Raw genomic sequence first — 46,853 nt, 5'->3', positions numbered from 1 at the left:
TAGAAAAGTAAGAATCAATGGCAATTGGGTGCTTGAGCCCATAACCAACCAAACCCAAAAACTACTCTCTAAACTCCAAGTAGCTATTACGTAATTTCTTGGCGGAGTTAGGGGTTAACCGAGTGCGGGTGTAGTCCGTAATAATTTTCTAAGAACTACCATTTTTTATATTTACTTTAGCGTTATAGATATTCAACAATGCCAAAAGTACTACATCATAAATCATAAGTACAACGTGTTCTTGGTAAAAGCTAAATAAATACAAAAAGTACGACAAAACATTCGTTAGTTAACTTGGTAATGTTTATTCTATTCTGTATGTGATAATGAACGACAATACACCCAACTCTTATTGGGCCTCCAATCTTCTGACTATTCTGCTGCGGATCATGTCCCGCAAATTTACTACAATCAACCTAAACCATCTTAATGAGCCCGTCGAGTGGAAATCAGATGATGAAATAGGGGATGTAGTAACAGCCTTTAATGAAATGCTGACAAGGTTGGATGAAAGTAAGGCAGAACTTGCCCAAAACGAAAAAAGGTCGGCATGGCGAGAAATGGCTAAACAGGTAGCTCACGACATAAAAAATCCACTAACGCCCATGAAACTGACTATTCAGCAATTGCAGCGTACCATACTTCGTGATTTACCCTACGATTTGCCTCAAAGTGATCGTATTCGCCAAACCTTTGATTCTCTTATTGAACAAATTGATAACCTAAGTGACATTTCAACCTCTTTTGCAAGTTTTGCTAACATGCCTCTACCTAAGGAGGAATTGTTTGAAATTGTGTCTGTCCTTAAAAAAGCGGCTGATTTGTACGCAGATGATCCAAAAGTCATCGTTAATCGCGATTTCGAAGTAAAAAAAGTCAATATCTTAGGAGACCGAAAACTCATTTGAGGTATTATCACCAACCTGATTATCAACGGAATCCAATCTGTTCCAGAGGGCCGATTTCCTAAAATAACGGTACGTCTGCGTATTGATGATAATAATGTTTATATCGAAATTCAAGACAATGGAGATGGCATTCCGGAGGCTATTCGCTCGAAAGTATTTTTCCCAAATTTCAGCACAAAGGAAGGTGGTACAGGCTTGGGGTTAGCCGTTGCCAAACGGGGGGTAGAGCACGCCGGCGGTGCTATTTGGTTTGAAACTGAAGAAGGTCTTGCTACTACCTTTTACCTGTCATTCCCACTTACTTTCAGAAATCAACTCATGGAATAAATCAAATGATGATTCTTTTCTCCTAAATTATTTTCAAAATGATGTCTTTGAAAATTCAGAATTAAATTAAAAAAATGAAACTATTTACGGCAGAAGGCTTTTCATTTGCCTTACAGGTTACTTCTTTGATTTTGCTTATTGGCTATAATTTTACTAAATCTAAGGATAATGTACCGGAGATTAGTAAACCCAAAGCAAGTGAAATTTATCCTTCTTATTTTAAGACAAAAAATGAAGATAGGCTATATGAATTCCCATACCTGCATACTGAAATACCCAAAAATTCAGAAGAAACAGTAACAAAATCACGGCCTGTTTGCTGACAATTAAGTACTACTTATATTTTACTAATCCATTCACATTTAAAATATTGAAAATATGTTCTATGAAAATTATTATGCAGGAATGAACCTAATTTGGTGGATAGCTTGGATAGCTTGGATAGCTTTACTTTTTTGGATTTTCGCAGTTCCTTATGGCATCCCAGGTGAACGTACCCGAAGGGATTCGCCGCTGAATATATTACAGAGGCGATTTGTTTCTGGCCAAATCTCCGCGCAGGAATATCAGGACAAGAAAAAACAGTTGAAAATAGATTAAAATTTTAGGGAAATACGTATATCCCCGTAATAACAAAAAACATCTATAAAAATGAAAAAAGTATTGATCGCGTTGGATTACAATCCAACTGCTCAAAAAGTAGCGGAAGCCGGTTATTCCTTAGCTAAATCTATCGGTGCCGAAGTTACTTTGATACACGTGCTCGTAGATCCGATGTATTATACATCAGCTACTTATTCTTCCATCATGGGTTTTGACGGCTATATTGATGCGGGTTTTATTCAACCCGATGTTATGGTCGAACTTAAAAAATCAACGCAGGAATTTCTGGATAAATCAAAACAACATTTAGGGGATGAAACCATTCAAACGCTAATAATCGAAGGGGACGTAGCGGATTCTATTTTGGAAGCCGCTAAAGATTCCAAAGTAGACGTTATTGTCTTAGGCTCTCATAGCCAAAAATGGTTGGAATCCATTGTGATGGGAAGCGTGACCGAACAGGTCTTGCACCAAACGTTGATACCGCTTTATGTCATTCCTACTAAAAATCAATGATGATTTAGGGAAGAAAAAGTTAAAAATAAAGACCATGAAAAAACTCGTTTTTTTGATTGTATTGGCCGCATTTGTCTCATTCGTTGACGCTTGCGCCCCCGCTTATGTGAGAGATCAGCCGTCTTCCCGCAATTTTGACAGACCGCAACGTCCAAGTGATGCGCATGTTTGGAGAGATGGAGACTGGGTGTGGAACCGTCAATCACGCACCTATAATCAACGAAACGGCTCTTGGGCAAAGCCAAGAAATGGCCGTTCTTATCGACAGGGGCATTGGAACACCAACCGACGCGGTCAGTATTGGGTAAGGGGACAATGGAATTAATCCATTGCTTTTATCGGCCCAGTATAACGCTTACAGAACCTATTAATTAATTCAGATGAGAAAAAGACTTGTTAAAATGAATCGGCAAGGTCAGGAGACCGAAAGCAAAGAAGCGAAAAACTTGCCGGACTATCCATTATACCCTCCCGATGAAGATATTTACCGGCAGTTCAAAAAAGAAGAAGATATTGACCCTGAGGATATTTCGCACTTGAAAGTAGCCAATGAACCGGAAGGCACCAGAAACGAAAAAGATTTCAGCGAAGACCCCATGGGCAGTGATTTGGACGTGCCGGGCTCCGAATTGGATAACCAACAGGAAAGTGTTGGAAGTGAAGATGAAGAGAACAACTATTACAGTTTAGGCGGAGATAATCATAACGATTTGGAAGAAGATAAAGGGGATTGATGCTATACTGATTTCTTTACCCTTGCCGACGATGAACCACTCATTTTGCTCCACCCGCTTTTATGCAAATAAGTATAAATTGCCATTTCTGTGGCATGAGGTACTGCGTTTGACCGGTGATGGAAACTACACCCTCTTCATTCTCACAGACGGAACGCAGCACCTTTCTTCTAAAACCCTCAGTTTGTACGAGGCCTGTTTACCGCCCGAATTCTTACGTATACACAAGAGAGCCATTTTGTTAATCGCAACTTTATTGTGCGATTTCGTAGGACAAAACTTTGCATTTTAATGACGGATGGAAGTGAAGTGAAAGTAGCAAGAAGGCGGCTGCGGGAAGTGTTTAAAAAAAACAGAGAGGTATTTTTTGAGAACATGAAAAAACGATTTATAAGAAAGTAAAGGTCTGCGGAAGCGCCTAAAAAATATGAAAGCAGCTATATTCAGTACCAAATATTACGAACAGGAATATTTGGATAAATTTAACACGGATGGTAAACACAGTCTTACCTATTTTGATGTTTCATTGAATGCACAGACCACAAATTTAGCCGTAGGGTTTGAGGTGGTTTGTGTGTTATTAACGGATATAATAGACCGAGAAACCGTCAAAAAATTGTCGGAAAACGGCATAAAGCTCATTGATCTCCGCAGTGCCGGTTTTGATAATGTAGACATTGCCGCCGCCGCCGACTATCATATTAAAGTAATGAGAGTGCCAGCGTATTCGCCGCAGGCCATTGCAGAACACGCCACCGCTCTTATTTTGACTTTGAACAGGAAAACCCATAAAGCCTACCAGCGAGTACGAGACAATAATTTTTCTTTAGAAAACCTGATGGGTTTTAATCTTTTTGGGAAAACCGTGGGAGTGGTAGGAACGGGAAAAATCGGAAGAGCTTTTTGTGCCATCATGCAGGGCTTTGGCTGTAAAGTCATTGCCTGTGATATTAAAGAATCTGACGCTTTGAAAGGGAAAGGGGTTGAATACAAGTCATTTGATGAGCTCCTGCATACTTCGGATATTATTTCCATTCATTGCCCCCTCACTCCTACTACGAAACACCTTTTCGATCGCACTGCCTTTTCTAAAATGAAAAAAGAAGCCATGCTTATTAATACGGGCAGGGGTGCTATTATCAAAACTTCGGACGCCATTGATGCCTTAAAAAGCGAGACATTGGGCTATTTAGGAATTGACGTGTATGAAGGCGAAGAAAAATTATTCTTTAAAGATTTGTCAGAAAGTATTGTTCAGGATGACCTCATCGAAAGGCTGATGTCTTTTCCTAATGTATTGATTACGCCCCACCAAGGCTTTTTTACAAAAGAAGCGTTAGACCAAATTGCGCTAACGACCCTAAAGAACTTTTCAGATTTTGAGAGCGGATTGCCGTTGGAAAATGAAGTAACAATGGAGAAAATCAACTAACTTTAGTTGAAAAAATTCACTTGCTTATTGGCAGAACGCTTTTGGCTTTTATTATCTTAACCAAGAAAAGAATGACTACTCAACAAATTGTGCTTGCCTCAAGACCTCAGGGCACCCCCACTTTAGCTAATTTCAGAACTGAAAATGCGGAGCTGGCCGAAGTAAAACCTGGCGAAGTAGCCTTAAAAGGGCTGTATTATTCCGTTGACCCGTATATGCGTGGCCGAATGAACGACGCAAAATCGTATGTTCAATCCTTCCACATTGACCACCCCATTACTGGAGGCGTAGTTGCCACGGTAGTGGAGAGTAAATCAGACAACTTTAAGACCGGCGACTTAGTGGTGGGGCTGCTGCCCTGGCGTAAAGAATTCATTGCTTCTGAACGAACCATCCAAAAAATTGATGCCACAATTGCGCCGCCCAGCTATTATTTGGGCATTTTAGGAATGCCCGGTCTTACGGCTTATTTCGGATTGGTACGCATTTGCAAGCCCAAAGCTGGAGAAACGGTAGTCGTGTCGGGGGCTGCGGGAGCTGTCGGCATGGTGGTGGGTCAGATTGCAAAAATACTGGGTTGCCGAGTTATTGGTATTGCTGGGTCGGATGAAAAACTAAGCTTGCTGAAAGAAGAATTTGGGTTTGACGAAGCTATCAATTACAAAACGACAACCGATATCAGAAAAGCCATTGCCGATGCATGTCCCCACGGCGTAGATATTTATTTTGATAATGTGGGTGGCGAAATCTCCGACGCCGTAATTTATAATTTAAACAATCATGCCCGCATTGCATTATGCGGACAAATTTCCCTATACAACAATGAAAAGGTGGCCATGGGGCCTCGTCTGCAATCGCTGTTTGTGTCAAAAAGTGTCATGATACAAGGTTTTATTGTTGGCAATTATCAAAGTGACTATCCCGAAGGCATTCACCACTTGGCAGAATGGATAAAAATAGGAAAATTGAAATATACGGAAACAATTGTTCACGGTTTTGACCAATTACCTACTGCCTTGTTGGGACTGTTTAAAGGTGAAAATACCGGAAAAATGATCGTGAAAGCATAAAATTAGACAGGCTGAAAAACAGCCGCAACTACATGACAGACTATAAATTGTTTACTTCTACCAAAATTGGAGATTTAGTGTTGCAAAATCGGATGGTGATGGCTCCCATGACCCGATGCCGAGCGATTGATAATGTCGCCAATGCCCTCATGGCCACCTATTATGCACAGCGTGCCAGTGCGGGATTAATCATTACTGAAGGTACATCTCCATCACCCAATGGATTAGGCTATGCCCGAATTCCCGGGATATTTACTCAACAACAAGTGGAAGGATGGAAAATGACTACCTCGGCAGTACATGCAAAAGGCGGGAAAATTTTTGTTCAGTTGATGCATACCGGCAGAATAAGTCATGCGCTTAACATGCCCGAAGGAGCGCAGGTAATGGCGCCGTCGGCCGTACAGGCGAGCGGACAGATGTGGACGGATGCAGAAAGACTACAGGACTTTCCAGTGCCTTTGGCAATGACCAACGCGGATATTTTAAATACAATCGCCGAATTTGCAACGGCCGCTGAAAATGCAATCAAGGCAGGATTTGACGGCGTAGAACTGCACGGAGCCAACGGCTACCTGCTGGAAGAGTTTTTGTCGCCAGTAAGCAATATCCGCGATGATAATTACGGAGGGAATACCGAAAACCGTTGCCGCTTTGTGATTGAAACAGTAGCGGCCGTTGCCAACGCCATTGGAAAAGAAAAAACAGGAATTCGTTTATCCCCTTACGGTACCGCAAGCGACATGCCACATTATCCAACCATCCATGCCACGTATGACTACCTGTCTAAGGAACTGAACAAATTGGATATTGCCTATATTCACCTCGTGGACCACTCAGCGATGGGAGCGCCGATGGTGCCCATGGAAATAAAAACGCTGATAGGTCACAATTTTGAAAATACGATTATCCTTTCGGGGGGGTATGATAAGGAGCGAGCCGAAACGGATATTGAAAGTGGATTAGCTGACCTCATCGCTTTTGGACGACCGTTTATCAATAATCCCGACTTTGTGGAACGGGAAGAAAACAATTGGGTTTTATCAGAAGACCTCAAAATGGACTTCTTTTATTCGGCCGACGAAAATGGCTATACGGATTATCCGTCTCATAAAGCCCAATTAATCAGCCAATAGCGTGGAGTATAAAGATTACTATAAGGTACTGGGAGTTGATAAAAAGGCCACGCAGGACGAAATCAAAAAAGCATTCAGGGTATTGGCCGTTAAGTATCATCCTGATAAAAATCCCGGTAATAAAGAAGCTGAGGAAACCTTTAAGCTCGCCAACCAAGCCAACGAGGTATTGAGTAATCCCGAGAAGCGAAAAAAATACGATGAGTTAGGGGAAAATTGGCAGCAATATGAGCAAAACGGTGCGTCCAAAGGTGGAAATCCATTCGGAGGAGCTTCGGGAGGGCCGTATTATTACGAAGAGGGGGGCAACGGCCCGTTTGGGAATAGAGGGCAGGCGGATTTTTCTGATTTTTTCGAACAATTTTTTGCCGGTAATGCAAGAGGAAAAGGAGGTTCTCAAAGCAGAAAAGGGGGAGATTATGAAACTGAAATGGAAATCACCCTCGAAGAAGCGTATCAGGGTACGAATCGCACCATTCAGGTAGAAAACGAGAAGTTTCGAATTGCGGTTAAACCCGGCTCTTACACGGACCAATTGCTGCGTATAAAAAACAAAGGAGCCAAAGGAAGCAGCGAAGAGAATCGCGGCGATTTACTGATTCGAATAAAAGTTAAACCGCATCCGCAATTGGTTCGCAAAGGAGATGATTTATCAATGGTGTATGCTATAGATTTATATACCGCAGTTTTAGGCGGAGACATTTTAGTTAATACGTTATCGGGACAGGTAAAGGTAAAAATTGCGGAAGGAACTCAAAACGGCAAACTCATTCGCCTAAAAGGGAAAGGAATGCCCGTGTATGACAAAGCGAATGATTTTGGAAATTTTACCATTGTATTGCAGGTACAAATTCCTGCTCAACTGACCGATATACAAAGAGAGTTGTTTGAACAATTGAAAGCGACGGTGTAATTATAAATGGTACAAAAATGGATACGATAAGCCTTTATTCCTCTACTGAATTTCAACTTTCCATAGGTGAATTTGAAGATGCCTTTTATAACGCCCGACGACGATACTCACTTCGTCATTTGATATTTTCGGGAGATGTCACTCAGGAAAACATACTGGATGCCCTGCAAAAATCAATTCAAATCTGCAAATTAGCGGGCATTAACAGCAGGCACCATTTCAAAAAAATATACGTGTATGACGCCGACCTTAATACCATCTGTATTGATTGGTGCATGAGTAAAAAAGGGTTCAATTTAATGGTTATGCAATTACCCTCCTTAAACGAAAAATTAGCCCGCTGGTTGTGGAAATTGGCTGATTTGTAAGGTTATAAATAATGTACATTGAGCAATTTCAGTTCATTATCAAATGTATATAACCTCGGCAAACCCGTCGCTATATTTACTTCTGAAATGGCCTGCGGGCTGATATTTTCCAAATACATCATCAAAGCTCTCAGGCTATTGCCGTGGGCTACTATCAAAATATTCTGTCCCGCTTTTAATTTGGGCTCAATTTCCTGCTTATAATAAGGAACAGCTCTGTTAAAAGTGTCTTTTAAACTTTCCCCTTCGGGCGGACGTACGTCATAACTTCTTCTCCAAATCTCTACCTGTGCGTCACCGTATTTCAAGGCGGTTTCCGCTTTATTAAGTCCTTGTAAACTGCCATACTTTCTTTCGTCAAAGGCCGCAATTTTGACAATGGGAATGGTAGTTTGCTTCATTTCTTCTAAAATAATTTCCAACGTTTTTTGTGCTCTTTTAAGCATGGAAGTATAAGCAATAGCAAAGGTAAAATTCGTTAGTTTTTTACCTGCCTGCTTGGCCTCTTCTTCTCCCAAAGGAGTGAGCTCTACGTCTGTATTTCCCGTAAAACGGTTTTCTAAATTATAGGTAGACTGTCCATGCCTGATTAGTGTCAATAATGCCATCCTTTATTTTTCTATGAGGAATTAATTTCGTTGTTAAATGATAACGAAATACAACATACGTTTATTAGGCAACCATCAAAATAGAAGCCCTCCTTTTCTGAAATGTATTCAAGTCGCAGTAGCTATCTTTATAATCAATATGAATAGCGCTAATAAGCATTCTTGATGTGTGAATAATGTAACCATTTATAATAATGATGTAACATTTCAGCGCTTAAAAGTCTCATCTTTGCCCCGTGGAAAATCTTTCACAACTAAAAATAGTTACTATGAAAACTAACGAAGAATTACAAAAAGATGTACAGAATGCCCTTAAATGGGAGTCATTATTAAATGCTGCAGAAATTGGAGTTTCGGTGAAAGACGGTATTGTTACATTGACGGGAAATGTGAACAGTTATTCCAAGAAATCAGAAGCGGAAGAGGCCGCTAAAAATGTGGCAGGAGTCAAAGTAGTAGTCGAAGAGATTAAAGTTAGATTTGACAATACGTTGGCTAAAAAAGATGATAACAACATTGCCAATGAAGTCATCAATGCGTTTAAATGGAATTGGGAAATTCCCGCCGACAAAATAAAAGTAAAAGTTGAAAAAGGGTGGGTAACGCTCGAAGGAGAGCTTCATTGGAATTATCAAAAAGAAGCGGCCAAAAATGCCGTAAAAAAATTGTTGGGCGTAACGGGCGTATCAAACTACATCACTATTAAATCCGAAACCAACGATGAGATTGAAAAACATGACATCGAGAATGGTTTAAAACGGAACTGGTCAATTAACGACGAAGATATTCACGTGAAAGTGTTAGCTCATAACGTAACTTTAACCGGCATCGTTAATTCATGGTACCAGAAAGAGGAAGCCGGACGAATTGCCTGGAATGCACCCGGGGTTTGGACAGTCGATAACGAATTAGTAATCGATTATGATTATGTCTTGGTAAATTAGCCTGGTAAGGGGGATTTTTTCCCCTTTTTAACGTAAAAATTAACTTTTGAAAGTAGTAATTATGATTAAAGAATAGCTCTTTTTTAGTCAAACAGGCGGTGATAGATACATGACAAAATAAAAATGTATAAGGAAATTTTGCTTTACGAAATAGAAGCAAATACGAATTCTTACAGTAAGAATGTGAAAATTACTGAAAAAGGAAATAAGAGATATACCAACGGAGTTAGCCTAACCACTATAGCCATTTTAATTTCAATAGTATTACTTCTGTCAAATAAATTTATTGCAATAGAAAAAGTGCCCGCAAAAGTTCAGGTGGTAAACATCAATAAAATCCCAGTAAATAATTTACTAATTGACAGTGCTTCTGCCCGAACTCTTTTATTGAAAAAAAATAAAAAGACTGATAAATAGTTCATTACAGCTAAACTTATTCTCATTCATTTCAAATAATAACTTTATGTGCTTTTCGGCTAATGCGAGTTTTGGGGCAGGTGTTGTTCTTTCGGTTATTGGTGTTGTATCAATAAAAAAAGCACACAAACCTTCCCAATTACTTTTTGCGAGTATCCCATTGATTTTTGCGGTTCAACAGGTAGCGGAGGGCATTTTGTGGGTAACACTCCCAAATCTGGACAATGTTGCCACGCAAAGAATTGCAACCTATACCTTCCTGTTTTTTGCCCAAATTCTCTGGCCACTGTGGGTTCCCGTTGCCATAATACTGCTTGAAAAAAACAGTACTCGAAAAAAAGTACAAAAAATACTGATAGGAGCGGGTATCATAGTTGGATTTTACCTGGCCTACTGCTTGTTGTCGTATCAGATACAGGCAAAAATAATCGGACATCACATTGCCTATATCCAAAATTATCCTGCGTCGCTTCGAATATATGTTATTGGGTTATATGCTTTAGCAACCATTGCTCCTCCGTTTTTTTCACACATAAAAAGAATGTGGATGTTAGGCGTAGCAGTTTTGATTTCTTATTTAATCACAGCTCTATTTTATGAGCACTATATTCTATCTGTTTGGTGTTTTTTCTCATCCATCATCAGTATATCCGTTTATGCTATTATGATAGAAATTTCAAATTCAAAACAACAGATTGCACCCGTTTGGTAATGGGCTGTAATAAAATTTGATGTGAGAGTGGTGACCTAATCTGAATTTTTACTATTTATGATATGGTAAATAGCGCGTTAATAGGTATGAAAATTTGATATTGTTTACTCCTTTTTTTCGTTAACAAGCTTAACTATTGAACGACTATTTTAGGTGCCGAAGCTCCCCTTATAATACCCAATTTGATCATAACTATTTTAACTGAAATAATGTGTGAATCATGTAATTTATTTTGATACTAATGTAAGGTTTCAGCTGAGTATAATACACACCTTTGTGCCGTTGTGAAAGTTCATTCACAATGTAAAATAGGTATAATGAAAACTAATCAGGAACTGCAGACAGACGTTCAAAACGCCATCAAATGGGAGCCGTTGTTGAATGCAGAAGAGATTGGAGTTACTGCCAAAGATGGTGTTGTTTCTTTGACCGGTGTGGTGGACAGTTATGCAAAAAAAATAGAAGCAGAAAGTGCTGCAAAAAAAGTAATTGGAGTAAAAGCTTTGGTTGAAAAAATTGAAGTGGAACTTCCTAAATCATGGTCAAAGACTGATGCGGAAGTTGCGAATGAAGTGCTAACGGGTTTAAGAAATAACTGGTCGGTTCCTAATGATAAAGTAACCGTAAAAGTGGAAGATGGCTGGGTTACTTTGGAAGGTGAATTGCCTTGGAACTACCAAAAAGATGCGGCAAAAAGTGCGGTAAATTATCTGACATGTATTAAAGGAGTAACCAACAACATTAAAATCAAATCGGAAAGCCACGATGTGATTGAAAAGAAGGATGTTGAAGATGCTATCGGCAGAAGTTGGTCAGTAGATAACAGTGATATTAATGTATCAGTGTCTGCAACAACAGTTACTCTAACAGGAACGGTTGATTCTTGGTATCAAAAAGATGAAGCAGGTCGTATTGCTTGGGATACTCTGGGTATATGGCACGTAAAAAATGAATTGGCCGTCGATTATGAGTATGCTTTTAGTTAATTAATAATTTTTAAGCAATGGAGAAACCCACCGCTTAAAAATTCAAAAAATAACCTTTCCAAAAATAAAGTTATGACGTTTCAAACAACAAATCCCGCGACCAATAAAGTAGTCAAATCTTTCGATGAAATGACGGATGTCGCGGTTGATAAAGCGATAATAAAAGCAGCAGATGCATTTGACGAATGGAAGAAAACGGACTATAAATTGCGAGCGCAGCTATTGTATAAAGTAGCTGGTTTGCTCAGAGCAAACAAAAAAGAACTTGCCCAAATGATAACGTTAGAAATGGGCAAACTGTTAACTCATGCTGAAGGGGAAATAAAGTTAAGTGCCGAAATATTTGATTACTACGCAAAAAATGCGGAGGGGTTTTTAGCAGACAAACTATTAAACCCAGTTCACGGAAAAGCACTCATACGATACAGCCCCATTGGAGTGTTGCTTGGTATCCAGCCCTGGAATTTTCCGTTTTATCAGGTAGCCCGTTTTGCGGCACCCAACCTCATGATCGGAAATACAGTATTGATCAAACACGCTGCCAATGTACCGCAATGTGCCATAGCCATTGAAGAACTATTTACAGAAGCCGGAGCACCGCTTGGACTTTATACCAATCTTTTGGTTTCTCACCAAAGGATCACTGAATTGGTAGCCGACAAAAGGGTCAAAGGAGTATCGCTTACGGGTAGCGAAACCGCAGGGGCAAGTGTCGCCGCAGAAGCAGGTAAGCATATAAAAAAGTCCGTTTTAGAATTGGGGGGCAGCGATGCCTTTATTATTCTGGAAGATGCCGATATTGACCAAGCCGTGGAGTGGGCAGTTGTCGGCAGAATCAATAACAACGGTCAGTGTTGCGTGGCTTCCAAACGCTTCATCGCCGTAGAAAGCATTGCAGACACATTTCTGGAAAAATTCAAAAATAAATTAGCCGATTTGGTAGTTGGCGACCCTATGGAAGCCGCTACTCACTTAGGCCCGCTTTGCACAGAAGCAGCAGCCGTAAAAATAGCCGACCAAGTAAAGAGAGCGGTGGATGGTGGTGCAAAAATTTTGTTGGGAGGCAAAAGAGTAGACCGAGAAGGGGCTTATATGCAGGCCACCATTCTAACCGATGTAAAACCGGAAAACCCCGTTTTTTACGAAGAATTTTTTGGCCCGGTGGCGCTTTTCTTTAAAGTGAAAAATGAAGCGGAAGCCATTGCGCTGGCCAATGATTCTCCTTTTGGTTTAGGCGGTTCGGTGTTTACGCAAGACATTGAAAGAGGCAAACGAATTGCTAATCAAATTGACACCGGAATGGTTTTCATCAATCACCCAACTTGGACGCAAGCCGATCTGCCATTTGGAGGCACAAAAGGCTCGGGCTATGGACGTGAAATGGCGGAGCTAGGTTTGGATGAATTTGTAAACAAAAAACTAATCCGGATAAGTGAATTAAGCGACCCTTTTTAATCGTTAAAACCACCATGAAAATTGTTCTCGTACTAACAATCATCATTTTTGTTTTATTCATTGCCTTTCAAATATACGCCACCATGTCAGTCAATAAAACAGAAACCCAGGCTTACAAAGTAATTCGGACGGAGGGAAATTTTGAAATTCGACACTATCCCTCCGCAACGATGGCAATGATTACGTCTTCTGCCAAAACCTACAAAGAACTGGGCAGTTCAGGCTTCGCAAAATTAGCCAGTTACATTTTTGGTGGAAATAAAGATAAAATGAAAATAGCCATGACTTCTCCAGTACACATGGATATCGGAGATTCGGTTTCGAGTATGAGTTTTGTGATGCCTTCAAATTACAATAAAGACAATTTGCCACGGCCTGACAATTCAGATATAGCTATTAAAACTACGCCTGACGAATACGTGGCTGCCATTCAATTTGGAGGATTTACTTCAGACGAGAATATAAAAAAGTACACTGAAATGCTTGAAAGTTCTCTGAAAGAACATCACCTTTCTTACTACGGGAATTTTCGCTATTTAGGATACAATCCTCCCTACCAACTAATTGGAAGAAAAAATGAAATTATTGTGTCACTTAATTGGGATTCAAAATAAAGCATTTAAGTAAGCATACACTATAGTTTTAAAATTCACGGCCGAAGCAGTGCTTATTATCAACGGTTTAGCGGCTTTGCGCGGTTCGCCGCAGCGGTGATTAAAATTGTCTTATTACTTAACTTAAATAGTCGGTGTAAAAACAAATAAAATGAAAAACTACAAATTATTTGCCGCTGCAAAAGTCGGTTCTTTAGAACTAAAAAATCATATTGTGATGGCTCCTATGACCCGATGCCGAGCTATCGACAATATCCCCAATGACTTAATGGCAAGTTATTATCAACAACGAGCCACGGCCGGTTTAATTATCACCGAAGGCACCTCACCTTCTCCCAATGGATTGGGCTATGCCCGTATTCCGGGCATTTTTAGTGAAGCACAACTACTCGGTTGGAAAAAGACAACATCAGCAGTGCACAAAAGCGGTGGAAAAATAATTGTGCAACTGATGCACACGGGAAGAATAAGCCACATTCTGAATATGCCAAAAGGTACGCAGATAGAAGCCCCTTCTGCTATAAAAGCAACTGGTCAGATGTGGACAGATGCCAAAGGAATGCAGGACTACCCTACTCCCAAAGCAATGACTACTGAAGACATTGTTTCGACTCAAGCCGAGTATGTAACAGCTGCCAAAAATGCAATGGAAGCAGGATTCGATGGCGTTGAACTGCACGGCGCAAACGGCTATTTACTCGAAGAATTCCTGTCACCTGCCAGCAACGTCCGTCACGACAAGTATGATGGCACGATTGAAAATCGTTGCCGCTTTGTGATTGAAGTGGCAACCGCAGTGGCAGCCGCCATTGGTAAAGATAAAACAGGGATTCGTTTATCTCCCTATGGCGTGGCGGGCGACATGCCCAATTATCCGGAAATTGATGCAACCTACGATTACCTCTCAAAAGAACTCAATAAATTGGGGATTGCTTATATCCATCTTGTTGACCATTCTGCCATGGGTGCGCCCACGGTGCCTATTGAAATTAAAAAATTGATTCGTCACAATTTTAAAAACACCCTTATTATTTGCGGGGGCTATGACAAAGACAGCGCAGAAGCCGACCTTGAAAGTGGCTTGTGTGACCTTATCGGATTTGGCCGACCATTTATCAATAATCCTGATTTAGTAGAACGATTAGAACACAATCAGGAATTATCGCAAAATCTTAAAACGGAATTATTCTATACGGCTGACGAAAAAGGCTATACAGATTACCCCAATTTCAAAGAACAGTTAGTACTTCAACTTGAATAAAAACCAGCATCCTATTAGAACCTATCCTAACAATTAAATAAAATAATCATGGAAAAGAAAGTTGTAAAAACTGTAACGGTAAAGCCTTCGGAAGCAAAATCTTTAAAAGAAAAAATGATAGAAGCAGTGCATAAGGTTCTCAAAGAGAATAAAGATGAATTAACGGATAAAATTGAGAAGGTAGTAAAAAAATCCATTAAAAAAATTGTAAAGAAAACAGATAAGAAAATCAAAAAAGCAATTAAAACTAAATAGATGAACATTTCTACCACACTGTGCACAAATTTGACAAGTGATTTAAACCATTTATTAGAAATAAAAATATGAAAAAGTTACTTTCAATTGCTGTTTCAATGCTTGTTTTTGTTACAGCCATCAACGCCCAAACAGAAAAGGCGGCGATTAAAAAAGACATTGCACGAATTGAGAAAAAAGAAGCTGAGCTTAGTGTAGAAAAGCACGAAGCTAAAATGGAGTTGAGAGAATTGGCGGGAAAAGAGGTAAGTGAACAATCCAAAAAACAGCTGATGAGCGACTTTGGCATTTCCCAAAATGCACAGTGGGAAAGAACAGACCATTTTGATGAAGCTACTTTTATGAAGGACGGAAAAATACAAACTGCCTTCTACGATTATGATACCAAATTGGTAGGTACCACTACGATTAAAACCTTCTCGGATTTGCCTGCCATTGGCCAAAAATACATCAATGAATATTACAAAAGTTATACCGTAGGCGACATTATAGAATATGACGACAATGGTCCTGTCAATTCCAACATGATTTTTTTCAATAAACGATTTGAAGACGCCGATCATTACTTTGTAGAATTGAAAAAAGAAAACAAGAAAATTGTGGTACAGGTGAGTATGGATGGTACTGTATCTTATTTTACGAGACTCATATAATCAACGTTATGTATTGCGCTTAAAACTTCTCAAAAAGTCTTAACTCTTGAGAGGTTTTTTCCATTTTCTATAATGAAAAAGAAAATCCTACTTATTTCATCCGTCGTGGCAGTGGTACTTGCCTTGGCGGGTATTTACTGGTATCGACTTCAAAATAAAGCCAAAGTCTATTATTGGAGAAGCGTATCCGTCGAAAAAGGCGATGTCAATGTATTAGTGACCGCAACCGGAACCATGGCTGCCGATACGTCGGTGGATGTCGGGGTTCAGGTTTCGGGAACCTACGCGAAAATAAAGGCAGACTTCAATGATGTCGTAAAAAAAGGGCAGGTGATTGCCATACTGGACACTACCCTGTACGTGGCTGCCAAATTGGATGCGGCAGCCGCTTTACAAAGAACAAAAGTGGCGGTAGTGCAGGCAAAACGGGAATTGGATAGAGCCTGGACTTTATTTGACCAAAAAATGGTATCAAAGGCCGATTACGAGTTGGCTTCCACGGCTTATCAAACGGCCAAAAGCAATATCACCTCCGCTCAGGCTCAACTCAACCGAGCTTCGATTAACCTTCGGTATTGTACCGTAAAGGCACCCATCAGCGGAATGATTATTGCCAGAAACGTGCAGGTAGGCAACATGGTGATTGCAAGTTTTAACAGTCCGGTCCTGTTTACGATTGTCAATAACCTGAAAAAGATGCAAGTGCAGGCCAATGTGGATGAAGCTGATATTGGGCAACTTAAACTCGGTCAAAAAGCCAAATTTACGGTGGATGCCTACCCAAAGGATGTTTTTGCGGGTACCGTCACTCAAATAAGGCATCAGCCGGTGGTGGTTTCGAGCGTGGTGAATTACGTCGTAATTATCGAAGTGCCCAACCCCGAGTTGAAACTGATACTGGGCCTGACGGTCAATTCCAATATTTCTATTCAGGAACGAAACAATGTGTTGAAAGTAGCCACGGGCGCTTTCACGTTCACGCCTTCGGCCGAGTATCTTCAGGCGTCTGAATTGCTGCCCGATTCTACCAAAAAATATTGGTTACAGAAGTTGCGCAGCAACAGCGAATTGAAAAAACAGCAAATCGTTGAATCGGAAGCAACAACGGGATTTCTATGGCTTATCAAAAAGAAAAACGTTTTTCCGGTACAGGTAACGAAGGGGTTGAATGATGGCTCTTTTACCGAAATTCAGGGAAATATATTCAGGAAGGAAGTTTGGTAGCCACGGGCGTCAATCAATCACCACCCACCGATACAAAGTCTTCGAGTCCGTTCATGCCGAAAATGCCGAGCAGAAAAAGATAACATGAAAAACCCGGAAAACCTGATTACCGTAAAAAACTTGGTAAAAACCTACAAAACAGGCACTACCGAAGTTCCCGCACTTAGTGATGTTTCACTTACGATTGATAAAGGCGAATTTTTGGCCATCATGGGAGCGAGCGGTTCGGGAAAATCTACATTTATGAATATTCTGGGCTGTCTCGATAACCCAACTGCTGGAACGTATACAATGGAGGGTATAGATGTTCTTGGACGAAGCAGGGATGAATTGGCAGAGTTACGAAACCGAAAGCTCGGTTTCGTTTTTCAGTCGTTCAATATTTTACCCCGTACTTCGGCCTTGGAAAATGTGGAATTACCCCTGCTTTACAACAACACCATTTCACCCAAAGACTACGGCGATAAAGCTCTCGATGCCCTCAAATCCGTCGGATTGGGTGACCGCGTCAATGCTATGCCCAATGAGTTGTCGGGAGGTCAGCAACAGCGAGTGGCCATTGCCCGCTCGTTAGTGAATGACCCCATCGTAATCATGGCTGATGAGCCTACGGGCAACCTTGATTCACGCACCAGTTACGAGATTATGCAGATTTTTCAGAAATTGAATGACGCCGGAATTACCATTGTGATGGTGACGCACGAACCCGATATTGCTCAATTTGCCAAGACCAACATTGTTTTCAAAGACGGGAAAATCATTGCCAACGAAGCGGTAAAAGAGCGAAAAAATGCCACCGAAGAATTGAAACTCATCGCCCAACTCTCGGAAGAAAAATCAACTACATGAGAACCTTCAACTTATTTAAAGTAGCTTTTCGCTCCTTGATGCGGAATAAACTCCGAAGTTTTTTGATCATGCTCGGTATCATCATCGGCGTAGCTTCGGTGATAGCCATGTTGGCCATTGGCGAAGGCTCCAACCAAAACATCAAAGCCTCCATTGCCAGCCTTGGCACCAATTCCATCATGGTTTATCCCGGCAATAACATGTCGGGAGGAGTAAGTCAGGGGGCTGCTTCCAACAAGACCCTTCGAATCGAAGATGTGGATGCTATTAAAGCCAATTGCGATTTGGTCAATTTTGTATCCCCCGTTGACCAAAAAAGAGCACAGGTCATTTACGGCTCTCAAAATTGGAATACTACGATTTTGGGAGTTACCAACGACTATCTGGCCATTCGTTCGCTCACGATTGCCCAAGGCAGTACCTTCACGGTCAATGAAGATCGTACTGCTGCCAAGGTGTGTTTGGTCGGTCTCACGGTGGTGTTAAATTTGTTTGGTGATGAAAATTACAATCCAATTGGCGAAACAATCCGGATTAACAGTATTCCCGTAAAAATTATTGGTGTACTTACCAAAATGGGCCAAAATACCTTTGGGCAAGACCAGGATGACATTATCATTGCGCCGTTTTCGACGGTTCAAAAGCGGATGATGTCTTCTTCCATGTACATCAACAGTATTTTGGCTTCGGGAAAATCGGAGGGTCAGGTAGTGGATGCGGTCGATGAAATTTCGATTTTATTACGCGAAAAACACAAGATCGCACCCTCCGACGACAATGATTTTACGGTTCGTACGCAGTCAGAAATCAGCACAGTTTTTGGGACTATCTCTAAAGTCATGACCATTTTGCTCGCCAGTATTGCCGGTATCTCGCTTTTGGTGGGAGGAATCGGCATTATGAATATCATGCTGGTATCGGTTACCGAGCGGACCCACGAAATAGGCATACGCATGGCCATAGGAGCAAAAGGAAAAGACATTTTGACGCAGTTTATGATAGAGTCGATAGTCATCAGTTTTGTAGGCGGAATCTTTGGAATCGTACTGGGAATAGTGGCATCACAATTAGTGGCAAAGTTTGGCGGATGGCCCGTCGTCATCACCATTTCTTCCGTGCTTTTGTCGTTTTTGTTTTCATCCGCCATCGGCCTTTTTTTTGGATGGTATCCGGCACGAAAAGCTGCCGCGTTGAACCCAATTGATGCGTTGAGGTATGAGTAAATGCAAAGCTTCAAAATGTGTGAATGTTGTAACTCTTTGAAGTAATTATGTAATGATTTTTGAAGTGAAAAAACTCACCTTTGTCACGCAGGTTATTTCAAAAGATGGACTTGCAAAGAACAAATTATTAATTCAATAAAAATAACTGAAATGAAAAAATCAATTATCGGATTGGCTGCCTTTGCCTTTATTGCTCTTTCACTGGTAACAAGCTGTAATAGCTCCGAAAAAAAAGTAGATGAGGCTAAAATTGAGGTGATGGAAGCCAAAGTAGATTTGAAAGAAGCAAAGGAAGAATACCTTATTGATGTAGAAAACTATAAAAAAGAAACGGCTGAAAAAATCGCCGAAAATGATAAAAAAATCGCTGAGTTTAAAACCCAGATAGCATTTAAGAGGAAAGAATTCAAAGATGATTATCAAAAGCAAGTAGATAAGTTGGAGAAAAAAAATAATGATATGCAAAAGAAGCTGGACGATTATAAAGTTGAAGGAAAAGAAAATTGGGAAACATTCAAAACAGAGTTCAATCATGATATGGACGAACTGGGTCAAGCTTTTAAAGATTTAACCGTTAAAAATGTCAAATAACTTGAAAACAAACACCGAGCCGCTATTAACGAACGGAAGTATGAAACCTGAAATTGGTATTACAGAAAAGCACCTTCATAAAAGCATTACGTTGCTTTCGGCGATTTTATCCAATGAAATGACTTTGTATGTCAAAACAAGAAAATTTCATTGGAATGTATCGGGAGAAAGTTTTATGGAGCTCCATAAATTATTTCAAAGTCAGTACACTGAACTGGAAGAAACCATTGATTTAGTAGCGGAGAGAATTAATAAATTAGGAGGTAAAACAATAGGTACGATGCAAGAATTTGCCGAACTGTCCACCATCAAAGAATCTCCCGGTAAGTATCCTACCCAAAAAGAAATGATGAAAGAATTGTTGGGCGATTATGAATCAGTGATTGTACAACTAAGGAAAGATATCGAGGTATGTAACGAAAAAAATAAAGACGCTGGCACCACCGATTTTCTGACCAAAATCATTGAACAACACGAGACAACTGCTTGGGTATTGAGAAGATACCTGAACTGATTTCTTCGTCATATATATACAATCGTTACTTAAAAACACACCTTAAAAAAAATTCGATGGACAAAGAAAATGCAATGGTTGCGCTCTACGACACGCACGAAGAAGCAGAAATGGCAATCAGAGAATTACAGAAAAGCGGTTATGACATGAAACAGCTTTCTATCGTAGGGCAGGATTACCACACCGACGAGAATGTAGTTGGGTACTACAACATGGGCGACCGAATGCAAAAATGGGGTGGTATTGGAGCTTTCTGGGGCGGGCTGTGGGGATTGCTGTTTGGTTCTGCCTTTTTTCTTATTCCTGGAATAGGGCCTTTACTGATTGCAGGCCCTTTTGTGACGTCATTGGTGGGAGCATTGGAAGGAGCGGTAGCCGTCGGGGGACTGAGTGTGCTTGGGGCCGCTTTAGTAAGTTTAGGAGTTCCGAAAGACAGTATTTTGGAATATGAAACCGACATTAAAGCCGGCAAATTCATACTTTTAGCGCATGGTACAGCCGCACAGATAGAAACCGCCAAGGAAACCTTGGGAGTAGGCGACAAAATTGTGTATTAAAAAGGACTATGTATTCGTGGATTGATAAAAGAAGGAGAGAGCATTTCTCCCTTCTTTACACGACTTATTTACATCATTGAAAACTTATTACAATCATGACAAACTCAAAAAAAATAGGCATTTGGATGGATTCGGAAAGCGCCCATTTAATGGAACTTACCCCCGACCCCATTCAAACTACTATTATTGAATCAAAATTTAATCATCAGGAAAAAGAGTTTACGCTAAGTAAGAGTGAAAACCTGATGCATAATAAAGAGCAACATCAGCAGTCAGAATATTACAAAAAATTGGGTGAAGTAATCAGAAATTACGAAGAAGTGCTGCTCTTTGGACCTACCAATGCCAAAACTGAGCTGGCTAATATTTTGGAAGCTGATCATCATTTTGATAAGATAATCATCAAAGTGAAGCCATCTGATAAAATGACGGAAAATCAAAAACACGCTTTCGTAAGAGATTATTTTTCAATGCGTTAGATTTTTTCTGTAAAAAGCATCTTTCTTCAACTGATGACCGGTTACTGCGGGTATTGGCTTCATTTCAACAAATACAAACACTTTTTCTCCAAGTACGAATGATTCTTAGATCAACTCACAATTGAGTATAGAGTGAAACACAAAGATAGTATGAGAGAAATTGAAAAAGAAAGTATCAAAGATGAGGAATCATCTCGTAAAGTACATATAAAAACTATTATTTTTTCAATCGTTCTCGTAGGAATTGACTTAATGGTAGTTGCGTATTTATTGGGGTATTTGACAATGGGTTAACCTAAAATTAATCGTTAATTTCTGTGGAAAATGGCGTTTAAAAATGTGTGACATGTATAAAAATCCCTTATAAATGTATAATACTTTACAGTTTTAATAGTGCAAAATTTGTATGTAGGTACTGCACCACATTAAATCTTGAATTTAAATTAATAAAGAAAAAAATGAAAAAATCAATCTTAACATTGACAATCTTTGCCTTTACAATAGGTGGAATTTTAACAGGCTGCATGAAGCCCTCTCAAAAGGTAAAAGTGGCTCAGGATAATGTAACAAAAGCCAATGAGGACTTAGATAAAGCGAACAAAGAATACTTGGATGAGGTAGTCACTTATCGGAAAGAAATAGCAGAAAAAATAGCGGAAAACGACTTAAAAATAACGGAGTTTAGTACTAAAATAGAAAACGAAAAAGAAGAAGCTAAAGTCGATTATCGGAAAAAAATTGCTGAACTCAAGCAAAAGAACAACGACATGAAACTAAGAATGGATGACTATAAAGTAGACGGAAAAGAAAGATGGAAAATGTTCAAGACGGAGTTTAGTCACGATATGGACGAGCTTGGTAAAGCATTTAAAGATTTGGTAGTTAAAAATACCAATTAGCCTCTATTTCAAATAGTTAAAATAAAATTGAAAACAAAGTATTAACCACCAAGACAATGAAAAATTTACTTTTATTACTGCTAATCATTGCATCAGCCTTCACGATTAGCCACGCACAGGGAAGTTCGGATGATGGACGGGAAAAGATTCAGGTCGGAATTAAGGCAGGAATTAATTACTCAAATGTCTATGATTCAAAAGGAGATCAATTTAACGCAAATGCCAAAGTTGGTTTAGCTGCGGGTGTATTTCTGGGTATTCCACTTGGCAAATACGTGGGTATCCAACCCGAAGTATTGTTTTCTCAAAAAGGATTTCAGGCAACTGGTACAATACTGGGCAGCTCCTATGATTTTACCCGTACCACCAATTATATTGATGTTCCCCTGTTTCTTGCCATAAAACCCGTCAGTTTTTTAACGCTCTTAGTCGGCCCTCAATTTTCGTATCTTTTGAAACAAAAAGATGTGTTTGCCAATGGAGCTACGACGATTCTGCAGGAGAATGAGTTTGAGAATGAGAATATCCGTAAAAATACATTATGCTTTATTGGCGGTGTCAATATCAACGTAAGCCATCTTGTCATCGGTGCCAGAGCGGGATGGGACAGTATGAACAATAACGGAAATGGAACTTCTACCACTCCACGTTACAAAAACACTTGGTTACAGGCGACAGTTGGATTCAGATTTTAAAAAGCCGAAGTTTAATCTTTAAAATGGCTGCCAAATCTTCGCATGGAAGCTGATTAAAAAACAAAAAAGCCATTTCGTAGCAATGTGAAATGGCTTTTTTGTTTAGTTTTTTCCACAAATAAATTAAAAAAAATATTTAAAAACTTAACCAATGAAAACAATACTAAAAAATAACATACTGACTGTTCTAACCCTTTTAGTGCTATTATCACTTGCGTCCTGTTCTAAAAAAATCAACTTTTTAACATCCCCCGTCGTTCCTGCAGCGCGAGGTTATGTAAATATAAATCATGACAGAAATAAAAACTACGTTATTCAAATTCACTTATTCGATTTAGCGGAAGTCCAACGACTACAGCCATCAAAACAAACGTACGTAATTTGGATGGTTACCGATCAGGATATAACTAAAAATATTGGGCAAATAAAAAGCTCAACGGGTATTCTGTCAAGGCAATTAAAAGCGTCTTTTGAGTCAGTATCTTCATTTAAACCTACCAAACTATTTATTACCGCCGAAGACGATCCGAGTACTCAATCTCCGGGTACCCAAGTCGTGTTATCAACCGATAATTTTTAAATACAATTGTAAAATGAAAATATCGATTCTTGTTGTTATGCTCTTGCTAAACAAGAATCTCTTACAAACTACCGGAGCACAGGCGCGTGTCAATGTCAACATTGGCGTTCAGCCTCAATGGGGTTTTGTTTATATCATTTCATCGCTTTATTCATTTTTGATTTGGCAAAAGTGGGAATGATGTAATTCTTTGAGTTAAATGTGTAACACAATTAAGTGGAAAGAGAGTCATCTTTGTATCATGGTAGTTGAGCAAAAAATATAAAATAGTATAAGTCATGGAAATTTTAATATTGGTGAGTATTACAGGGTTAGTAGGTTTAGCAGTATCTGCTGCCATGTTCTATATGGCCCATACTACTCAATCTGATCCATTGAAAGGACTTGACAGTCAAGAACGTAACGATTTATTTCGCCGTTTAAAGTTTAATGCAGACCGTATCAAATAGTCATGTCTTTTTATTAATCGAATTCGTTTTTTGACTGACATCTTATAGAAACACAAAAAGGAAGCAACTACGTTTAGGTTAAGTTATAGTAATAAAAAACGTATTGAATCATTGCCTGAACAGGGAAGTAAAACAGGCTCGAAAAAGACAGACACGAATAATGGATAAAAATTTTTCTAAGGTTAAGGGTTTAGGAATGTAGGAGAGTAGGAAGGTTTTGCTTTCCTACTCCTTTTTTTGTCAGCAGGTGTCAGCAGTTATTTCTCTGCTACGTGGTCTCCTAAAATTTGATTCTCTCGCAAAAGACTGCACTCCCTCCTACCCTTTCAATTCGTTTTTAGTCGATGATTTTTAGATAAAAGTTTATCTAAAAATTTAAATAATGATAGATTTGTATCTATTTTTGTCGAGCTAAAATCTAAGCCTCGATGATTACACAAGAAATAGTTTTTCGTTTCCTGCAAATGAAACCTGCGCTCAATCATTCTCAGATTGAAAAGGAAGCAGGACTACCTTCAAAAACGCTGTATAAAGCCCAGGGCGGACTTATCAAACTCAATGAAAAACATTTGGCAAAGTTACTGCCGATACTTCGAGATTACGGGTTTACCGAGGAACTATTCAGCAAAGCACGGGTGATTTCCATTGTCAATCACAAAGGCGGGGTGGGAAAAACCACGTCTACCATCAATTTGGGAAAAGCCCTTAGTTTGCTCGGAAATCGGGTACTGATGATTGATATGGATTCGCAGGGTAATTTATCGCAATGTTTTGGGGTTCATCAGCCCGAAGAACAGGTCATTGATTCATTATTGGACAAACGGCCGCTTCCTATTTTGGAAATAGAGCCTTTGCTCCACCTCTCCCCTTCCGACATTCAAATGGCGTATCGTGAGTTAGAACTGGTTAATTCCATTGGCAGCGAAAAAAGGCTTTTCAATAAGTTGTCCCCCTTTCTTGAAAATTACGATTTTATACTTATTGACTGTCCACCGGCGCTTAATGTGCTTACTACGTGTTCGTTAGTGGCTTCGCACGAGTGCCTCATCCCTATTCAGCCCGAAGCATCCGCGTATCACGGCGTAGAAAACCTTTTTAATCGCATTCTTGAAATCAGAGAACATTTGAATTATTCCCTGCGTGTTCGCGGTATCTTTTTTACGATGGTTCACAAAAAGCAAAGTATTCATCGTAACATGATTGACCACATTCGAGAAGTGTATGGACATTTTAAGATTTTTGACTCCCAAATCGAAATGTCCACGACCATCAAACAGTCGCAAGTCGCTAAAAAAGATTTGTTTGATTATTCTCCCAAATCCCTTTCAGCAAATCAGTATCTGGACTTGGCAAAAGAACTTATCACCCTCTAACTTCAAAAAAGTATGGCAAAGGATTTTATGGCGGGTATGAAAAAAGTAAGTTCGCAGCTCCCCACCTCCTCGTTTTCCGAAATCGAAAAAATCAAAAAACAGATTATTATCAGTGAAGAACTTCGACAATTCATTACCCCGCTAACTGCCGAAGAATACAAAACCCTCGAAGCCAATTTACTCAAACAAGGCTGTAAAGACCCGCTGACCGTGTGGGAAACCACAAATCAGATTGCAGGATTAGGAGACGGTGAGGAAACGGTGTACGTACTGATTGATGGCCACAATCGCCACAAAATTTGTGAACAGTACAACATCGACTATAAGATTGCCCTTCTGAAATTTGAGGATATTGAGAAAGTCAAAGATTACATGATTGACTTTCAATTGGGACGGCGAAATCTAACTCCCGAGCAAATGTCTTATTTCAGAGGTTTAAGATACAACCGCGAAAAAGGCGGGCAGGGAAAATACGACCGGGAAGCAAGCAGTATTGATTTGTCGAAACAATTGGCGGATGAATTTCAGGTAAGTCAGCGAACCATAAAAAACGACGGAAATTTTGCCGCAGGCGTCTCCAAATTCGCCCCTGAATTGCAGCAACAGGTTTTAGCAGGAGCTACCAATTTGAGTCGAACTGCCGTTCAGGATTTGGCCAAAAGAGAAGACATTGCTGCCAGCTCCATTCAATCACTTGAAGTGCTCTCCGAACCAGCTTCTAACTTGCCTTCACCCTTCTTAAACGAAGGCGCACAGCTGAAAAAAGAAATAGCCCGGTTGGTCACTAATGTGTCCACTAAAAGCGATTACGCTGTTATCGTGCAAAAGGTAAAAGAGTTAAAAAAATATATTTAATTTACTGAAAATCAACACTTTAATTCATAAGTGCAAGTTTTGCACTTATGAATTTTTTCTTTTACAATGAGTTGAAAAATCAGCCCGCCTACGTTTGTACAAACTTTTCGTTTTTCAAACAAAAATAGAGTTAACTTTCTGAAAACAAATTGATTATCACATAAGTGCAAAACTTGCACTTATGGTTTTTCTCCAAAATGAACCGAAAGATTATTCATATTGATATGGACGCTTTTTATGCGTCTATTGAGCAGCGTGATAATCCAGACCTGCGTGGAAAGCCTGTGGCCGTAGGGGGAAGTTCAGACCGAGGTGTGGTTGCGGCAGCAAGTTATGAAGCGCGAAAATTCGGAGTTCGTTCAGCCATGGCTTCTAAAATTGCCATCCGTAAATGTCCTCATTTGGTGTTTGTAAAACCTCGTTTTGAAGCTTACAAATACGTTTCTCAACAACTAAAAAGCATTTTTGCCGACTATACTCTTCTGATTGAACCGCTTTCTTTGGATGAAGCCTATTTGGACGTAACAGAAAATCTGAAAGGAATCCGCTCTGCCACGCACATCGCCCACGAAATCAAACAACGCATTTTTGAAACTACGCAATTAACGGCTTCAGCGGGGGTATCGTATAACAAGTTTCTGGCTAAATTGGCGTCTGATTTCCGTAAACCCAATGGAATTTATGTCATTCAACCCAACGAAGGCGAAACTTTTGTAGCTACTTTACCCGTAGAGCGATTTCACGGAGTAGGGCGAGTCACGAGTGAAAAGATGAACAAAATGGGTATTCTGACGGGCGAAGACCTTAAATCGAAAACTGAGGTTTTTCTTCGCACTCATTTTGGGAAAATAGGGAGCTATTACTACAACATTGCCCGAGGCATAGATGACCGTCCCGTAGAATCTGACCGCATTCGTAAATCTGTTGGCTCCGAAAATACGTTTGAACAGGATTTGGAAACGTTGGCCGAAATGGAAAGAGGGATACTCCCACTCATTGAAGACGTTTGGAAATGGTGTACCCGTACCCAAATATACGGGCGCACCGTTACGCTTAAAATCAAGTTTAACGATTTTCAAACCATTACTCGCAGTCGTTCCGCTTTTTTACCGATTCGAGAAAAAGTGTTGTTTGAAAAAATTACGTTTGAATTACTGGAAGAAAATTTTCCTTTGGAAAAACCTGTCCGCCTGCTGGGTGTTTCGCTGCACAATCTGGAAGATGGCCACCCCACCGAAGGACAACAACTCACCCTAAATTTTTAAAGGCTCCTCCCCTACCCTTTTCAAAACCTATCGATTCCCGGTTTGTACGGATTGACGACGTGTTTCCTGAATCACTTTACGGTTACGAAGGTCATATTTCTGACCATTACTCAGGAAGAAGAACGGACCATTGGAGGCTGTATTTACTTCCTGATTATTGAGCGTATGTTTATTACCGTTTCCAATAATGGTATTGTAATCATAAATCGCAACGTACGATTTCCCAAGTACTTCCAATGAGTCTTTTTGAACCACCACCGAGGTAGATTCATCCAATCCAATTCCAATTAAATCAGGGGATTGTTTGATAAATTCCACCAAATCAAACTCCCGATTTCGGCGAAGCAAATGCTGGTCAATGGCTGAATTTTTCAAAAAACCCAGTCCTTGGGTATGATCACCAACCAAAATGTGAGGACCTTTGGTATCTCCGCGCCATAGAAAAGAGCCTTGAATACTGGCCCCCGCCGACGAACCGGCAATCACCCCGCCACGGTCCAGCACTTCTTGAAATGCTTGGTGGGTAAGGGTATTCAAATACGAATCAGCAATGCGCCACTGACGACCGCCCACAAAAAATACGCCCGTCGCTTCGCGGAGCGGTGCCACAAAAGCCTCACTATTAGCTTCTTTGAGGCTTTTGGTGTGCAGAAGGGTTACCTGAGCTACACCCGTATTTTTTTTCAAAGATTCTACCGCCGGCCTATCCAAAGCGGCCGTATCACCTGCCGCAGCCGTTACCACCACCAGTTTGGCTTTGTCTTTTCCACCTGCTAATTCTACAAATTTGCTCCAAATTTCGGGAGTAACCGTTCCTCCGCCAATGATGATGAGGGAGCCTTTTTCAGGACCGTGTCGGGTTGGAGATTTTTCGTTAATTCTGATTGGGGTTTGGCAAAATCCAATGGAAGCACTTAGAAATAAGGCAAGTGTAAAGTAGATACGTTTTTTCATGTTGATGAAGGAATTGGTTATAATTTGATGTTAAAAATATCTTTCAGTGCCCGTTTTGCCGCATGGTATCCGCACATTCCGTGAACACCGCTCCCCGGTGGCGTAGAAGAAGAGCAAATATACAGTCCCTTAGCCGAAGTTCGATACGGTGACCACCTCAATGCCGGCCGGGTATACAATTGTGCCAAATCAATGACACCTCCGTTGATATCACCGCCGACGTAATTAGGGTTGTGCTCTTCCAGTTGAAGTGTATTGAACGTATGTTTGGCCAAAATCCGTTCCCTAAAACCGGGCGCAAATCGTTCAACCTGACGTTCAATGGCTTCCGTCATGTCTTTGGTGGAGCCGTTGGGTACATGGCAATAACCCCAAACCACATTTTTATCTTTTGTTGGAGAACGGGTCGAATCAAACAGGCTTTGTTGCGCCAGTAATACAAACGGTTTTTCGGGAGAACGGCCGTTCCAGGTTGTCTGTTGAGCAGCAGTTATTTCCTCAAAAGTATTTCCCAAATGCAGAGTTCCGGCTTGTCGACAATTGGGAGAAGTAAAAGGCACTTCGCCTTCAATGACCCAATCTACCTTGAAAACTCCCATCCCGTAGCGGTATTTTTCGAGTTGCCATTTGTAGATGGAGGAAAAACGATGTCCGGCAATTGTCGGGGCGTAATATCAAACAACACCGCTTTGGAAGACGGCAACTGCGCCAGCGATTCAACATTGAAGCTGGTTTCTATTTTTCCGCCAAGAGAGGTAAAATAACTCGCCAAAGCATTGGCAATCTGCTGAGAACCACCCTTCGGAATGGGCCAACCTCTACTATGCCCTGCCGCTAAAAGTACCAATCCAATCGCTGAAGTGGTCAGTTTATTGAGTGGCAAAATCGAGTGAGCCGCCATCCCTGCCCACAAACCTTTGGCAACGGAAGTACGAAACCGTTTGGAAATCCAAGTGGCCGGCTGCAAGGCATTCAGTCCAAATTGAGCCAGTTCAATCGGTCTTTTGGGAATGTGCAACGGGCCTAAAATTTCAGGAATCAGCGAGTGAAAATTTTTCTTAATCGGACCAATCAATGAAAGATAATTTTCTTTGTCTATTCCCAACAACGAAGCTGTTTCTTCGATGGAATGGGTCAGGATAGCAGAGGTACCGTTATCGTAAGGATGGGCTAAAGCAATGGGAGGCTGAATATACTCCAAACTGTGTTCTTCTAAGGGCAAGGAATTGAAAAAAGGAGAGGCCACCGCCATGGGATGGATGGCCGAACAAATATCATGTTTAAAACCGGGCAAAGTCAATTCGGCCGTTCGTAACCCTCCTCCGATGGTAGATTTGCCTTCCACCAACAGTACATGAAGACCTGACTTTTGCAGGGTAATAGCCGCCGCCAGACCGTTGGGACCTGAGCCTACAACGATGGCATCGTACTCTGTTTTGCTCATAGTTACAATCAGACTTTTACAATAATGCATTAATTACAAAAGCCTTAACAAAATTATCGAAAAGTTTCGGGCTTGAACAAAACCGAACCGTCGCGTTTGATTTGCCAAGCTGTAATGGGATTGAAATGATAACCTACGGTTTCTCCGCGTGCTTCTACCAATTGTTTCAATGTGGGCTGAACGTAGCCCGTTTCGTCCGTTACTCGACTCAGGATTTCGGTTTCTTCGCCTTTCCATTGCCACAAATGTCGAAAAACCGTGTGCGCTTTGTCCAGAATGGGGTCTTGCAAATTGGCGGAATGCCACGATTTTCCGGCATCGGTACTCACTTCCACTTTCACTACTTTACCGCGACCGCTCCACGCAATGCCCCGAATCTCAATCCACCCTTTTTCAACGTGCTGAGGGTAGGACGGATAAGTGATGATAGAACGCGCATCCATGTCAAAACTGAATTGTCGGACTTTTCCATTCACTCCCTCGGTATATTTGGAGGTTTCTTCGCGGGTCATGAAAGGTTGGTCAGAGAGTTCCAAACGTCGCAGCCATTTCACACTCGTATTTCCTTCCCAACCGGGTAAAAATAATCGTACCGGATAGCCCTGTTCGGGTCTTAACGCTTCTCCGTTTTGGGCATAAGCCAGAATTGCATCGTCCCAGCCTTTTTTGACGGGAATGCTGCGCGTCATCACGGTGGCATCGCCTCCTTCGGCCAAAAACCAGGTGGCGTTGGGTTTAACACCCGCTTCTCTGAAAATCGTTGACAGTTTTACACCCGTCCATTCACTTTGACTGGTTAAGCCACAGATGTCCTGAGGTCTCAGCGCTTCTTTGCCCGAACGAAAATTGCCCGAACATTCCAAAAATGCAATTCTCGAAACCGATGGAAAGCGCTTTAAATCAGCCACTTTAAAAATAAGCGGTTTTTCAACCAACCCATGAATCAACAATTCGTGTTTGTTGGGATCAATGGCTGGAACACCGCCGTGATTTCGCTCAAAATGCAAATCAGAGGGCGTAATCGTTCCATAAATATCCTGCAACGGTGACCGCGATGAGGTGGCGGAAGGGTCTTTAATTAACTTTTCAAATGACGAGCGCGTACCGATTTCTCCCGGAGGAATGCCCATTTTTTTGGTAGGGTCATCATCGGCCAAAGCCGCCTGCGGGATTGCTTTTTGAATGGTTTGTCCGTTGGCCGTTTGAACAATGGCCACGGCTGCGGTAGCCGCACCGCCGAGAAGTTTACGCCGGGAGATTTTCTCCGTAAACTGACTTATCTGAATGAGTTTATTTTTCATTTTACTTCGGGTCCTCCTTTGCGGTCGTCAGGTATAAACAATTTTTGAGCGGGCATCACTACTTTGGGCAGTGACTTCGCATCAATTACGGTTTTCTCATCAATTAATTTATTGGCATTCAACAGATAAGCTGTCAAATGATACACTTCTTCGTTGGTCAACGAACCTGGTGCATTGAAAGGCATAGCCCGACGAATGTAGTCGAATACCGTCGTAGCGTACGGCCAATAATTGCCAATCGTTTTTTCCGGGCGTTTTTCCTTGGCATCTGCAGTAGTTGTGACTAAAGAACCATTGGGGCCACCGATTCCGCCTGCTCCGTGACAAGCCACGCATTTTGCATCGAAAATAAGTTTCCCCCTAGATGAAATCCCCGAACCGGTCGGTAATCCTTTGCCATCGGGACGAACATCAATGTCCAGTTTATCAATCTCTGCTTGCGTAGCCGGCCGCCCAAAACCAAAAGAAGAGGGGAGGAGAGTAGTGTCAGAAAAGCTGTTGAACCCACTAACGGGCGGTAGGGATTGCTGAAAAAAAGAAGCGGATAAAGGGGGGGTATCTGAACCAGTACCCGAGTTTTTTTCATAGAAAACTCCCAACACTGAAATCAGGATTGGGAGTTGAAAAAGCAACTTTGATGTAATTCCAATTGGTTTTTGCATTCTGATTTTACTTTTCTAAAACGTTCTATTTTGTTAATGGATAGGTAATTTAAGAACAAAAAGTAAGTTTATAAAGAAATGGTGTGGTAATAAAATCTACTAATTGTATTTCCCCGCTTCAAGCGTACTTCTCGACAACGCGTATTTTTTGTCATAGCGGTCTAAGACCACTCGAATGGAATCTTTGTTTTCGTTGATTCCGGATAAAATCACGCGCGCACCTCCATTTACAACGTCATATTTCAGAATCATCCGACTGCGTTTGGTGGGACGCGTTTCGGCCTCAATTCCCTTTGTACGACGGGTTGAACGGGCAATTGGCTCAATTTTTGAATCTTCCAGACCAATATTAGCCAATGCTTCTTTAGGAATCCAGTTATCAACCTTGGGTTTATCACCCTTCTTTTTAGCAGCTGCATTGGTGCGTCCATCACCGCCAAAGTCATTCCGGTTTCCCAAAAACTCACGTCCCTCCTGACGATTTCCCCGATTTTTATCCTGCAAATACAGGACTTTGTTGACCGTATCGGCTTCGTAATAAAATACCCGTTGTCCGCCGGCGACCCCCGTTAATTCAAACGTCCGGTTGATGTCGCGCATGGAAGCCCCGCCGCCGTTTGACAAGTCCAATTCGACGGGTTTGTTGACTTTAAACGTAAGCGTAGTCCATTTTTCAAAAGTTGCCTGTTGCCAACGGAGAGAATCCAAAGGAGAAAAGGGAATGACCTGATTGTTTAGCCTAAACTCCGTCACGTTATAGTTTCCGCGCAGTTCAGAAATACCCTTCAACGCGGGTTGTTTGTACGGATCATACAGAAAATTGACAACGGCCAAATACAGAAAAACGGGTAAAAAAAGGACAATTGTACCCGTTTTAAGGGAAATACGGGCAATCCGTTGCCAAGCTTCGATAAATACAGGGTAGGAAGTAAAAGGCAACGTCGGCTTCTCCAAAATCAACAAATTGTACAGTTTTGGAATATAATCTACTAACAAAAATGCCGAAAACAGCACAAAATACGAGCTGTACACGTGTACGCCGCCGTCGTAGGAAAAGTTGACATACACGATGTCAGCCAAGGCACCAAACAGCAATATAGCACCCCAAAATGTAGTAGCCCGAAAGAACAGCAAAGCCCCGGCGAATACTTCCACCACACCCGTAAATACCTCATACCAAGGCACAATCCCGATGGAAAGCCAATAGATTTTTTGCAAAGTCAAATCACCAAAATTGGAATTCAAAACGCCCCAGGAAGGGTAGGGGAGTTGCGTTGGAGTGAGTTTGGTAAATCCAAAGCCGATGATACCAATCCCTGCACGATAGCGAACAACGACCTTTAGCCAGTAATACAACAGGTTGTATTCGGAGCAATCTTTTTTAAGAAAATTGGCAATTGCAGTCCAAGCCAGTCCCCCTACAATGGCAAAAACCAGCGTGATAATCCAAACGGCATAGCCATTCAAATTGCTGCCGAAAATGGTATTCCCGAAAAAATTCAATCCGGAACCAAACCGTGCAACATCGTATAAATCACGGTAATGCAGGTGCAGCCAATCAAAGTTGAACAGCTCTTTGTACCAATCTAAATTATTGGGAGGCGACATGCTCATAAAGAAGACAAACACAATCCTGAACAGGATTTTCTGCCACGGTTTCCAAGTTGACTGAGAGAGTGTTGGCTCGTTGTGTTGGGGAAAAGGTTCAACAGATTTAGGTTGTGATACACGAGACGTTACTCCCAGCCCTAAATCAATTTGTTCGGAGGTGATTCTTAATGCCTTAGCCATTGTCTGAAACGTTTTTGAAGGTAGAAGTTAGAGTTTTAGACCACGCCGACGCCCCGTTTTTTGAGCCTCAAACGTCAGGTATTTCTTGTTGATTTTGTTCAAAACAGCGTACACGGAATCTTTGCGCTCGTTGATTCCGTTCAGCACAATCGTTGAATCATTAAGTTGAGTAAAGTCTAAGTTAAGTGTCTCGCCGGCGTAGTTACCATTGCGATTTTTGAGCGACAGCGTCTTTTTTGCCGCATCTACTTCGTAGCTGTAGTAATGCCGTCCCTGCGAACCGGCAAACTCATAATCACGGTCAGCGTCGTTTCCGTGAATTTCTTCCGTATTGGTTAAATCCAGTTTAACGGGACGATTGGAGCGAATACTGATTGTGTTCCATTTTTCAAAAACTACATCCTGCCAACGGGTAGAATCTGTTTTGGAATAAGGAACGACGGTATTATTGACCTTAAACTCACTGACATTGTAAACACCTTCCGTTTTGGGTAAACCCGCTTTGGTAGGAAACTGATAGGGGCCTTCTTTGTAGCCGGCGTAGGTTTTATACCCATATAGCACCACAAAAAAGAAAACAAAAGCGGTTTTGAGCGCCAAACGAGCCTTCTGCCATTTTTCCGAAAACAGAGGATGAAAGCGGTTAGGTACGGCAGGCTGTTCCAAGGAAAATAACGTAAACAACCGCAGACCATCGTACGCAAAAATGAACAGCGCAAGAGTAATCAGGTAAAAACTATACACGTATTCGCCTCCTTCGTAAGCGATGTTGGAAATGAACACGTTGCCCGTAAATGGAATGATGATCAACGTCCCAATCGTGGCGGTTTTGCGATTGAGCAGTAATAATCCTCCCACAATTTCGACCGCTCCCAAGAAAGATTGGTAATTAGGTACAACTTCCAAACCCAACGAGAAAAGTTTCCAAGCCGTAAAATCCCCGTAGTTGGTATTGAGATTACTGATGGAAGGCAACGGAGCCTGCAAGGGAAACAACTTGATAAATCCGTAAGCAATGACTCCAATCGCCAAACGATACCGAACCGCAACCCGAAGCCAATAATACAACTTGTCGTAATCAGTATCTTCTTTGTCGCGCAACGTCCAAATCACGCTTCCAATACCGGCGATAATCGCCACAATAAGCCAGTTAATAAAACTGTCATTACCCACAAAAGAGGGTGAGTACCGTGACAAATAAAATAGGTCACGGTAGCAGATACTCAACCAATTGATAGAAAAGAGGTTTTTGAAAAATCGCCCGTCAAGCGGCAGAACCTGAATGAGGAAATAAAGCGAGAAGAAGCGAAATAGTAATTTCTCGGTTTTTGTCCAGTCCGAATTAATTTCGAGGTTTAGATGATTTGCCATTTTCGTAAGTTTTGAGTTTTATTCGTCAAAAAACTAGAGGAAGGTTAGACTTGGAATGTTTTTGAAACATTCCAAGTCTGAAGCGCCTAATAACCGGGATTTTGCTCTAAAGACTTATCCGATAAAAGTTGCTGAACGGGAATGGGCAACAGCAAGCGATTGGGGTCGGTTACGCTGAAAACGGCAGCAGCCCTTCCCGTGCGAACAATGTCATACCAGCGGTGCGGCTCCAGCGCAAACTCTACTCGGCGCTCATTTTCAATGGCTAACAGGAGTGCATCTTTCGTTGCTGCCGTACTCGCCGTAATACCGGCGCGATCACGGATGAGGTTTAAATCAGCCAAACCGGTAGTGAGTTTATCCTGTTGAGCCCGCGCTTCGGCGCGAATCAGGTACAGTTCTGCCGTGCGAAGTATGTAGGAGGGGTCGGAGGCAGGATTGCGATAATAGAGGTTGCCGTACCAGCGATTTTGGTTGTCTTTGGCTACCAATGCACTGCGAGTACCACCGATGGAGGTATTGTTCAGCAAGGCAACCAACGCATCATTGGGTGCCCATTGGCGCGTTCCGCCGTTGGTTTGCGGTTGCCATTGTCCCCGGTGACTGTTTACTTCGGTGGTTCCGTTGTAAAAAATCTCAAAAATAGACTCCGCTGTACCTCGGGCATCGTTGGCAAAAAACGCGCTGAAAGGTTTCAGCAATTTATAGTTAGTAGCATCCGTAATAACTTTATCGGCGTATTCTTCGGCTTTTGCCCATTCTTTTTGGTACAAATGATAGCGCGAACGCAAGGCCCAAACGGTTTTGCGGGTGGCGCGAAAACGATCGACTGTATTGGTAAGAAGGGGCTCGGCGGCTTCCAAATCTTTCAATACCTGCGCGTAAGTTTCGGCCTGGCTGCTGCGTTTAATTCCCACATTATCAGTCGGATTCACAGTGGGTTTGGTAATCAGCGGAACGCCTCCCCACGTACGGGCCAAATCAAAATAAGACAACGCTCTCACAAAATAAGCCTCACCAATGTACTGGTCCTTGAGTGCCTGCGTCAATTGCGGGTCGGTCACGGTGGCAACTTTGGCAATCACATTGTTGGCGCGATTGATGGTGCGGTAAATCGCAATCCAAGCAGCACTGATGGTGGAATTGTCGGCGTTTACTTTTTTATTGATGAACTCCTGCACCTGCGATTGTGAACCCGTCCACTGAATATTATCACCCGACAAATATCCAATGGATTGGAAACTGGTTCCGTAATAATCGCCGCTTGCTAAACCGCTGTAAACTCCTCTGATGGCCGTTTCGGCAGAGGTCTTATCCACAATCGTACCTGCGTCTGAAATGGATTCTTTGGGTTTTACATCCAAAAATTTATCACAACTCGACAGCACCGTTACTAAAGATACCGACAGTATATAATTTGTAAGTTTCATTACTTTTTGATTTTTGTAAACAACTGAATTACAAAGAGATATTAATTCCAACCTGCACACCGCGAGGCTGGGGGGGCGTACCCAAATCAATTCCCTGCTGGTTTTGATCGCTGCTCGCACTTGATTCAGGATCAAGGCCCGTGTACTTGGTAATTAGGAATAAGTTAGTACCTGATACATAGACCCGCAGTGATTCTGCTCCAATTCTTTTCGTAATTGTTTTGGGAAGGGTATAGCCTATATTGAGCGAGCGAAGGCGTAAGAAGGAACCGTCTTCGAGCCAACGACTTCCTCCGTCGCGGTAGTTATTTACGTTAACCCCGTCAGGGCGAGGCGTATCGGTTATGTCGCCGGGCTTTTGCCAACGGTCATTATTGCTGGCAAGAATGACCCGAGCGGCATCGCGGGCACCGCCGCCTTCGCCGAAGAAGCGGTTATGATTGTAGATTTTGTTTCCGTATTGGAAGGAGAAAAACAGATTGGCATCAAAGCCTTTGTAGGTAAAGTTGTTGGTCAAACCGCCAAAGAATTTTGGCCAGATACTTCCGAAGATTTGACGATCAGCAACGGTGATTTGACCATCTTTGTTGACATCTTCGTAAACCACATTTCCCGTCTCGGGATTTACGCCCAGTTCTTTGTACACCCAAAACGAATAGAGCGGTGTGCCTTGTTGCAACAAAATCAAATCACGACTTCCATAACGCAGCGGATTGGGAAGTTTTTCAATTTTATTAACGTTTTGAGCTATGTTAAAACTCGTTGTCCAGTTGAAACCGCCTTTGCGAATATTGACTGTATTCAACACAAACTCAACCCCTTTGTTGCTGATTTCAGCCGAATTTGACCAGTAGCCGCTGAAACCGGTGGCCGCAGGCAGGGCCAATTGCAACAAACCGTTGGAAGTATATTTGTTGTAGTAATTCAGTTCAACCGAAACGCGCGAATTTGCCAACGAAGCATCCAAACCGACATTGAATTGACGCGTGCGCTCCCATTGCAAATCGGAGTTTCCGAGCTGCTGTGGTGCAATCCCGGCACTTCCCTGATACGATGCCCCACCTGTCCACAATCCTTGTGAAGCAAAGTTTCCGATGCCGTTTTGATTTCCCGTAATTCCTACGCTACTCCGAATCTTGAGGTCGCTCAGCCATTGGACATCGCGCAAAAAGCTTTCCTGTTTGATTCTCCAGCCGGCACCTACCGATGGGAAATAGCCCCATTGGCGATTGTTTCCAAACCGAGATGAACCGTCGGCGCGAACGCTGAAATCAATCAAATACTTACCGGCATAGTTGTAATCCACTTTTCCGAAGAACGAAGCCAAATTGCTCTTTGTCCAACTTTGGGTACCGGCGGTAGTAGCTGCCGAGGAGATTTGAGTAAATTGGTTATTGGCAAAACCGCGTCCTTCTGCGTACGTACGGGTTTGTTGGTCGCTTTGCAGCGTATTTCCAATCAAAACACCAAAGGAATGTTGGGTTCCGATTTTCTTACGATACGTCAGTGTTTGTTCGTTGAGCCAAGTCGTAAACTGCGTAATGGACGACGTAGCCAATCCATTGGGGCTTCCCGAAATCAACAGGTTGTTCCAATATTCGGATTCGTTATAATTGTTGTAATCAATTCCCCAACTGCTTCTGAATTTCAGATTAGGCAACAGCTCGATATCGGTGTATAAATTTCCGATGTAGCGAAGACTGGTTGAATTGACGTTGTAATTATCAAGTAGCAAAGTCAAGTTGTCAAAACCTGCTCGACCCACCAATACACCCTGCTCATTGACGGGTGAAAGGTACGTAGGTGTATGCAACGCCGCCTGCAACAATCCTCCTGCGGGGCCATCGCCGGCGCGGGCTTGGTTGCGGTAGGTACGAGTGAAACTATTACTTACACCCACCTGAATTTTATCGTTTACTTTCTGGTCTAGGTTAACCTTGAAACTGGCCCGTTGAAATTTAATGGGTTTGATGATGGCCTCCTGGTTATTATACCCGCCACCGATGTAGTATTTGGTCGTTTTGGTTCCGCCTGCCAATGACAGGTCGTAGTTAGACAATTTTGCCGTGCGGAACAACTCACTCAAACGGTCGTAGGTTTGCTGTTCTTCGGGCAATCCTCTTCCTCCTTCAGAAACGGGGCGGAAGGGGCGATTGGCCGCTGTCCGATTGAGCGAAGGGGTATCTTTTCCCGTGTTGATCCACCATTCATTGACCAACTGCGCGTGTTCAGGGCCGGTGGTCAACTCCCACAGTTTGGTGGCTTTGGCCTGTCCGTAAGAAGCGTTGAAATTTACCTTCGGTTTTTGTTCAAAACTGCCCCGTTTGGTAGAAATCAAAATAACACCGTTGGCGCCTCGTGAACCATACAACGCCGTAGCTTCGGCATCTTTCAGGACTTCGATACTTTCAATGTCGTTGGGGTTCAAGTCTGCAATAGGGGAGGTGGCTTTTCCACCCGTTCCGATGGTTTGAAGGCTGTTGTTATTGATAAAAACGCCATCCACTACGTACAACGGGTCATTGTCGGCATTGATGGAAGTAGCACCGCGAACCCGAATATTAACCACTTCGCCGGGAACACCCGTGCTGGAGGAAATTTGTACGCCCGATACTTTTCCCTGTAATTGGGCATCAAAGCTACCCGCTTGAATGGTTTTAGATTCGCTTGGGTCAATTTTGGCAATGGAGCCGATGAGGTTTTTGCGCTCCAAAGAGCCATACCCCACGACCACGACTTCTGACAATTGTTTTGAGTCGGGCGAAAGAGCAATTTCTACATTATCTTTCTCCACAATTATCTCTTTGGATTCGTATCCAATGAAACTGACCACTAAGGTAAAAGGGAGTTTTTGCCCTGTTTTCAACAAAAAAGCCCCTTCAGGATTGGTCGTTGAACCGTTGGTGGTGCCTTTGATGAGCACGGCGGCTCCAATCAAAGGTTCTCTTGTTTTCAGGTCAACTATTTTGCCCGAAACCGTAGCATTTATTGTCGGTGTATTTTGCGACTGTGCGAAAAATGGAATCCAAATGACTATTCCCCACAGGAGTAGTTTTTTTTTCATTACTTTGTACCGGTTAAATTAAAAAATAAAGTGTCTGACAATCGCTTCCAACGATTGTCCTAATCATTTGCCAATGAGCCTTTTGTTTGGTTTAACTTTGCCGGTTCGGTTGCCGCCGAGCCGGTTTTTTAAACAATTTAAAGTTTTTAATCCATAGAAATTATATATTATTATTAGCGCATAGTTGAACAATCAAATTCGCACCCGACAACCACCGTCTTCTGCGGTTGATTGTCCAAGCTATGCGCTAAGTAATTAATTCAATTTAAACAGTAGGATGGTTTATAATCGAGATGCCGGACTACTTCATTTTTATATAAAAGCATTTACTCGAATTTCAGACTTTTTGCAGGTGGTTTACAAATCGGCTGGCAGCAGTTGTACTCAGTGTAAAGTCTCGGGTACGAAATCGTTACTAAGCTAAAAATTCTTTTTTGATATGAGTTGTTTGACGCTGCAATGTTAGAAAGTCATTTTGAGATTACCAAACAAAATATTTAATTTTTTTTATAAAAAATACGCTAAAGTAGACGTATTTATAGTACATAACACAGAATACGTACTGAGTAGATTTTTAAATTTTCAATGGTTTTTAATTTGTTTATTACAAAACTTTATTGTTAAAGTTATACAAAATACATTTTGAAAGTAAAAGTGAGTTTATCTGTTATATTTTTACTTTTTTCAAAGATATAAGCCTGTCTAATACCCTAACAATCAATAGACTAAAGGATTTCCTCCAAATGACTCTCTCTTCTTCTTTTTGCAAAGAATTGAGTGAGCAGTTTCAAACCAGTGATTTGAGATTTTTATTGACCTTTACTGCCTAAATCGAATATTTTTGCGAAAACTTCTCAGAAGCCATCGGATGTATGAAATGGATAACACGCGAAAAACCCAAGATTGACCGAATTGCCTGCCCTTGGCTCATTAAAAAATTCATTGATAAGGAAGCTGAATTTCTCTATGTCCCATTCAATGAGGTTATCCCAAAAGCGCAGCAATTGAACGCCATTCCTTTTGACATTCCTAATGTAGAACTGTCGCATTTTGGCGAAAACTGCACCTTTGATAGTCTAATTGAAAAGTATGGTATTGAAGACCCTGCCGTTCACACGATGGCGCTGATAATACGCGGCGCTGATACGGACCGACACGAAATTGCAGCTCAATCGGCCGGGCTTTGGGCTATTTCGGCCGGCCTTGCCCATAATTTTACCGACGATGCCGCGCTTTTGGCTCAGGGTATGGTGATTTACGACGCGTTGTACAGTTGGGCTACCTACCTTCAGGCGGTCAAACACATTCAGGGTCCGTTTGAAGATCTATTGGTCAATGTATTTCAAAAAGTACTGACCTCTGCCGGTACGGCCAACAGAAAAACACCGGCTTGGGCAAAGGAACTGAAAGAAATTCTGCAAGATCAAATTGATACCAATCTGGCGTTAAGCTTGAAAGATGTCTCCAAAGAATTGGACATCAACCCTGCGTATTTGTCGCGTGAATTCTCGAAATATTTTGAAAATCTAAGCTACGGAGAATACATCCGAAAGCTTCGAATTGAAAAAGCAATTGAGCTTTTGGAAACCTCAAATCACAGCCTGACCGAGATTGCGTACCTTACGGGTTTCTCTGACCAAAGCCACTTTACGCGTATTTTTAAAAAAATCAGGGGCGAAAACCCTTCCGATTTCAGAAAAAACGCGCAAAAAAGTAAAGTATATACAAAAGGTTAATTCTGTTCTATTTTGGAGAATCAGTTTAGTGAAACTTTGCCTGAAAACCACACAGAGCAATGACTGATACATATTCTTTAAAAGAGATAACACTCTACTTTCTGAAACTCGGTTATGCAGGCTTCGGCGGACCTGTGGCGTTGGTGGGTTACATGCACAAAGATTTGGTGGAAAAACGCCAATGGATTTCGGAAGAAGAATACAAAAACGGTTTAGCATTGGCGCAACTTGCCCCGGGGCCCTTGGCAGCCCAGTTGAGTATTTATTTGGGCTACGTGCATTACGGTATCTTGGGGGCAACGCTGACTGGGGTTGCGTTTGTGCTTCCTTCCTTTCTGATGGTGCTTTTGCTGGGCATTGCCTACAAACAATATGGCGGTTTACCGTGGATGCAGGCGGTTTTCTACGGCATTGGGGCGGCGGTGATTGGAATTATTGCCCTGAGTTCGTACAAACTCACCCAAAAATCCATCGGAAAATTTACGCTTCCGTCATTAAAAACCAATTGGCTGCTTTGGTTGTTTTTTATAGCAGCTTGCGCTGTTACGTTTATCACCAAACAAGAACAGGTGTTGCTTTTTGTGGCGGCAGGTTTGTTGTACATGTTTGTCAAAGCTCCGCCCAAAATACCCACAAATACTGCCCAGGGATTGATATTCTTACAAATAGGATTTTGGGAATACGAATCGGCGACGTTGTGAAAAATTGCCGTTTTCTTTGCCAAAGCAGGGGCTTTTGTGTTTGGAAGCGGCTTGGCGATTGTGCCCTTTTTACACGCCGGGGTCGTGCAGGAATACGGCTGGCTTAACGAGCAGCAGTTTCTGGACGCCGTGGCGGTGGCGATGATTACGCCCGGGCCTGTTGTCATCACGGTCGCTTTTATTGGGTATTTGGTCAATGGTTTTTGGGGAGCGTGCGTGGCGGCTTTGGCTACTTTTTTGCCTTGCTATCTTTTCACGATTTTACCCGCTCCGTATTTTCAAAAAATCGCTAAAAACAAATTTATCAAAGCGTTTGTGGATGGCATCACGGCGGCAGTGGGCGGGGCGTTGGGCGGGGCGGTGTTGGTCATTGCTATGCAAAGCATCATTGACATTCCGACGGCACTCATCACCGTAGCGGCAGTGTTGGCCTTGATTTACGTCAAAAAAATCAAAGAGCCGCAGATCATCATTGCAGCGGCACTACTCGGATATTTGTTGAAATTATAAAGTAAAACCCATACCGTTAACAATTACTAATAAATGAAAAAAATCATTGTTTTTTGCTTATTGACAAGCACTGTTTTTGCCCAAACCTCCCGTCAAGCCACCGACGAACAGCAAGTTTGGGCAGGATACTTCAATCAAACCCGCCTTTCAGATAAATGGGGACTTTGGGGCGATTTCCATTTTCGTACTACCGAGCATTTCGTCAAAGAACCCTCAAAAGGCATAATTCGACTGGGTTTGATGTATTATTTCAACGATGACTTGAAGTTTACGAATGGCTACGCTTTTATTAATCACTTCCCCGAAGAAGGTCACACCAACGTTTCAATGCCCGAACACCGAATTTGGCATCAAATACAGTTGCACAACAAATACGGAAAAGTCAAAACGATGCAATGGGTGCGATTGGAAGAACGTTTCCGACGAAAAATAAAAAACGACAACGAACTGGCAGAAGGCTACCGCTTCGACGAGCGGATTCGTTACAATTTTTTTCTGAATGTGCCATTGAGCAAAAAAGGCATTGCTGCCAAAACGGTTTCAGCGTTGCTGAATAATGAAGTGATGATAAACCTCTCGAAAAACAATGTCTATAACGTATTCGAGCAAAACCGTCTTTTTGTGGGATTGGGATATAATTTCAACAGCCACGCCCATTTACAATTAGGCTATATGAATGTTTATCAGCAACTTGCAGCAGGTAACAAATTCAAAAACATAAATTCGATACGGGTGTTTTTCTTCCAAAACTTAGATTTTAGAAAACAAGCAAACAAACATTAACACAATGAACCGCAAAGACTTCCTGCAAAAACATCGCTCTTTGCCGGAGCAAGCCCGCTGACCGGCAACGACGTATTCAGTGCTTCGCTTGCCGAATCGGGCATGGACAAATTGACCGACGAACAGGGGAATTTTGTACTGGGAGCATTGCCTTATGCCGATACATTTTTGGAGCCTTTTATGCCCGCCGATGTACTGAAACTGCACTATACCGCTCACCACGGCGGAGCAGTCAATACGGCTAATAAAGCCACGGGATTAATCAAAAAAGCCTTGGAAACCAACAATTTAGAAGGAGTGGATTATTGGTCTAAGAAACTGTCACTTCATTTGTCGAGCCATGTGTTGCACACGATTTTTTGGACAAATATTAGCAACAAAAAGACAGACCCTAAAGGCGAATTATTGAAACGAATTGAAAAGGATTTCGGCAGTTTTGATAAACTCAAAATGCTGTTGTTACACCACTCTAAAAACGTCGACGGCAACGGTTGGGGCTTATTAGGTTTTCACCCGATGAGTAATCGGCTGGTCGTGTTGGAAGTGGAAAATCACGAAAAATTAACCGTTTGGGGCATAGTGCCGCTGATGGTCATTGATGTGTGGGAACACGCTTACTACTTAAAATACAAGAATAAACGAGCTGATTTTGTGGATGAATTGTTCAACTTTCTTAATTGGGACAACGCCGCAGAGCGTTTAGAGTTGGCTTTAAAAATCAGCAAATAGCCACTACAACTGATTTTTGGATAAAAAAATTCGGGCGAGTTACTTTGCATAACTCACCCGGCTACTATTAGTGTTTCATGTGAGTGCCCGCTACTTTTTTATCCATGTGAAAGCAATGGATGGCGCAGGCAATTCCTTTCAAACTATCGTGTACGTTGCCAACCACTTTCCCTTTGGCATCTACAATGTCACACGTTTCGTCGGGGTTATCTCTGACCGTGAATTCTACCTCTCCTTTTATATTGTAATAGGTCTTTCCGTCTTTCCCCATTTTACCCACTTTTTTATTCGTTTTAGCGTCAACCAAATTGCCGTCTTTGTCCATAAAGGCGATTTTATTTCCCTGATGGTCTTTGATAATTTGGTCTTTGGTTACCATACCTACGCTTGCCCCTTTATTGTCTTTGATGTTTCCATCTTTGCCAATATGGATGGGGTGTTTGTAATCTGCCTGAGCAAATGAAAGTGTTGATACAAAACTAACAAGGGCCATGAATGTCCCAATGTGGAATAATTTAATTGTTTTCATTGGATTGTTTTTAAGTTTTACCTCAATGAAGGTATCGGAAAAACGATCCATTTGGTATGATAACAATCAGCAAAATAAGCCATAAATCCCCTTTCTTATTACGTATTTAAAGTTTTTGACAAAGAAGTAAGACCGTTTATTTTTTGCCTGCACTCAAAATCATTCCTTTTATTGTTTCTTTTTCTTCCCAAACACAAAGGGCTTCCCCGTCATTGAGCATGATTACTTTTGGATACCTGCCCATTCCCAAACTTACCGGTTGTTCTTGTCCGGTTTGACTCAGCCAAATTTGGCCCTGATCCTGCCAAGTGATAAAGGCCGTTTGGTCACTTGTGGCAATGGACGCATTTCTACCCGACGCGAGAAGCTGTTCGGCTTCCCCACGTTTTGCAGTAAACAATTGGTTTTCCCGACGAAAGACCGAAGTCAATACTCCGCTTTTAGTAACACTGATTCCTCCGCCATCCATCGGGCAGGCTTTCAATTTCCAAGTTCCCAATCCCATTTTTTCGGCCGGTTGAAACGTATTGCCACTATCGTTTGAAGTGGTTACGTACATATCACGTGAGCCATCTATCCAGTTTCTGAACATGATAAAAATCTGGTTGTCTTTCATGAGAATCGAAGGTTGACAACATTCACAAACGGTCGAATCCGGGGAACGATAAATGAGTTTATTTTTACTCCATGTAACGCCTCCATCTTTTGAAAACGCTCTGTAAATTTTGTTTTGTTTATCTTCCCTCAAATCCAGCCAAATTACAAAAAAAGTGTTTTTTCCGTCGCTTGTTAAGGCATTAAAACCTTCTTTAGCAATATCAGTTACATCATTGATTTTAAGTCGTTTTTGCCATTTATTGGTTTTACGATTGAGTATGGAAGCATACAAATTACCTTGTTTATCAATGGAAGTAATCACGGTAGAGTTCAAACCGGAGGCAATCTGCGGCCCTCTCGAAACCCCCAAATGCAAGCCCGGCAAGCTGTCAACGAGTACGGGCGAGGCGAAGGTTTTTCCTTTATCATTCGAGGCAGTGTAATAGAATTCATTTCTTTTCCCAAAGACCATTTCTACGGATTCATTTTCACCCACGCAAATAGCCGGTTGAATGCCTTTTGTTGGAAATAAAGCCTGTTGGGCCTGAACGATTGCGGTGCTAAGGAGAAGCACAAAAAACACTCTAATAAACATAAGATGGTTGCTTTAGGGATGCTGAATTTTATAATTACAAATATACAAACCAGTCGGGTGAAGATTTTTATTAATTTTTTCAGCTGCATTTCATACACCACTTAGTCGATTTTACATCTCATTTTCAACACTTTAACCTTATTTACTTTTAAAGTATCCGCGTTTTTTATTCATTTTACCTATGAATTGAATGTAATTACTGACGAATGTTTTTTTTCTAAATGAAAAATTCGCGTTGTTTTAAATTTATCAAAAAACACTTGACTCTAACCTTACGTCATCCCCTTTATTTGCATTGTCAATCCAAAAACAGCAAAAATGGCAGCGTATTCGGTGAAAAAACTGGCAATATTGGCTGGAGTAAGTGTACGCACACTTCATCTCTACGACCAAATAGGCCTGCTGAAACCTTCTTTACGAACGGAAGCAAGGTACAGAATGTATGGAGAAAAGGAACTCCTGCGACTTCAGCAAATTCTGTTTTTCAGAGAGCTTGATATGCCGCTAAAGGAAATTGGAGAAATACTGGATAATGTCGAATTCAACCTTGTCAAGGCGCTTGAAGGCCATAAAATGGCACTTATCTCCAAGCAGCAGCGAATCGAAACCATGCTCGAAACGATTGATAAAACGATTGGTTACTTAAAACACGAAAAAACCATGTTAAGTCACGAAGAATTATACGAGGGTTTTCCGAAAGAACAAGGGGAAGCCTACCGAAATGAGGCCGAGAAAAAATGGGGCGCCGATGCCATGGAAAAATCAGAAAACAGCCTTCGGAAATTGAGCAAAGCCCATTTTGAGCAATTGAAAGACGAGCAAAAAGAAATTGCTACCGCTCTGTTTTCAATAATGAATGAAGACCCCACAAGCCCTAAAGTACAGGAGCAGATAGCGCGGCATTACGAAAATATCCGCAAATTTTGGGGAACGCACGGCACTGCTGAAAAACAGGCGGAAGCTTATGCAGGATTGGGACAGTTGTATGTGGATGATGAGCGTTATACACAGGTAAATGGTCAATCACAACCTGCTTATGCGAGTTTCCTTAGTAAAGCTATGAACTACTTTGCAGGGGTGTACGAATAAATGCAGAGCAATACTAAATTAGCCACAAAAAACGATGGACAAACAAAAAGCGACAGAAATTCTACTTTCCAAGTTAGATGAATGGGAAAAAATGCCCAAGCC

The 46,853-nt window shown here is 41.6% G+C and carries 52 protein-coding genes and 1 pseudogene; 41 read left to right on the top strand and 12 right to left on the bottom strand.

Going from position 1 to position 46,853, the window contains the following annotated elements:
• Window positions 1–326: 326 nt before the first annotated feature.
• From Q0081_RS25925 to Q0081_RS25875, 11 genes are all read left to right on the top strand, one after another.
• Complete coding sequence (locus Q0081_RS25925; RefSeq protein ID WP_298360541.1) at window positions 327–908, top strand: HAMP domain-containing sensor histidine kinase; 582 nt, start codon at window positions 327–329, stop codon at window positions 906–908.
• A gap of 3 nt (window positions 909–911) precedes the next feature.
• On the top strand, window positions 912–1,235 hold the full coding sequence (locus tag Q0081_RS25920; RefSeq protein WP_310586530.1) for an ATP-binding protein: 324 nt from the start codon (window positions 912–914) through the stop codon (window positions 1,233–1,235).
• 74 nt (window positions 1,236–1,309) lie between these two features.
• Window positions 1,310–1,558: a hypothetical protein gene (locus Q0081_RS25915; protein ID WP_298360539.1), complete on the top strand. Its 249-nt coding sequence runs from the start codon at window positions 1,310–1,312 to the stop codon at window positions 1,556–1,558.
• A gap of 328 nt (window positions 1,559–1,886) precedes the next feature.
• Window positions 1,887–2,354 carry a universal stress protein gene (locus tag Q0081_RS25910; RefSeq protein ID WP_298360537.1) on the top strand — a complete coding sequence of 156 codons (468 nt, stop codon included), beginning with the start codon at window positions 1,887–1,889 and terminating at the stop codon, window positions 2,352–2,354.
• A gap of 34 nt (window positions 2,355–2,388) precedes the next feature.
• On the top strand, window positions 2,389–2,679 hold the full coding sequence (locus Q0081_RS25905) for a hypothetical protein (protein ID WP_298360535.1): 291 nt from the start codon (window positions 2,389–2,391) through the stop codon (window positions 2,677–2,679).
• A 55-nt stretch (window positions 2,680–2,734) separates the two neighbouring features.
• Entirely contained in the window at window positions 2,735–3,088 is a 354-nt protein-coding gene (locus Q0081_RS25900) for a hypothetical protein (protein ID WP_298360533.1), read from the top strand.
• A 427-nt stretch (window positions 3,089–3,515) separates the two neighbouring features.
• Window positions 3,516–4,520, top strand: coding sequence for a 2-hydroxyacid dehydrogenase (locus Q0081_RS25895; RefSeq protein ID WP_298360531.1), 1,005 nt, complete (start codon window positions 3,516–3,518; stop codon window positions 4,518–4,520).
• A gap of 71 nt (window positions 4,521–4,591) precedes the next feature.
• Entirely contained in the window at window positions 4,592–5,590 is a 999-nt protein-coding gene (locus Q0081_RS25890; RefSeq protein WP_298360529.1) for an NADP-dependent oxidoreductase, read from the top strand.
• Between the two features lie 32 nt (window positions 5,591–5,622).
• Window positions 5,623–6,726: an alkene reductase gene (locus tag Q0081_RS25885; protein ID WP_298360527.1), complete on the top strand. Its 1,104-nt coding sequence runs from the start codon at window positions 5,623–5,625 to the stop codon at window positions 6,724–6,726.
• Between the two features lies 1 nt (window position 6,727).
• Window positions 6,728–7,639 carry a J domain-containing protein gene (locus Q0081_RS25880; protein ID WP_298360525.1) on the top strand — a complete coding sequence of 304 codons (912 nt, stop codon included), beginning with the start codon at window positions 6,728–6,730 and terminating at the stop codon, window positions 7,637–7,639.
• Window positions 7,640–7,656: 17 nt separating this feature from the next.
• Window positions 7,657–8,007: a hypothetical protein gene (locus Q0081_RS25875; protein WP_298360523.1), complete on the top strand. Its 351-nt coding sequence runs from the start codon at window positions 7,657–7,659 to the stop codon at window positions 8,005–8,007.
• A 2-nt stretch (window positions 8,008–8,009) separates the two neighbouring features.
• Here Q0081_RS25875 and Q0081_RS25870 read toward each other — a convergent pair whose 3' ends face one another.
• Window positions 8,010–8,615: a 2,3-diphosphoglycerate-dependent phosphoglycerate mutase gene (locus tag Q0081_RS25870; protein WP_298360521.1), complete on the bottom strand. Its 606-nt coding sequence runs from the start codon at window positions 8,613–8,615 to the stop codon at window positions 8,010–8,012.
• A gap of 269 nt (window positions 8,616–8,884) precedes the next feature.
• On the opposite strand from Q0081_RS25870, the gene Q0081_RS25865 reads away from it, so the two are divergent.
• The 25 genes from Q0081_RS25865 (at window position 8,885) to dinB (ending at window position 27,465) form a co-directional block, all read left to right on the top strand.
• Window positions 8,885–9,559, top strand: a complete 675-nt coding sequence (locus Q0081_RS25865; protein WP_298360519.1) for a BON domain-containing protein — start codon at window positions 8,885–8,887, stop codon at window positions 9,557–9,559.
• Window positions 9,560–9,682: 123 nt separating this feature from the next.
• Complete coding sequence (locus tag Q0081_RS25860; protein WP_298360517.1) at window positions 9,683–9,976, top strand: hypothetical protein; 294 nt, start codon at window positions 9,683–9,685, stop codon at window positions 9,974–9,976.
• 46 nt (window positions 9,977–10,022) lie between these two features.
• A complete protein-coding gene (locus Q0081_RS25855; RefSeq protein ID WP_298360515.1) occupies window positions 10,023–10,688 on the top strand; it encodes a DUF6629 family protein in 666 nt (221 codons plus the stop codon).
• A gap of 317 nt (window positions 10,689–11,005) precedes the next feature.
• Window positions 11,006–11,674 (top strand): BON domain-containing protein, encoded by a 669-nt coding sequence (locus Q0081_RS25850; RefSeq protein ID WP_298360513.1) that lies wholly within the window; start codon window positions 11,006–11,008, stop codon window positions 11,672–11,674.
• 72 nt (window positions 11,675–11,746) lie between these two features.
• The gene (locus tag Q0081_RS25845) at window positions 11,747–13,129 is read left to right on the top strand and encodes an NAD-dependent succinate-semialdehyde dehydrogenase (RefSeq protein WP_298360511.1); all 1,383 of its coding nucleotides are present in this window, start codon (window positions 11,747–11,749) and stop codon (window positions 13,127–13,129) included.
• Window positions 13,130–13,143: 14 nt separating this feature from the next.
• Complete coding sequence (locus Q0081_RS25840) at window positions 13,144–13,743, top strand: heme-binding protein (RefSeq protein ID WP_298360508.1); 600 nt, start codon at window positions 13,144–13,146, stop codon at window positions 13,741–13,743.
• Window positions 13,744–13,894: 151 nt separating this feature from the next.
• Window positions 13,895–15,004, top strand: coding sequence for an alkene reductase (locus Q0081_RS25835; RefSeq protein WP_298360506.1), 1,110 nt, complete (start codon window positions 13,895–13,897; stop codon window positions 15,002–15,004).
• A gap of 48 nt (window positions 15,005–15,052) precedes the next feature.
• Window positions 15,053–15,259: a hypothetical protein gene (locus Q0081_RS25830; RefSeq protein ID WP_298360505.1), complete on the top strand. Its 207-nt coding sequence runs from the start codon at window positions 15,053–15,055 to the stop codon at window positions 15,257–15,259.
• 68 nt (window positions 15,260–15,327) lie between these two features.
• Window positions 15,328–15,912, top strand: coding sequence for a hypothetical protein (locus tag Q0081_RS25825; protein WP_298360503.1), 585 nt, complete (start codon window positions 15,328–15,330; stop codon window positions 15,910–15,912).
• A 72-nt stretch (window positions 15,913–15,984) separates the two neighbouring features.
• The gene (locus tag Q0081_RS25820; protein WP_298360501.1) at window positions 15,985–17,136 is read left to right on the top strand and encodes an efflux RND transporter periplasmic adaptor subunit; all 1,152 of its coding nucleotides are present in this window, start codon (window positions 15,985–15,987) and stop codon (window positions 17,134–17,136) included.
• An 84-nt stretch (window positions 17,137–17,220) separates the two neighbouring features.
• The gene (locus tag Q0081_RS25815) at window positions 17,221–17,985 is read left to right on the top strand and encodes an ABC transporter ATP-binding protein (RefSeq protein ID WP_298360499.1); all 765 of its coding nucleotides are present in this window, start codon (window positions 17,221–17,223) and stop codon (window positions 17,983–17,985) included.
• A complete protein-coding gene (locus Q0081_RS25810; RefSeq protein WP_298360497.1) occupies window positions 17,982–19,208 on the top strand; it encodes an ABC transporter permease in 1,227 nt (408 codons plus the stop codon). The genes Q0081_RS25815 and Q0081_RS25810 overlap by 4 nt, the downstream gene beginning before the upstream one ends.
• 150 nt (window positions 19,209–19,358) lie before the next feature.
• Window positions 19,359–19,799 carry a hypothetical protein gene (locus Q0081_RS25805; protein WP_298360495.1) on the top strand — a complete coding sequence of 147 codons (441 nt, stop codon included), beginning with the start codon at window positions 19,359–19,361 and terminating at the stop codon, window positions 19,797–19,799.
• 40 nt (window positions 19,800–19,839) lie between these two features.
• Complete coding sequence (locus Q0081_RS25800) at window positions 19,840–20,313, top strand: Dps family protein (RefSeq protein WP_298360493.1); 474 nt, start codon at window positions 19,840–19,842, stop codon at window positions 20,311–20,313.
• Window positions 20,314–20,369: 56 nt separating this feature from the next.
• Window positions 20,370–20,870, top strand: a complete 501-nt coding sequence (locus Q0081_RS25795) for a general stress protein (RefSeq protein ID WP_298360491.1) — start codon at window positions 20,370–20,372, stop codon at window positions 20,868–20,870.
• Between the two features lie 95 nt (window positions 20,871–20,965).
• Window positions 20,966–21,349: a hypothetical protein gene (locus tag Q0081_RS25790; protein WP_298360479.1), complete on the top strand. Its 384-nt coding sequence runs from the start codon at window positions 20,966–20,968 to the stop codon at window positions 21,347–21,349.
• A 150-nt stretch (window positions 21,350–21,499) separates the two neighbouring features.
• Window positions 21,500–21,643, top strand: coding sequence for a hypothetical protein (locus Q0081_RS25785; RefSeq protein ID WP_298360477.1), 144 nt, complete (start codon window positions 21,500–21,502; stop codon window positions 21,641–21,643).
• A 164-nt stretch (window positions 21,644–21,807) separates the two neighbouring features.
• Complete coding sequence (locus tag Q0081_RS25780) at window positions 21,808–22,248, top strand: hypothetical protein (protein ID WP_298360475.1); 441 nt, start codon at window positions 21,808–21,810, stop codon at window positions 22,246–22,248.
• Between the two features lie 56 nt (window positions 22,249–22,304).
• On the top strand, window positions 22,305–22,943 hold the full coding sequence (locus tag Q0081_RS25775) for a porin family protein (RefSeq protein ID WP_298360473.1): 639 nt from the start codon (window positions 22,305–22,307) through the stop codon (window positions 22,941–22,943).
• A gap of 151 nt (window positions 22,944–23,094) precedes the next feature.
• Window positions 23,095–23,523: a hypothetical protein gene (locus tag Q0081_RS25770; RefSeq protein WP_298360471.1), complete on the top strand. Its 429-nt coding sequence runs from the start codon at window positions 23,095–23,097 to the stop codon at window positions 23,521–23,523.
• A gap of 13 nt (window positions 23,524–23,536) precedes the next feature.
• Window positions 23,537–23,704 carry a hypothetical protein gene (locus Q0081_RS25765; RefSeq protein ID WP_298360468.1) on the top strand — a complete coding sequence of 56 codons (168 nt, stop codon included), beginning with the start codon at window positions 23,537–23,539 and terminating at the stop codon, window positions 23,702–23,704.
• A gap of 97 nt (window positions 23,705–23,801) precedes the next feature.
• On the top strand, window positions 23,802–23,972 hold the full coding sequence (locus Q0081_RS25760) for a hypothetical protein (protein ID WP_298360466.1): 171 nt from the start codon (window positions 23,802–23,804) through the stop codon (window positions 23,970–23,972).
• Between the two features lie 428 nt (window positions 23,973–24,400).
• Window positions 24,401–25,345: a ParA family protein gene (locus Q0081_RS25755; protein WP_298360464.1), complete on the top strand. Its 945-nt coding sequence runs from the start codon at window positions 24,401–24,403 to the stop codon at window positions 25,343–25,345.
• Window positions 25,346–25,357: 12 nt separating this feature from the next.
• Window positions 25,358–26,200, top strand: coding sequence for a hypothetical protein (locus tag Q0081_RS25750; protein WP_298360462.1), 843 nt, complete (start codon window positions 25,358–25,360; stop codon window positions 26,198–26,200).
• A gap of 197 nt (window positions 26,201–26,397) precedes the next feature.
• Entirely contained in the window at window positions 26,398–27,465 is a 1,068-nt protein-coding gene (gene dinB, locus Q0081_RS25745) for a DNA polymerase IV (RefSeq protein ID WP_298360460.1), read from the top strand.
• Window positions 27,466–27,492: 27 nt separating this feature from the next.
• Here the strand turns inward: dinB and Q0081_RS25740 are convergent, their stop codons facing one another.
• The 9 genes from Q0081_RS25740 to Q0081_RS25705 all read right to left on the bottom strand — a co-directional run bounded on the left by Q0081_RS25740 (window position 27,493) and on the right by Q0081_RS25705 (window position 39,482).
• Complete coding sequence (locus Q0081_RS25740; RefSeq protein WP_298360458.1) at window positions 27,493–28,419, bottom strand: cyanophycinase; 927 nt, start codon at window positions 28,417–28,419, stop codon at window positions 27,493–27,495.
• Between the two features lie 17 nt (window positions 28,420–28,436).
• The gene (locus Q0081_RS32010) at window positions 28,437–29,018 is read right to left on the bottom strand and encodes a phytoene desaturase family protein (RefSeq protein WP_409034101.1); all 582 of its coding nucleotides are present in this window, start codon (window positions 29,016–29,018) and stop codon (window positions 28,437–28,439) included.
• A complete protein-coding gene (locus tag Q0081_RS32005) occupies window positions 29,000–29,863 on the bottom strand; it encodes a phytoene desaturase family protein (protein ID WP_409034100.1) in 864 nt (287 codons plus the stop codon). The genes Q0081_RS32010 and Q0081_RS32005 overlap by 19 nt, the downstream gene beginning before the upstream one ends.
• Before the next feature lie 53 nt (window positions 29,864–29,916).
• Entirely contained in the window at window positions 29,917–31,164 is a 1,248-nt protein-coding gene (gene soxC, locus Q0081_RS25730; protein ID WP_298360456.1) for a sulfite dehydrogenase, read from the bottom strand.
• Window positions 31,161–31,826, bottom strand: coding sequence for a c-type cytochrome (locus tag Q0081_RS25725; RefSeq protein WP_298360454.1), 666 nt, complete (start codon window positions 31,824–31,826; stop codon window positions 31,161–31,163). Before Q0081_RS25725 ends, soxC begins: the two co-directional genes overlap by 4 nt.
• A 99-nt stretch (window positions 31,827–31,925) precedes the next feature.
• Window positions 31,926–33,617: a hypothetical protein gene (locus Q0081_RS25720; RefSeq protein ID WP_298360452.1), complete on the bottom strand. Its 1,692-nt coding sequence runs from the start codon at window positions 33,615–33,617 to the stop codon at window positions 31,926–31,928.
• A gap of 27 nt (window positions 33,618–33,644) precedes the next feature.
• Entirely contained in the window at window positions 33,645–34,988 is a 1,344-nt protein-coding gene (locus Q0081_RS25715; RefSeq protein WP_298360450.1) for a DoxX family protein, read from the bottom strand.
• Window positions 34,989–35,074: 86 nt separating this feature from the next.
• On the bottom strand, window positions 35,075–36,418 hold the full coding sequence (locus Q0081_RS25710; protein WP_298360448.1) for a RagB/SusD family nutrient uptake outer membrane protein: 1,344 nt from the start codon (window positions 36,416–36,418) through the stop codon (window positions 35,075–35,077).
• A gap of 28 nt (window positions 36,419–36,446) precedes the next feature.
• Complete coding sequence (locus Q0081_RS25705; RefSeq protein ID WP_298360446.1) at window positions 36,447–39,482, bottom strand: TonB-dependent receptor; 3,036 nt, start codon at window positions 39,480–39,482, stop codon at window positions 36,447–36,449.
• An 872-nt stretch (window positions 39,483–40,354) separates the two neighbouring features.
• Between Q0081_RS25705 and Q0081_RS25700 the strand changes: the two genes are divergently transcribed.
• The 4 genes and pseudogenes from Q0081_RS25700 to Q0081_RS25685 all read left to right on the top strand — a co-directional run bounded on the left by Q0081_RS25700 (window position 40,355) and on the right by Q0081_RS25685 (window position 43,941).
• Window positions 40,355–41,218 (top strand): chromate resistance protein ChrB domain-containing protein, encoded by an 864-nt coding sequence (locus Q0081_RS25700; protein ID WP_298360444.1) that lies wholly within the window; start codon window positions 40,355–40,357, stop codon window positions 41,216–41,218.
• 59 nt (window positions 41,219–41,277) lie between these two features.
• Window positions 41,278–42,429: pseudogene (locus Q0081_RS25695) on the top strand (chromate transporter).
• 33 nt (window positions 42,430–42,462) lie between these two features.
• A complete protein-coding gene (locus Q0081_RS25690) occupies window positions 42,463–43,212 on the top strand; it encodes a DUF2490 domain-containing protein (RefSeq protein ID WP_298360442.1) in 750 nt (249 codons plus the stop codon).
• A gap of 102 nt (window positions 43,213–43,314) precedes the next feature.
• A complete protein-coding gene (locus tag Q0081_RS25685) occupies window positions 43,315–43,941 on the top strand; it encodes a superoxide dismutase (protein WP_298360440.1) in 627 nt (208 codons plus the stop codon).
• 67 nt (window positions 43,942–44,008) lie between these two features.
• On the opposite strand, the gene Q0081_RS25680 is transcribed toward Q0081_RS25685, so the two are convergent.
• Both Q0081_RS25680 and Q0081_RS25675 read right to left on the bottom strand, forming a co-directional pair.
• Window positions 44,009–44,470, bottom strand: a complete 462-nt coding sequence (locus Q0081_RS25680; protein WP_298360438.1) for a 5-fold beta-flower protein — start codon at window positions 44,468–44,470, stop codon at window positions 44,009–44,011.
• Between the two features lie 136 nt (window positions 44,471–44,606).
• Complete coding sequence (locus tag Q0081_RS25675) at window positions 44,607–45,662, bottom strand: sialidase family protein (protein ID WP_298360436.1); 1,056 nt, start codon at window positions 45,660–45,662, stop codon at window positions 44,607–44,609.
• Between the two features lie 318 nt (window positions 45,663–45,980).
• Here Q0081_RS25675 and Q0081_RS25670 point away from each other — a divergent pair, with 318 nt between their 5' ends.
• Window positions 45,981–46,751 carry a MerR family transcriptional regulator gene (locus Q0081_RS25670; protein WP_298360434.1) on the top strand — a complete coding sequence of 257 codons (771 nt, stop codon included), beginning with the start codon at window positions 45,981–45,983 and terminating at the stop codon, window positions 46,749–46,751.
• Window positions 46,752–46,853 lie beyond the last annotated feature (102 nt).

Source organism: Runella sp. (assembly GCF_027484545.1).
Taxonomy (GTDB): Bacteria; Bacteroidota; Bacteroidia; order Cytophagales; family Spirosomataceae; genus Runella.
This window is presented reverse-complemented; position numbering and strand designations above follow the sequence as displayed.

Bases quoted from the DNA above. Each gene is read 5' to 3' on its own strand.
- Q0081_RS25925 (WP_298360541.1), top strand. From the start codon at position 327: ATGAACGACAATACACCCAACTCTTATTGGGCCTCCAATCTTCTGACT.
- Q0081_RS25915 (WP_298360539.1), top strand. From the start codon at position 1,310: ATGAAACTATTTACGGCAGAAGGCTTTTCATTTGCCTTACAGGTTACT.
- Q0081_RS25910 (WP_298360537.1), top strand. From the start codon at position 1,887: ATGAAAAAAGTATTGATCGCGTTGGATTACAATCCAACTGCTCAAAAA.
- Q0081_RS25905 (WP_298360535.1), top strand. From the start codon at position 2,389: ATGAAAAAACTCGTTTTTTTGATTGTATTGGCCGCATTTGTCTCATTC.
- Q0081_RS25900 (WP_298360533.1), top strand. From the start codon at position 2,735: ATGAGAAAAAGACTTGTTAAAATGAATCGGCAAGGTCAGGAGACCGAA.
- Q0081_RS25895 (WP_298360531.1), top strand. From the start codon at position 3,516: ATGAAAGCAGCTATATTCAGTACCAAATATTACGAACAGGAATATTTG.
- Q0081_RS25890 (WP_298360529.1), top strand. From the start codon at position 4,592: ATGACTACTCAACAAATTGTGCTTGCCTCAAGACCTCAGGGCACCCCC.
- Q0081_RS25885 (WP_298360527.1), top strand. From the start codon at position 5,623: ATGACAGACTATAAATTGTTTACTTCTACCAAAATTGGAGATTTAGTG.
- Q0081_RS25875 (WP_298360523.1), top strand. From the start codon at position 7,657: ATGGATACGATAAGCCTTTATTCCTCTACTGAATTTCAACTTTCCATA.
- Q0081_RS25870 (WP_298360521.1), bottom strand. From the start codon at position 8,615: ATGGCATTATTGACACTAATCAGGCATGGACAGTCTACCTATAATTTA.
- Q0081_RS25865 (WP_298360519.1), top strand. From the start codon at position 8,885: ATGAAAACTAACGAAGAATTACAAAAAGATGTACAGAATGCCCTTAAA.
- Q0081_RS25860 (WP_298360517.1), top strand. From the start codon at position 9,683: ATGTATAAGGAAATTTTGCTTTACGAAATAGAAGCAAATACGAATTCT.
- Q0081_RS25855 (WP_298360515.1), top strand. From the start codon at position 10,023: ATGTGCTTTTCGGCTAATGCGAGTTTTGGGGCAGGTGTTGTTCTTTCG.
- Q0081_RS25850 (WP_298360513.1), top strand. From the start codon at position 11,006: ATGAAAACTAATCAGGAACTGCAGACAGACGTTCAAAACGCCATCAAA.
- Q0081_RS25845 (WP_298360511.1), top strand. From the start codon at position 11,747: ATGACGTTTCAAACAACAAATCCCGCGACCAATAAAGTAGTCAAATCT.
- Q0081_RS25840 (WP_298360508.1), top strand. From the start codon at position 13,144: ATGAAAATTGTTCTCGTACTAACAATCATCATTTTTGTTTTATTCATT.
- Q0081_RS25835 (WP_298360506.1), top strand. From the start codon at position 13,895: ATGAAAAACTACAAATTATTTGCCGCTGCAAAAGTCGGTTCTTTAGAA.
- Q0081_RS25830 (WP_298360505.1), top strand. From the start codon at position 15,053: ATGGAAAAGAAAGTTGTAAAAACTGTAACGGTAAAGCCTTCGGAAGCA.
- Q0081_RS25825 (WP_298360503.1), top strand. From the start codon at position 15,328: ATGAAAAAGTTACTTTCAATTGCTGTTTCAATGCTTGTTTTTGTTACA.
- Q0081_RS25820 (WP_298360501.1), top strand. From the start codon at position 15,985: ATGAAAAAGAAAATCCTACTTATTTCATCCGTCGTGGCAGTGGTACTT.
- Q0081_RS25815 (WP_298360499.1), top strand. From the start codon at position 17,221: ATGAAAAACCCGGAAAACCTGATTACCGTAAAAAACTTGGTAAAAACC.
- Q0081_RS25810 (WP_298360497.1), top strand. From the start codon at position 17,982: ATGAGAACCTTCAACTTATTTAAAGTAGCTTTTCGCTCCTTGATGCGG.
- Q0081_RS25805 (WP_298360495.1), top strand. From the start codon at position 19,359: ATGAAAAAATCAATTATCGGATTGGCTGCCTTTGCCTTTATTGCTCTT.
- Q0081_RS25800 (WP_298360493.1), top strand. From the start codon at position 19,840: ATGAAACCTGAAATTGGTATTACAGAAAAGCACCTTCATAAAAGCATT.
- Q0081_RS25795 (WP_298360491.1), top strand. From the start codon at position 20,370: ATGGACAAAGAAAATGCAATGGTTGCGCTCTACGACACGCACGAAGAA.
- Q0081_RS25790 (WP_298360479.1), top strand. From the start codon at position 20,966: ATGACAAACTCAAAAAAAATAGGCATTTGGATGGATTCGGAAAGCGCC.
- Q0081_RS25785 (WP_298360477.1), top strand. From the start codon at position 21,500: ATGAGAGAAATTGAAAAAGAAAGTATCAAAGATGAGGAATCATCTCGT.
- Q0081_RS25780 (WP_298360475.1), top strand. From the start codon at position 21,808: ATGAAAAAATCAATCTTAACATTGACAATCTTTGCCTTTACAATAGGT.
- Q0081_RS25775 (WP_298360473.1), top strand. From the start codon at position 22,305: ATGAAAAATTTACTTTTATTACTGCTAATCATTGCATCAGCCTTCACG.
- Q0081_RS25770 (WP_298360471.1), top strand. From the start codon at position 23,095: ATGAAAACAATACTAAAAAATAACATACTGACTGTTCTAACCCTTTTA.
- Q0081_RS25765 (WP_298360468.1), top strand. From the start codon at position 23,537: ATGAAAATATCGATTCTTGTTGTTATGCTCTTGCTAAACAAGAATCTC.
- Q0081_RS25760 (WP_298360466.1), top strand. From the start codon at position 23,802: ATGGAAATTTTAATATTGGTGAGTATTACAGGGTTAGTAGGTTTAGCA.
- Q0081_RS25755 (WP_298360464.1), top strand. From the start codon at position 24,401: ATGATTACACAAGAAATAGTTTTTCGTTTCCTGCAAATGAAACCTGCG.
- Q0081_RS25750 (WP_298360462.1), top strand. From the start codon at position 25,358: ATGGCAAAGGATTTTATGGCGGGTATGAAAAAAGTAAGTTCGCAGCTC.
- dinB (WP_298360460.1), top strand. From the start codon at position 26,398: ATGAACCGAAAGATTATTCATATTGATATGGACGCTTTTTATGCGTCT.
- Q0081_RS25740 (WP_298360458.1), bottom strand. From the start codon at position 28,419: ATGAAAAAACGTATCTACTTTACACTTGCCTTATTTCTAAGTGCTTCC.
- Q0081_RS32010 (WP_409034101.1), bottom strand. From the start codon at position 29,018: ATGGGAGTTTTCAAGGTAGATTGGGTCATTGAAGGCGAAGTGCCTTTT.
- Q0081_RS32005 (WP_409034100.1), bottom strand. From the start codon at position 29,863: ATGAGCAAAACAGAGTACGATGCCATCGTTGTAGGCTCAGGTCCCAAC.
- soxC (WP_298360456.1), bottom strand. From the start codon at position 31,164: ATGAAAAATAAACTCATTCAGATAAGTCAGTTTACGGAGAAAATCTCC.
- Q0081_RS25725 (WP_298360454.1), bottom strand. From the start codon at position 31,826: ATGCAAAAACCAATTGGAATTACATCAAAGTTGCTTTTTCAACTCCCA.
- Q0081_RS25720 (WP_298360452.1), bottom strand. From the start codon at position 33,617: ATGGCTAAGGCATTAAGAATCACCTCCGAACAAATTGATTTAGGGCTG.
- Q0081_RS25715 (WP_298360450.1), bottom strand. From the start codon at position 34,988: ATGGCAAATCATCTAAACCTCGAAATTAATTCGGACTGGACAAAAACC.
- Q0081_RS25710 (WP_298360448.1), bottom strand. From the start codon at position 36,418: ATGAAACTTACAAATTATATACTGTCGGTATCTTTAGTAACGGTGCTG.
- Q0081_RS25705 (WP_298360446.1), bottom strand. From the start codon at position 39,482: ATGAAAAAAAAACTACTCCTGTGGGGAATAGTCATTTGGATTCCATTT.
- Q0081_RS25700 (WP_298360444.1), top strand. From the start codon at position 40,355: ATGAAATGGATAACACGCGAAAAACCCAAGATTGACCGAATTGCCTGC.
- Q0081_RS25690 (WP_298360442.1), top strand. From the start codon at position 42,463: ATGAAAAAAATCATTGTTTTTTGCTTATTGACAAGCACTGTTTTTGCC.
- Q0081_RS25685 (WP_298360440.1), top strand. From the start codon at position 43,315: ATGGACAAATTGACCGACGAACAGGGGAATTTTGTACTGGGAGCATTG.
- Q0081_RS25680 (WP_298360438.1), bottom strand. From the start codon at position 44,470: ATGAAAACAATTAAATTATTCCACATTGGGACATTCATGGCCCTTGTT.
- Q0081_RS25675 (WP_298360436.1), bottom strand. From the start codon at position 45,662: ATGTTTATTAGAGTGTTTTTTGTGCTTCTCCTTAGCACCGCAATCGTT.
- Q0081_RS25670 (WP_298360434.1), top strand. From the start codon at position 45,981: ATGGCAGCGTATTCGGTGAAAAAACTGGCAATATTGGCTGGAGTAAGT.